The sequence below is a fragment of the Kitasatospora sp. NPDC043950 genome (assembly GCF_056435345.1).
The window spans coordinates 61,181-104,592 of sequence record NZ_JBWKER010000014.1; the positions used below are offsets into that span (position 1 = coordinate 61,181).

The 43,412-nt window shown below is 75.4% G+C and carries 35 protein-coding genes (1 of these 35 cut by a window edge); 29 read left to right on the top strand and 6 right to left on the bottom strand.

Annotated elements, in window-relative coordinates; all coding sequences use genetic code 11:
• The 3 genes from AC07BF_RS12395 to AC07BF_RS12405 form a co-directional block, all read left to right on the top strand.
• Nucleotides 1-286, top strand: partial view of an ABC transporter permease gene (locus tag AC07BF_RS12395; protein ID WP_478333334.1) — the end only. The gene continues 3,062 nt to the left of window position 1, outside the view; only the last 286 of its 3,348 coding nucleotides appear in the window; its start codon lies beyond the left edge, outside the window; the stop codon is at nucleotides 284-286.
• The gene (locus tag AC07BF_RS12400; protein WP_400810193.1) at nucleotides 283-3,087 is read left to right on the top strand and encodes a hypothetical protein; all 2,805 of its coding nucleotides are present in this window, start codon (nucleotides 283-285) and stop codon (nucleotides 3,085-3,087) included. Before AC07BF_RS12395 ends, AC07BF_RS12400 begins: the two co-directional genes overlap by 4 nt.
• Nucleotides 3,088-3,229: 142 nt before the next feature.
• Entirely contained in the window at nucleotides 3,230-4,219 is a 990-nt protein-coding gene (locus AC07BF_RS12405; RefSeq protein ID WP_363621811.1) for an ABC transporter ATP-binding protein, read from the top strand.
• Nucleotides 4,220-4,265: 46 nt separating this feature from the next.
• Here AC07BF_RS12405 and AC07BF_RS12410 read toward each other — a convergent pair whose 3' ends face one another.
• Nucleotides 4,266-4,445: a hypothetical protein gene (locus tag AC07BF_RS12410; RefSeq protein ID WP_363621809.1), complete on the bottom strand. Its 180-nt coding sequence runs from the start codon at nucleotides 4,443-4,445 to the stop codon at nucleotides 4,266-4,268.
• A 151-nt stretch (nucleotides 4,446-4,596) separates the two neighbouring features.
• Nucleotides 4,597-6,138, bottom strand: a complete 1,542-nt coding sequence (locus AC07BF_RS12415; RefSeq protein WP_363585570.1) for an AMP-binding protein — start codon at nucleotides 6,136-6,138, stop codon at nucleotides 4,597-4,599.
• Between the two features lie 175 nt (nucleotides 6,139-6,313).
• Here AC07BF_RS12415 and AC07BF_RS12420 point away from each other — a divergent pair, with 175 nt between their 5' ends.
• Nucleotides 6,314-6,976 (top strand): AAA family ATPase, encoded by a 663-nt coding sequence (locus tag AC07BF_RS12420; protein WP_363585569.1) that lies wholly within the window; start codon nucleotides 6,314-6,316, stop codon nucleotides 6,974-6,976.
• A 76-nt stretch (nucleotides 6,977-7,052) separates the two neighbouring features.
• Here the strand turns inward: AC07BF_RS12420 and AC07BF_RS12425 are convergent, their stop codons facing one another.
• Nucleotides 7,053-8,003: an SDR family NAD(P)-dependent oxidoreductase gene (locus AC07BF_RS12425; protein WP_363585568.1), complete on the bottom strand. Its 951-nt coding sequence runs from the start codon at nucleotides 8,001-8,003 to the stop codon at nucleotides 7,053-7,055.
• 229 nt (nucleotides 8,004-8,232) lie between these two features.
• Here AC07BF_RS12425 and AC07BF_RS12430 point away from each other — a divergent pair, with 229 nt between their 5' ends.
• From AC07BF_RS12430 to AC07BF_RS12440, 3 genes are all read left to right on the top strand, one after another.
• On the top strand, nucleotides 8,233-8,985 hold the full coding sequence (locus AC07BF_RS12430) for a thioesterase II family protein (RefSeq protein ID WP_350881847.1): 753 nt from the start codon (nucleotides 8,233-8,235) through the stop codon (nucleotides 8,983-8,985).
• A gap of 105 nt (nucleotides 8,986-9,090) precedes the next feature.
• Nucleotides 9,091-10,395 (top strand): styrene monooxygenase/indole monooxygenase family protein, encoded by a 1,305-nt coding sequence (locus AC07BF_RS12435; RefSeq protein WP_478333335.1) that lies wholly within the window; start codon nucleotides 9,091-9,093, stop codon nucleotides 10,393-10,395.
• A gap of 100 nt (nucleotides 10,396-10,495) precedes the next feature.
• Nucleotides 10,496-10,951, top strand: coding sequence for an archease (locus AC07BF_RS12440; protein WP_363585566.1), 456 nt, complete (start codon nucleotides 10,496-10,498; stop codon nucleotides 10,949-10,951).
• A 109-nt stretch (nucleotides 10,952-11,060) separates the two neighbouring features.
• On the opposite strand, the gene AC07BF_RS12445 is transcribed toward AC07BF_RS12440, so the two are convergent.
• A complete protein-coding gene (locus AC07BF_RS12445) occupies nucleotides 11,061-12,560 on the bottom strand; it encodes a carboxylesterase/lipase family protein (protein ID WP_478333336.1) in 1,500 nt (499 codons plus the stop codon).
• A gap of 387 nt (nucleotides 12,561-12,947) precedes the next feature.
• Nucleotides 12,948-14,264 carry a COG1470 family protein gene (locus tag AC07BF_RS12450; RefSeq protein WP_478333337.1) on the bottom strand — a complete coding sequence of 439 codons (1,317 nt, stop codon included), beginning with the start codon at nucleotides 14,262-14,264 and terminating at the stop codon, nucleotides 12,948-12,950.
• Nucleotides 14,265-14,503: 239 nt separating this feature from the next.
• On the opposite strand from AC07BF_RS12450, the gene AC07BF_RS12455 reads away from it, so the two are divergent.
• The 8 genes from AC07BF_RS12455 to AC07BF_RS12490 all read left to right on the top strand — a co-directional run bounded on the left by AC07BF_RS12455 (nucleotide 14,504) and on the right by AC07BF_RS12490 (nucleotide 24,374).
• Nucleotides 14,504-15,229: a helix-turn-helix transcriptional regulator gene (locus tag AC07BF_RS12455; protein ID WP_371522529.1), complete on the top strand. Its 726-nt coding sequence runs from the start codon at nucleotides 14,504-14,506 to the stop codon at nucleotides 15,227-15,229.
• A 135-nt stretch (nucleotides 15,230-15,364) separates the two neighbouring features.
• Complete coding sequence (locus AC07BF_RS12460; RefSeq protein WP_478333352.1) at nucleotides 15,365-18,625, top strand: hypothetical protein; 3,261 nt, start codon at nucleotides 15,365-15,367, stop codon at nucleotides 18,623-18,625.
• Nucleotides 18,622-19,365 carry a Pvc16 family protein gene (locus AC07BF_RS12465; protein WP_400810202.1) on the top strand — a complete coding sequence of 248 codons (744 nt, stop codon included), beginning with the start codon at nucleotides 18,622-18,624 and terminating at the stop codon, nucleotides 19,363-19,365. The genes AC07BF_RS12460 and AC07BF_RS12465 overlap by 4 nt, the downstream gene beginning before the upstream one ends.
• Nucleotides 19,362-21,512, top strand: a complete 2,151-nt coding sequence (locus AC07BF_RS12470) for an AAA family ATPase (RefSeq protein WP_478333338.1) — start codon at nucleotides 19,362-19,364, stop codon at nucleotides 21,510-21,512. The genes AC07BF_RS12465 and AC07BF_RS12470 overlap by 4 nt, the downstream gene beginning before the upstream one ends.
• Nucleotides 21,513-21,707: 195 nt before the next feature.
• Complete coding sequence (locus AC07BF_RS12475; RefSeq protein WP_400810206.1) at nucleotides 21,708-23,255, top strand: phage tail sheath family protein; 1,548 nt, start codon at nucleotides 21,708-21,710, stop codon at nucleotides 23,253-23,255.
• A 38-nt stretch (nucleotides 23,256-23,293) separates the two neighbouring features.
• A complete protein-coding gene (locus AC07BF_RS12480; protein WP_063346012.1) occupies nucleotides 23,294-23,734 on the top strand; it encodes a phage tail protein in 441 nt (146 codons plus the stop codon).
• On the top strand, nucleotides 23,731-24,219 hold the full coding sequence (locus tag AC07BF_RS12485; RefSeq protein ID WP_363585558.1) for a hypothetical protein: 489 nt from the start codon (nucleotides 23,731-23,733) through the stop codon (nucleotides 24,217-24,219). Before AC07BF_RS12480 ends, AC07BF_RS12485 begins: the two co-directional genes overlap by 4 nt.
• The gene (locus tag AC07BF_RS12490; RefSeq protein ID WP_347878560.1) at nucleotides 24,216-24,374 is read left to right on the top strand and encodes a DUF6760 family protein; all 159 of its coding nucleotides are present in this window, start codon (nucleotides 24,216-24,218) and stop codon (nucleotides 24,372-24,374) included. Before AC07BF_RS12485 ends, AC07BF_RS12490 begins: the two co-directional genes overlap by 4 nt.
• Nucleotides 24,375-24,956: 582 nt before the next feature.
• On the opposite strand, the gene AC07BF_RS12495 is transcribed toward AC07BF_RS12490, so the two are convergent.
• Complete coding sequence (locus tag AC07BF_RS12495; protein ID WP_478333339.1) at nucleotides 24,957-25,490, bottom strand: hypothetical protein; 534 nt, start codon at nucleotides 25,488-25,490, stop codon at nucleotides 24,957-24,959.
• 2,071 nt (nucleotides 25,491-27,561) lie between these two features.
• Here AC07BF_RS12495 and AC07BF_RS12500 point away from each other — a divergent pair.
• The 14 genes from AC07BF_RS12500 (at nucleotide 27,562) to AC07BF_RS12565 (ending at nucleotide 43,307) form a co-directional block, all read left to right on the top strand.
• Nucleotides 27,562-28,140, top strand: a complete 579-nt coding sequence (locus AC07BF_RS12500; protein ID WP_478333340.1) for a hypothetical protein — start codon at nucleotides 27,562-27,564, stop codon at nucleotides 28,138-28,140.
• A gap of 80 nt (nucleotides 28,141-28,220) precedes the next feature.
• On the top strand, nucleotides 28,221-28,649 hold the full coding sequence (locus AC07BF_RS12505) for a phage tail protein (RefSeq protein WP_363373130.1): 429 nt from the start codon (nucleotides 28,221-28,223) through the stop codon (nucleotides 28,647-28,649).
• A gap of 58 nt (nucleotides 28,650-28,707) precedes the next feature.
• A complete protein-coding gene (locus AC07BF_RS12510) occupies nucleotides 28,708-29,427 on the top strand; it encodes a CIS tube protein (RefSeq protein WP_363585555.1) in 720 nt (239 codons plus the stop codon).
• Entirely contained in the window at nucleotides 29,424-31,205 is a 1,782-nt protein-coding gene (locus AC07BF_RS12515) for a VgrG-related protein (protein WP_363585554.1), read from the top strand. The genes AC07BF_RS12510 and AC07BF_RS12515 overlap by 4 nt, the downstream gene beginning before the upstream one ends.
• A 60-nt stretch (nucleotides 31,206-31,265) precedes the next feature.
• The gene (locus AC07BF_RS12520) at nucleotides 31,266-31,577 is read left to right on the top strand and encodes a PAAR domain-containing protein (protein ID WP_363585553.1); all 312 of its coding nucleotides are present in this window, start codon (nucleotides 31,266-31,268) and stop codon (nucleotides 31,575-31,577) included.
• Entirely contained in the window at nucleotides 31,574-32,029 is a 456-nt protein-coding gene (locus AC07BF_RS12525; protein WP_350881814.1) for a GPW/gp25 family protein, read from the top strand. Before AC07BF_RS12520 ends, AC07BF_RS12525 begins: the two co-directional genes overlap by 4 nt.
• The gene (locus tag AC07BF_RS12530; protein ID WP_363585552.1) at nucleotides 32,029-33,990 is read left to right on the top strand and encodes a putative baseplate assembly protein; all 1,962 of its coding nucleotides are present in this window, start codon (nucleotides 32,029-32,031) and stop codon (nucleotides 33,988-33,990) included. Before AC07BF_RS12525 ends, AC07BF_RS12530 begins: the two co-directional genes overlap by 1 nt.
• On the top strand, nucleotides 33,987-34,595 hold the full coding sequence (locus AC07BF_RS12535) for a phage tail protein (protein WP_478333341.1): 609 nt from the start codon (nucleotides 33,987-33,989) through the stop codon (nucleotides 34,593-34,595). The genes AC07BF_RS12530 and AC07BF_RS12535 overlap by 4 nt, the downstream gene beginning before the upstream one ends.
• Nucleotides 34,596-34,598: 3 nt before the next feature.
• Nucleotides 34,599-35,798 (top strand): NADase-type glycan-binding domain-containing protein, encoded by a 1,200-nt coding sequence (locus AC07BF_RS12540; RefSeq protein WP_478333342.1) that lies wholly within the window; start codon nucleotides 34,599-34,601, stop codon nucleotides 35,796-35,798.
• Nucleotides 35,799-35,881: 83 nt separating this feature from the next.
• A complete protein-coding gene (locus AC07BF_RS12545; RefSeq protein ID WP_363585549.1) occupies nucleotides 35,882-36,928 on the top strand; it encodes a TIGR03617 family F420-dependent LLM class oxidoreductase in 1,047 nt (348 codons plus the stop codon).
• A gap of 315 nt (nucleotides 36,929-37,243) precedes the next feature.
• Nucleotides 37,244-37,603 (top strand): hypothetical protein, encoded by a 360-nt coding sequence (locus AC07BF_RS12550; RefSeq protein ID WP_363585548.1) that lies wholly within the window; start codon nucleotides 37,244-37,246, stop codon nucleotides 37,601-37,603.
• Nucleotides 37,600-39,495 (top strand): GMC family oxidoreductase, encoded by a 1,896-nt coding sequence (locus AC07BF_RS12555; RefSeq protein ID WP_478333343.1) that lies wholly within the window; start codon nucleotides 37,600-37,602, stop codon nucleotides 39,493-39,495. The genes AC07BF_RS12550 and AC07BF_RS12555 overlap by 4 nt, the downstream gene beginning before the upstream one ends.
• Complete coding sequence (locus AC07BF_RS12560; protein ID WP_363629721.1) at nucleotides 39,492-40,334, top strand: hypothetical protein; 843 nt, start codon at nucleotides 39,492-39,494, stop codon at nucleotides 40,332-40,334. Before AC07BF_RS12555 ends, AC07BF_RS12560 begins: the two co-directional genes overlap by 4 nt.
• Nucleotides 40,335-40,550: 216 nt before the next feature.
• Nucleotides 40,551-43,307: an AfsR/SARP family transcriptional regulator gene (locus AC07BF_RS12565; RefSeq protein ID WP_478333353.1), complete on the top strand. Its 2,757-nt coding sequence runs from the start codon at nucleotides 40,551-40,553 to the stop codon at nucleotides 43,305-43,307.
• Nucleotides 43,308-43,412: the final 105 nt, after the last annotated feature.

Genomic DNA, 43,412 nt, shown 5'->3' on the forward strand with positions numbered 1-43,412 from the left:
CAAGCAGGTGACCCGCACCATGGCCGCCGAACAGGCCCTCCTGGTCGCCCTCGGCGGGGCCGTCGGACTGGCCCTCGGCACGCTGCTCGTCCACCTGATCGTGCCGTTCGTCGTGCTGACGCCGGCCGCCCGCCGCCCGACGCCCGGGGCGCTGATCGAGCTGCCGCTCGGCCAGGCGCTACTGCTCACGGCCGCGATCGCCGTCGTTCCCCTGTTGTCGGCCTTCCTGATCGGACGCCGCCGTCGAGACGTGGCCGCCCGGCTGCGCCACGTGGAGGAGATGTGACCACCAAGGCCGGCACCACCGTGCCCACCCCTTCGCCCGCGCCCGCCCACGGCCCCGCGCCCTGGGTCCGCACCCGGCTGCGCGCGACGCCGCTGGCCACCCTGCTCATGGCGGCGCTCGCCTTCGTCACCGTGTTCATGGCGGCGGCCTTCCCGCGCGTCGTCGACCGGGGCGCGGACAGCGCCCTGCGGGACTTCGTGCACCAGAAGGGCGTCAACGCGACCAGCCTGCAAGCCACCTCCGAGCCGAACCTGAGCGACCCGACCTCCGCTCTCGACGACGTGCAGCAGAAGCTGACCGCGGAGATCGGCCGGAACCTGCCGCTCACCGAGACCAGCCAGCTCTACGGCAGCCGGGCCAAGTCCCCGCGCAAGATGTTCAACGAGGGCTACGCCCGTCTCTCCGACCATCCGCCGGTGCTCGGCCTGCTGTACCTGCACGGGCTCAAGGAGCTCGTGACCCTCACCGACGGCGTCTGGCCGGGCCCCGCGGCCGAGGGCGCACCCCTGCCGATGATCGTCAGCCAGAAGGCCGCCGAGACCATCGGCGTCAAGCTCGGTGACGTCGTCGACAACGGCAGCGACCTGACCGGCCGGACCCGGTCCACCGTGGTCGGCTTCTACCGCGTCAACAACCCCACCGACCCGACCTGGGACGACATCGGCTGTCCCGCCCGCGCCTGCCTGGAGGGCCAGGGCACGGAGCTCCACTGGGCGACCACCGGTTTCGTCGGCGACAGCGGCCTGCACCAGCTGATCCTCTGGGGCAACGGCGGCGTGAACTTCTGGCGGCTGCCCGTCGACTCCGGCGCCCTGCGCGCCGACCAGCTGGCCGAGACCCGCGCCACCGTCGGCTCCTACCTGGTCGGGCGCGGCGCCACCACCCTCGCCGACGTGACCAAGCGCCCGGACCTGCACGTCACCTCGCTCCTGCCCGACGTCTTCACCCGGGCCACCGCCCGCTACGACGCCGCGGCCCCGCTGGCCGCGATCGGACCGGCCGGAGTGGCGGGGGTGGCCGTCGTGGTGCTGTGTCTCGCGGCGGCCCTCACCGCCGACCGGCGCACCGCCGAACTCCGGCTGCTCCAGGCCCGCGGCGGCTCGCGCGGCGGCATCCTGCTGCGCCTGCTCGGCGAGGGCGCGGCGACCGTGCTGCCCTCCGCCCTGCTCGGAACGGCCCTCGCCCTGGTGCTGCTGCCCACCCCCCGGTGGGGCAACGCCCTGCTCACCGCCCTGGCGGTCACCCTGATCGCCGTGCTGGCCTTCCCGGCGCGCGCCGCCGTACTGCTGTCCCCGCCGAAGGCCGTGGCCGGCTGGCGCCGACTCGTCGGCGAACTCGCCGTCCTGGCCGTCACCGCCGCGGCCGTGGCCGAGGTCCGCCGCCGCGGCGTCGCCCCCGGCAACGGCCTGGACCCGCTGCTGGTGGCCGCCCCGCTGATGCTCGCCCTCACCGGCGGCCTGCTGCTGGCCCGGATCCAGCCGCTGGTGGTCGGCTGGCTGGCCGCCCTCGCCGGGCGTGGCCGCGGCCTGATCGGCTTCCTCGGCCTGGCCCGCGCCGCCCGCGACAGCTCGGGCCGCCGCCGGCCCTCCGCGCTGCCGCTGCTCGCCCTGGTGATCGCCGTCACCACGACCGGCTTCGGCGCCACCGTGCTCGACACCGTGGACAGCGTCCGGCTGCGCGCCGGCCGGATCGCCACCGGCGGTGACGTCTCCGTCACCCTGCCGGTCTACGCGACCCTGCCGGAGGCGTTCACCACGGCCGCCGCCGAACTGCCCGGCGTACGGGCCGCGACCGGCGTGTGGGTCGAGCCCGGGGCCTTCTTCACCGGCGCCGACGGCGACTCCACCTCGGCCATCCTCGTGGTGGCCGAGCCGAAGGCCTACGCCGAGATCGCCCGGACCTTCGGGGTGGGCGAGTTCGACCCGGCGGTGCTCGCCGGCACCCCCGGCGGCCCGGACACCCCGGTGCCGGCACTGTTCAGCAGCGGCCTGTCCAAGCAACTGGCCGGCGGCCCGCCCCGGCTGCGCACGCCCAACGGGGGCCAACTGCGCACCACCGTCGCCGGGATCGTCACCGGCACCCCCGCCCTGCCGGACCCCGGCAAGCCGTTCATGGTGGTGCCTGTCGGGCCCGCCTCCGAGCGCCTTCCGGAGCTCAAGCGGACGAACAAGTGGCTCTCCGCCGGCAACGTCGACGCCGGCCAGGTCAGGAACCTGCTCCTGGACCGGGGCCTGACCACCGCCACGGGCCTCGCCAAGCTGATCCGGGACGAGGCCGTGGCCGCCGGCAAGGGCAGCTACGGGCTGCCCCCCGGGTACACGGTCCGCAGCAGCCACGAGGTGGCCGCCACGCTCGCCGCCGACCCGCTGCAGCGCTCCGCGGAACGCCTGTTCTGGTACTCGGGTGCCGCCGGCGCCGGGTTCGCCCTGCTGGCCGTCCTGCTGACACTGGTCCGGGCCGCCCCCGAGCGCACGGCCCTGCTGGCCCGACTGCGCACCATGGGCCTGCGGCCCCGGCAGGGGCTGGCGCTGATCATCACCGAGACGCTGCCGCAGGCCCTGGTGGCGGCCGTCGGCGGCGGGCTGGTCGCGCTGGCGGCGGTCGGACTGCTCGGGTCGGCCTTCGACCTGTCGGCGCTGGTCGGCGCCAACGTCGGCGACGTGCTGACCCCCGTCCTGCTGCCGGTGCTGCTGCCCACGGCGGGCCTGGCGCTGGTGGTCTGCCTCGGGGTGGTCCTGGAGACGGCCGTCTCCGGCCGGCGCCAGATCGCCACCGAACTGCGGGCGGGGGACCAGCGGTGAGGGCGGGAGGAGCGGTACGGGCCGTGACACCGGCGCCGGCCGCCGGGACCGTGGGGACCGTCAAGGTCGTCGAGATTTTCAGGACCGTCAGGACCTTCAGGACCGCCAGGACCTCTAGGACAGTCAAGACAGGAGACGAGCGGTGAAGAGCACTCCCCAGGAGCAGCCGGTCGCCGAGGCCCCCAGCTTGCAGGAGCTCCGGCAGCGGGCCCTCGCCGCCGCCTCGCCCAAGGCGTACGGCGAGGGCGCGGCCATCGTCTGCGACCGGCTGGTGCGGATCTTCAGCGCCGAGGGCGTCGAGGTCCAGGCGTTGCAGGGCTTGGAGCTGACCATCCAGCAGGGCGACCTGGTCGCCCTGGTCGGTGCCTCCGGCAGCGGCAAGTCGACCCTGCTGACCATCCTGGCCGGGCTCGACGTGCCGACCGCCGGAAGCGCCACCGTCGCCGGCTGCGACCTGCTGGAGATGTCCGCCCGGGAGCGGCTGCGCTACCGGCGCGAGGTGGTCGGCTTCATCTGGCAGCAGACCGCCCGCAACCTGCTGCCCTTCCTCACCGCCGCCGAGAACATCGCCCTTCCGATGCAACTGCGCGGGCGCCGGGCCGGGGCCGGGCGGGCCAAGCAGCAGGCCGACCGGGTGGCCGAGCTGCTGGAGGCGCTGGAGATCGGCGACCTCGCCCACCGCCGCCCCAACGAGCTCTCCGGCGGCCAGCAGCAGCGGGTCGCGATCGCGGTGGCGATGGCCAACAACCCGCCGGTGCTGCTCGCCGACGAGCCCACCGGCGAACTGGACTCCGAAACCGCGGGGGTGATCTTCGAGTCCTTCCGCACCGTCAACCGCGAACTCGGCGCCACCGTCGTCATCGTCACCCACGACCCGATGGTCGCGGGCGAGGTGCGCCGCACGGTCGCCATCCGGGACGGCCGGACCAGCAGCGAGGTGCTGCGCCGCACCGTCACGGACGAGCACGGCGAGGAGTCGGTCAACGAGCGCGAGTACGTGATGCTGGACCGCACCGGCCGGGTGCAGCTGCCGGTCAAGTTCCTGGAGGCGCTCGGGATGGAGCACCGGGTGGCGGTCGACCTCGCGGCCGACCACATCGAGGTCCGTCCGGACGACATCGCCGGGCACTGAGGCGCCGGGCACCGAGGAAGCGGGTGGGCGGCGGCCGTCGGGTCCGTCAGCTGTCGCCGCCCATCCGCTGGAAGAGCCCGCTGCCTTCGGCGTCCGCGCGCAGGTCGGGTGCGTCCTCACCGGCGCGCTCGCCCCGGGCGGTGGCGGTGCAGAGGGCGAAGACGAGCACTGCACTGGCCGCGACGGCGAGGATTCCGAGTGCGGTCAGGACGCGTAGCCAGGTCAAGGAAGTGCCTCCTGGGGACGGTGCGGAGGAACGCCGCCGGGGTTGTATCGGCAGTTCGGTCCGCACGGTCGAGTGTCCACAGGCGGTTCTTCCCGTCGTCCGCCGCGCGAGAGGTCGCCCGCGCGGGCGCTCGAAGCATCAGCAGGGCGCGTCACACTCCCTCGCGCGCCCCTGTAGGGGTGACGGTCCGGCCCTCCGAGGACGTGGCCAACGCCCGCAGCGCGTCGAGGTCCGGCTTCCCCGCCCCGGTCAGCGGGATCCCCGGCAGCACCAGGACGGAGTCCGGCGCGCACCGCGGCCCGACCCGCTCCCGGGCCCAGCGGCGCAGTTCCTCCGCCGTCGCCCGCGATCCCGGCCCGGTGACCACGGCCGCGTGCACCCGTTCCAGCCGGTCCGGGCCGGCCGTCGCGAACATCACCGCCTCCCGCACCTCCGGGTGCGCGCGCAGCGGCTCCTCGACGTCCCGGGGGAAGACGTTGTGCCCGTCCACGATCGCCATCGGGCGGCGCCCGGCCACCGTCAGATAGCCGGCCGCGTCCAGGCTGCCCAGATCGCCGGTGTGCAGCCAGCCGTCCCGCAGCACCCGGGCGGTCAGTTCGGGGTCGCGCCAGTAGCCGACCATCGCCGTCGGGGTGCGGACGCAGATCTCCCCGGTCCGGCCCGTCGGCAGCACCGTCCCCTCCTCGTCCACGATCCGCACCTCGGTGTCCGGGAACGGACGCCCGGCCGTCGCCAGCAGCCGCGGGTCCAGGTGCTCGTCCGGGCCCAGCCTCGTCACCGGCCCGCACTCCGTCAGGCTGTACGTCTGGTGCAGCACCCGGCCCAACCGCCGCGTCGCCTCCGCCAACCGGCGCGGCGACGGCGGACAGCCGGTGTACGTGACGCGGCGCAGGCTGCCGGTGTCGGTCGCGCGCAGCTGCGGATGGTCCAGCACGTGGTAGAGCAGGTGCGGCGGCAGGTACACCCGGGAGACCCGGAACCGCTCGATCGCCGCCAGCACCGCCTCGGCGGCGAAGGCCTCCTGCAACACCACCGTGCCGCCCGCCGCCAGCGCCAGATCCGCCGTCGTACCGCCGCCGTGGCACAGCTCCGTACAGAGCAGGAACGTCGAACCGGACAGGAGCGCCGGTCGCGGCGGCCGGGCGAACCGGCGCAGCACACCCTTCGGCCGGCCCGTCGTCCCGCCGGTGAACCGCACCGCCATCACGTCCTGCGGGCGGAACCGCGGGGCCAGCGGCTCCGGCGAGCAGGACGCGGCCGACGCCGACAGGTCCACCCCGAGCGCCGACGGCCCCAGCGCGAACAGGCCCGCCGAGGGCAGCGCCCGCGCGATCCCCGCGGCGGCGGCCCGGCAGCGGGCCGGATCGAAGACCAGCGCCGACGTCCCGGCGAACCCGGCCAGCGCCACCGACTCCCCGACCGGGCCGTCCGGATGCGGCATCGCGACCCGGCACCCCAGCAGGTTCGCGGCCAACCGCACCAGCACCGCCTCCGGCCGGTTCCCGGCCAGCACCGTCACCCCGTCCCCGCGCCCGAGCCCGGCACCCGCCAGCGCCCGCGCCGTCCGGTACACCCCGTCCAGGCACTCCCGGGCGGTCAGCGCCTCCTCCCCCCAGCGGATCGCCACCCGCCCCGGATCCCGCTCCAGCCCCGCCAACACCAGCCCGGTGTACGTCGGCCCCGACTCCGCCATGCTGCGGCCTCCTGTCTGATGGGACGTCAGCTTAGGGCGGGCGCGGTGGTGGAGTGGTGCCGGGGATCCCGGGTGCAGGGGCCGCTGCCGGGGCGTCCTGCCGTGACCGGACCGGAGTGCCGTACCCGCGGCCGGGAGTTGTTAGGGTTCCCCGTCGGACAGGGACGGGGGACACGTGGGCACCAGCACGGGCACGGCCGAGGCGCCGGGCGGGCAGGGGGCCGAGGAGCGCCCGCACGGCGTCCTCGACCTGCGGGGCGTCGCGGGGGCGGCGTTCACCGTGGGCTACCCGCCCGATGCCGTCGTGGTCGTGTCGGGCCTGCCGGGCGCGGGCAAGAGCACGCTGCTGCGGCGCTGGTCCGGGGCGGGGGCGGTGCCGACCGTCGACCCGCGCGCCGTCCACGAGGCCTGCGAGGCGGTCATGCCCGCGCGCCTGCCGTACGCGGTCTACCGGCCCTGGGCCCGACTGGAGCACGTCCGGTTGCTGCGCGCCTCCGTGCGGCGCGGCGGGCCACTGCTGGTGCACGACTGCGGCAGCCGCGCCTGGATGCGCCGCTGGCTCGCCCGCGAGGCCGCCCGGCAGGGCCGGCAACTGCACCTGGTGCTGCTCGACGTCGGTGCCGCCACCGCGCTGGACGGCCAGCGCGCCCGGGGCCGCCACGCCTCCGCCCGGGTCTTCGCCCGCCACCGCCGGGGCCTGGACCAACTGCTCGCCGCCTTCACCCGCCACACGCGCTCCGGCGCGCCGACCCCGGCCCCGGAAGCGGCGTCCGTCCTGCTCCTCGACACCGCCTCCCGCTCCCGCGCCACAGCCGTCCACTTCGGCCCGGCCCGGTGAGGCCCCGGCGGAGGCGGTGACCGGGAACAGTGCCTGAGCCGCCGGGAGCGGTGAAGTCCCCTGGCCGGAGCGGTGGTCAGAGGAGGCCGAGGTGGGGGTCCACGGCGGCGAGTCGGCAGGTGGCGTCCCAGAGGCGGTCGGCGACGGCGCGGTCGGTCAGGTGGGGCTGGGCGGGTTCGAGGCGGGGGGCGCCGCGCAGGCCGAAGACGCGGGGGCCCCAGAGCTGGCCGCCCTGCGCCTGCGGGTCGAGGACGGCCCGGACGATCGGCCACGCGCCGTGGTCCTTGCCCTGGAGGAGGAGCCCGGCCGGCAGGCCGCGCAGCCCTTCGCCGACGGTCCGGGTGTGGACCGGCGGGCGGGGCGGGGTGAGCGAGTCGAGTGCGCCGCCGGGGTGCGCCAGCAGGCTGAGCACGGTGCTGCCGGCGGCGCGGAGGCGTCGGTCGAGTTCGAGGCCGAAGGTCATCTGCGCCAGTTTCGAACGGCCGTAGGCGCGTTTGGGCCGGTAGTCCACGGCCGACTGGAGGTCGTCGAGGTCCAGTCGCTCCGAGCGGGCCGCGAAGCTGCCGACCGTCACGATGCGGCCCGCCGGTGCGGCCGCGAGCAGGGGGGCCAGCCAGCGGGTGAGCGCGACGTGCCCGAGGTGGTTGGTCGCGAACATCAGCTCGTGCCCGGCCCCGGTCTCCCGGCGTGGCGGATCGTCCAGCGCGACCCCGGCGTTGTGGACGACCGCGTCGAGGTGGTCGAGGGCGAGCCCGTCCACGGCGGCCCGCAGGGAGGGCAGGTCGGCGAGGTCCAGCGGGAGGTGGCGCACCACGGCGCCGGGGACGCGGGAGCGGATCGACGCCATGGCGGCCCCGGCCCGACCGGCGTCCCGGCTGCCGAGCACGACCGTGGCGCCGGTCCCGGCGAGCTGCTCGGCGACGAAGTAGCCGATACCGGCGTTGCCCCCGGTGACCAGGACGCTCCTCCCGGCGGCGGCCGGCGGCCGGTGAACGTCCCACGGCCGGCTGCGGGTTGTGGACGACATGCTGATGACCTCCTGGCGAATTCGGGGCCGCCGGGACACCCGCGATTCGAGACCGCGGCCCCGCCGGCAGCCCCACGATCACAGGCCTGACCGGCAGATCGCTGACAGATCGCCGTCACCGCCGTCGGGCCTCAAGATCGTCGAACCGCCGGGTTTCGGGCCCGCGTCGGGTGGGGCCCTGCGAGACTGGGGTCAGCAGAGTTCGTCACGGAGAGAGGTCCGCATCCGCATGTCCAGCAGTGCCGCCGTCGACAACCCGTGGTTCCGCCGCTTCAGTCCGTCCGACTCCGCCCCCGCCCGGATCGTGATCTTCCCCCACGCGGGCGGCTCCGCCAGCTACTACATGGAGTACGCCAACGCGCTCGCGCCCTACGCCGACGTGCTCACCGTCCAGTACCCGGGCCGTCAGAACCGCTTCGCCGAACCGGCGATCGACTCGGTGCTGGAGCTCGCCGAGCAGCTCTACCGGGAGCTGCGCGAGTGGACGGACCGGCCGCTGACCTTCTTCGGGCACAGCATGGGCGCGGCCGTCGCCTTCGAGACCGCCCGCTGCTTCGCCCGCGACGGCCTCCCGGGGCCCGAGCGGCTGTTCGTCTCGGCGGGCCGCGCGCCCTCGCTGCCCCGGGAGACCGCCGTCTACCGGCTGCCGGACGACGGGCTGCTCGACACGATCGTGCGCCTCGGCGGGACGGACGAGCGGATCCTCACCATCCCGGCGCTGCGCGAGCTGATCCTGCCGGCGCTGCGGGCCGACTACACCGCCATCGAGACGTACCGCTGCGCGCCGGAGGCGACCGTGCCGCAGCCGATCACCGCGCTGGTGGGGGAGACCGACCAGAACGCCACCGTCGACCAGGCCGCCCAGTGGGACCGGCACACCACCGGCGGTTTCGACCTGCGGGTCTTCCCCGGCGGGCACTTCTACGTGGCGGACCAGACCGCGGCCGTGGTCGAGGTGCTCACCGCGCACCTGCGCGGCTGAGCCGGCCGCGCCGGGGCGTGGCCGGCGCTGGTGGAGCCCCGGACCGAGCGGCCGGGCGCGCCCGGCCCCGGTGACGCGCCCCGGCGGCTCGGCTACTGTGCCTGCGTGACGGGCCGTCAGCCGGGCCGCCGGCGGCGCCGTCAGCCGAGACCACCCACCCTGGAGGCCGCCATGCGCCGGATCGCCGTCGTCGGAGCGGGCCAGGCCGGCCTGCAACTCGCGCTGGGGCTGGTGGCGGCCGGCTACCAGGTGACGCTGGTCGCCGAGCGCACCCCCGAGCAGGTGTGCGGCGGGCGGGTGCTGTCCACCCAGGCGATGTTCGGACCGGCGCTGCGGACCGAGGCGGCGGCCGGGCTCGACCTGTGGGCGGGGGAGGCGCCGGCGGTCCGCGCCGTCCGGTCGGTGCTCGCCGTGCCGCCCGGGGTGCGGGCGCTGGAGTTCACCATGACGCTCGACGAGCCCGCCCAGTCGGTGGACCAGCGGCTGAAACTGGCGCGCTGGCTGGAAATGCTGGAAGAGCGCGGCGGCCGGGTCGAGTACCGCTCGCTGGACCGGGACGGCCTGTGCGAGCTCGCCCGCCGGCACGAGCTGACGGTGGTCGCGGCCGGGCGCGGCGAACTGGCCGGGGTCTTCGAACGCGACGCCGCCCGCTCGCCGTTCGACCGGCCGCAGCGGGCGCTGTCCTGCCTGTACGTCCACGGGGTGGGCTCGCCGGATCCGGCCACCGAGCCGCGGGCGCGGATGCACGCGCTGCCCGGCCTGGGCGAGCTGTACCTGCAACCGGCCCTGACCCTCTCCGGCCCGTGCGCGATCCTGTTGTGGGAGGCGCTGCCCGGCGGGCCGCTGGACGCGTTCCGCGACGCCCCGGCGCCCGACGCCCAACTCGCCCGGATCCGAGCCCTGTTGCGCGAGTACCTGCCGTGGGAGGCGGAGCTGTGGGCGGACGCCGAGCCGACCGATGCCGGGGCCGGACTGTCCGGCGCCGTCACCCCGGTGGTGCGGCGGCCGGTGGCGGAGCTGGGCACCGGCGTCGACGCCGTCCACGTGCTCGGCCTCGGCGACGCGGTGGTGGTGAACGACCCGATCGCCGGCCAGGGCGCCAACAGTGCCGCGCGGGCGGCGCAGGCGTACCTGCGGGCGATCGTCGAGCACGGCGAGGCCCCCTACACCGCGGACTGGATGTGCCGCACCGCAGAGCGCTTCTGGCGGCAACACGCCCGGCACGCGGTCGAGTTCACCGCCGCGATGCTCACCGTGCCGGACCACGTGCGGGGTGTGTTCGCGGCCGCCGCCGAGCACGAGCCGGTCGCCCGCCGGCTCGCCAACACCTACGCGGAGCCGAGTGACCACGCCGCCTGGCTGGCCACCCCCGACCTGACCGCCGCCTACCTCGCCTCGGTCCGCGACTAGGTCGTGTCCGACCCGCCCCGGGAGCCTCCGCGGTTGCCTCCGGGTGCCCCACGGGACGAGGCTGGAGGGGGAACGTCAACGGGGGCGGGAGGCGTCGCTCGTGGACGGTCGCGGACCCGCGGGGCGTGCCGGCAGCGGCCACCGGACCGTGCCGCACACGGCGGACCTGCGGGTGGAGGCCTGGGCGCCGACGGCCGAGGGCTGCATCGGCGAGCTGGTGCACGCCGTCGTGGGCGGCTTCGCGGACCTCTCCGCCGCGCGGATCGTCGGCGAGCGCGGCTGCACCGTCCTCGCGGCGAGCGACGCGGACCTGCTCGCGGGCGTCCTGGAGGAGGTCGTTTACCGGATGGACGCCGACGGCGAACTCCCCGCCGGGCTGGCGCTCGGCCCGATCCGCGGTCTGGACGGCGCCCGGACGGTCGAGGTCCGCTTCCGGATGGCGGACGCCGCCACCGCGGCCCTGGTCGGCGCCGTGCCGAAGGCGGTCTCGCTGCACGACCTGGACCTGCGTGCCGGCCCGGACGGCTGGACCTGCCGGGTGACGGTGGACGTCTGAGCGGGCCGGGGGCGACACCGAGCGGGACGGGCCGGGCACGGAACGCGGAACGGGCACGGAACGGGGTGAGCGAAGTGGAGATCGCACTGGTCGGCGGCGTCCCGGGCGGTCAGCGCAGGTCGAAGGCGGCGGGGTGGTGTCCGGTCCAGATCCGGCGGGCGGTCTGCTCGGGGTAGCGGACGGTGCGGGGGCGGGCGTCCAGGACGCGGGTGAGCTGTTCGTCGGGGTGGAAGGCGGGCCAGCCGGGATCGCCGGTGGTGGCGAAGGAGGCCCAGGCCCGGTGGAGCTCGTGGGAGACCGCGACGGCCTCCGGCGAGGGGGTGTCGCCGAGGAGCTGCCGCCCGATCGGGCTGTCCAGCGTTCCGAAGGCCAGGGGGACGTCGAGGCTGTGGCAGGCGCCCAGGACCCCGCCGAGCGCGGGCAGGGCCAGATCGAACAGGTAGGAGGTGCCGCCGGCGGCGGTGTTGGCCTCGGCGAGCTGGAGCGAGGGCATTCGGAACAGGGCGTCGGAGCGGACGGACTCCAGCAGTTCGTCCGGGGTTGCCCGCGGGTACGCGGCGCGGTAGGCGTCGGGGCCGTGCGGCTGCGGGGCGAAGAGGTCGAGCGCGGTGCGGGCGTCCTGTTCGGTGAAGGTGCCGAGGAGGCCGGCCATGACGGTGAACAGCCGGAACTCGTCGCGGGTGTGGCCGACGAGCAGGTCGATCCCGGCGGCCCGGCCGGCGGCCAGGGCGGGCCAGGGCGCTTCGGGCAGGACGTCGCCGTCGACGACCGGGCAGACCGCGAGGCCGGACTGGGCGAAGGCCCCCCAGCGCTCGCCGTGTCCGGTCAGGTCGGCGCTGAGGGCGGTGAGTTCCCCGGCGAGGCGCCAGGGGTCGACCGCCGACAGGGCGGCGGCGGTGGGCGCGGTGCCGAGTCGGCCGGCCAGTGCGGCGGTGACGTCGGCGGCCAGGGCGGGGGTGCAGTGGCTGCCCGGCACCGAGTGGGTGACGGCGCGTCGGAACAGGCCGCGCACCGGCTTCATGGTGAGCAGTGCGGCGATCGAGCCGGCCCCGGCGGACTGGCCGGCGACGGTGACCTGGTCGGGGTCGCCGCCGAACACGGCGATGTTGCGCCGGACCCACCGCAGCGCGGCGGCCTGGTCGAGCAGGCCGCGGTTGGCCGGGGCGCCGTCGAGCCGGCCGAAACCCTCGACGCCCACCCGGTAGTTGAGGCTGACCACGACGAGTCCGGCGGAGGCCAGGGCCGTGGCGTCGTACATGGGGTCGTCCGAGGCCGCCGTGACGTAGCCGCCGCCGGGGATCCAGACCAGGACGGGCAGTCCGGCCGCGCCCGGGTCGGGGGTGTGGACGTTGAGCGTCAGCCAGTCGGTGTCCCCGGCCGGGCTCGCGGCTGTCGGCCCGGACTGCGGCGGGGTCGGGCCGAACCGTGCCGCCTCGCGGACGCCGTCCCAGGGTTCGGCCGGGGCGGGGGCGGCGAAGCGCAGCGCTCCCACCGGGGGCCGGGCGTACGGGACGCCCCGGAAGACGGCGTGCCGGCCGAGGAGGCGGCCGCGCAGCAGGCCCTCGGCGGTGCGCACGGTCGGGTGGGTGGGCAGGTCGAGCTCCGGCACGGGTCTCTCCTCGGTCCGGCTGCTCCGACCGCCTCCAGGGTAATCGACGGCCCTCGACCGGCACCCGGACGGGCCGTTCGCCCGTTTCCGACCGACCGACCGGTCGGCGATCCTGTTTCCGGGCGCGGTGGTTGACGAGGTGTCAGGCATGGGCGAAAGGGCAGGATCCACTGTACGAACGGGCCGCTCCGCTTGCCCGTTCGGGCGGATGACCGGTCCTGGCGGGCCCTATGGCGTCCGCCGGGCTTCCGGGCGGGTGTCACTCACGTCACTCTCTGTCCCATCAAGGCCGGGTTGGTGTTAGAAACGACTACTGAACCCGCCAGTAATGTCGCACTCCATTGACAGGTGCATGGTGTGAACGAGAAGTGAGGGAGAGGTGCGGTTTCAGCGCTTGATATCGCTCAACTGCCCACTGACGTTCAGCAGTTCGTGGCACTGGGTGGCCTGCTTCCCCGAGGCGGGCGTACCCGGCTGCTGGCAGACAACGCTCGCCGTCACCGTCTGGTCCTCGGGGACCTCGATGGGAGTCACCCAGTGATAGTCCTGGTTACGGAAGGTCTCCAAGGCGATGGTCGTGATCGTCTGCTCGCCGAACTTGATGGTCAACAGCCCTTGGTCGCCCTGGAAGTTGGCGGCGACGATGTCGGTGATGCGGAAGACCTTGCCGTGGTCCACCCGGTAGGCGCCCACCGCGGAGCCGCTGGTGTTGGTGGTCACGTCTACCGTCGTGGAGAACTGCTGCTCCGTCCCCGGGACCGAGCGGCCGGAGCCCCCGCCCGAACCACCGCCGGAGCCGCCGCCCGCAGCGCCGCCCTGCTGCCCCTGACCGCTCGGAGTCGCTCCGGGGGCCGGGGCCGGCGGAGCCGCGACGGGGGCCGGGGTGAACGAGGCGACCTTCTGCTCGACGGCCTTGTCGGCGGCCTGCTTCGCGGAACTGCGCACCGCCGGCCGGACCAGCGTGAGCCAGGCCAGCAGCAGCGCGATCAGCGCCGCGATGAGCGCGAGCAGCCACTTGGGCAGCAGCGCGTGCTGGACGAACTCGCCCTCCAGGACGTGCGGCCGCTCGGCCGGCTGCGGGCCGTCCGTCTTGGCGGCCTCGCCCTCCTGGCCGACGGTGACCTCGAAGGGCCAGGTGGCCGGCTTGCCGAACCAGATCAACTTGCGCGCGCGCACCCGCAGCCGGGTCTCGGCGGACTCGCCCGGTGCGAGTCGCAGCCGCTCCGGGGCGAACCCGAAGCGCAGCTCCTCGCCGGGCTGCGCCGGGGCGAACGTCACGACGGCCGCGGTGTTCCCGAGGTTGCGCACCGACGTCCGGTAGCGGGCGCGGAGCCAGCCCCGGCGGCGCCGGGGAGCGAGCGCGGCGCGCAGCTCCCGGAACGGCGTCACGGTGACGGTCGTCTCCGGCACGGTCACCAGTTCGGGGCGCTCGGCGGGCAACACCCGGATGCCGAGCGGGAACTCACCCGCCCGCACCTCGTGCGAGCGGGCCGGGGCGAGCCGTATCGTCACCGTCTCGGACGTCCCCGGGAAGAGCGAGAGACGGGCCGGCTCGACCGTCGTCCACGGAGCGCAGGCCCCGACCACCTCCAGCGAGTACGCCTCAACGATATCGGTGTCGTTGCGTACCGTCAGGGTCGTCGTGGCCACGTCTCCGGGCGACACCGTCAGCGCGGGAAGGCCGAGTTCGGCGGATGCGGTCATGCCGTGACGGTAGGGCCGGAGGACACCCCCAGGAGAGAGCCCCGCGGGCAAGCCGCGGGCACACCCCTTGCCCGCGGGAACAACCGGGCCCTGCCCGGGGCCGATGCCCCGCCCCCAGCCAACGCTCCCCACCCCGTCCCCCCGGCAACACCCGCGGCCGGCTCCATGACATGGCGCCCGGCCGTCCTCACCATGCGTCCGGTGACGCAGACGAAGCAGAACGGAACAGTTGGATGACGATGATCGAAACCACCACCCATGAGGCCGTCGGGGCGACCAGGTCCGTGCAGGCCCGACCGCGTGGATCGGCCGAGCCCGCCGCGGTGCGCGTGAACGTGAAGCCGGGCCGGGTCCAGGTGGCGGTGTACGCGGAGGACATCATCCTGCACACGGGCGTCGTCCAGCAGCTGAGGCACCGGCCGGAGGTGGAACTGCTCGCCGAGGGCGACGTCGCGCGCGCACAGGTCTCCCTGATGGTGGTCGACGGGCTGAACGACGCCGTGACCGACCGGCTGCGCCGGCTCCGCCTCAACACGCAGAGCCGGACCGGGCTGGTCGTGGGCCACTTCGAGGCCGGCGGCCTGCAGACCATCATCGAGTGCGGCGTCGGCGCCGTGCTGCGCCGCTCGGACGCCGACCAGGACCGGCTCGTCCACCTCATCACCGCCCTGGCCAACGGCGAGGGCGTCATGCCGGGGGACCTCCTCGGCAAGCTGCTCGACCGGGTCGGCAGCCTCCAGCGCACCATGCTCGACCCGCGCGGGCTGACCCTGTCGACCCTGACCGCGCGCGAGGCGGAGATGCTCCGGCTGGTCGCCGACGGCCTCGACACCAGTGAGATAGCGGCCGAGACCTCGTACTCCGAACGCACGGTCAAGAACGTGCTGCACGAGATCACCACCCGGCTGGGACTGCGCAACCGCGCCCACGCCGTCGGGTACGCGATGCGCCACGGCCTCATCTGAGGACGCCGCCGGAGCGTCGGCGCCGGATTGCCCTCAGGGGCACCGGTCGCTACCCCCGGCTCGGGTGCCCGGGGCCTGTCGCCCCGGCGCCCGGGCCGGGGAGACTGCCGGACGTACCCTTCTCGGTCTGTGAGGTTGAGCGTGATCGGCGCCACCGGCACTCCCCGCCCCCTGCGGCGCTCGGCGCGAGCCGCCGTCGCGACGTTGCTGTCCCTGGCCGTGGCCGTGGTGACGCTGGGCACCGCGAACTCCGACGGCGACGGACGAGGCGCCGCCCCGGTGGCCGCCGGGGCCACGGCGGAGAGCGGACGGATCGTCTACGCCGGCACCGGCCACCGCAGCCTGGCGCGGCTGACCGGGCCGACGTCGAGCGCGTCGCTGTTCGGGCCCGGCCCCGTCCACTTCGACACCGAACCCTCCGCGCGCGGCGACCAGTTGGTGTTCACCAGCCTGCGGGACGGCCCGCTGCCCCAGGTCTACCTGCGCGAGGCGTCGGGCGCGGTGCGCAGGCTCACCACCGGCATGGACACCGCGGAGCCGACGCTCGCCCCGGACGGCAGGACCGTCGTGTTCGACGCGGTGGAGCCCGGCGGGCGCAACGGGCAGACCCAGCGGGACCTCTGGGTGGTCAACACCGACGGCACCGGCCTGCGCAGGCTGACCGACACCGCGGACTCCGAGGCGCACCCGACGGTCTCGCCCGACGGCAAGTGGGTCGCGTACACCTGCGACGTGGACCCGGCGCACACCCAGGTCTACGTCATGCCGCTGGCCGGCGGCGCGGCGCGGCGGATCACCGCGGTGACCGCCGGCAACGCCGTCGAACCGGCGTGGAACCCGGTGGACGCGCCCGACCTGCGCGACCAGATCGTCTACACCTGGGACCAGGCCGGCCAGACCGGGCCGCAGCTGCGGGTGATCTCGCCCGAGGGCACCAACGACCGGGCGTTCTTCCCCGGCGTCGGCGGCGACTGGCGGACCAGGTCCGCCGGTTGGCTGCCCGACGGCAGCGGCGTGCTCTTCCTCAGCCCCAACCGGCAGAACGCCGACCCGACGCCGTACGAGAACGTGTACCGCGCCCTGACCTGCTTCTGCGGCGGGGCCGAACTGGTGGCGAGCGAGGACCGTGCCGTCCGCACACCGGTCTGGCTCGGCCCCCAGAAGGGCGGCGGGCCCGTCGTGGACCGCAACAGCGCCGACACCCCCAACGTGGCCGACCTGTCGGACATCCGCCCCGACGGAGCGGACCCGCGCGACCTGGGCGTCAGCGTGCTCCGGGAGGACCCGGCCGCCGACACCGACACCGACCCCGCGGCCGACCCCCTGTTCAACCCCCGCCCCGGCTACGACCCGTGGTTCGAACGGCAGACCTACACACCGGACGGCCGGCGGATCGTGCTGACCCGCTTCGAGGACTCGCCCGCCGGCCGGATCGAACGGATCTGGCAGACCGGCGCCGACGGCTCAGACCCGAAGCCGATGAACCTCGCCGGGCGCGGACCGAAGGACTGGGACACCGACCCGGAGCTCTCGCCCGACGGCCGCCTGATGGCCTTCACCAGGACCTCGCCCGGCGGCGTCGGGGCGGCCTCCGGCCCCGGGCGGGTGCTGATCGCGGACGTGTCGACCGGCGCGATCGTCGGCACCGTCGAACCGACCAACGGCCAGCCGGCCGCGTCCATGGCCCAGCCCTCGTGGTCCCCGGACGGCAAGCTGATCGCCTACACCAGGACCGAGGTCGTCAACGGCAACGGCGGCAACAAGCACGTGTGGACCGTGCCCGCCAACGCCCTCGACCGGCCGACCGACCTCAGCCGCAGGGCCTGCCCGGGCGCCTGCGACGTCATCGACGACAGCCCCGCGTTCTCGCCCGACGGCCGGCGCGTCGCCTTCAACCGCAAGACCGGCGACGGCGGGCTCAACCAGCAGAACGGAGTCCTCGTCAGCTCGGCCACCGGCGACGGCTGCACGGTGGTCCTGCCCGCCGGACTGAGCCAGGACCGGAACGCCTGCCGCCGCCCGCTGCCGGACACCTCCGCCACCGGCCCGTTCCAGCCCCGCGACGTCGCCTGGACGGCGGACGGCGGGCAGCTGGTGCTGACGTCCCGCCGGGCCCTGCCGGCGAACTCGCCGGAGGCGCTGCAGAGCTACGACTTCGCGACCGGCCGGCTCACCTCCGTCAACTCCAGGCTGCCGGGGCGGCAGAAGGAACCGAGCGTCCAGCAGTCCGTCGACCTGTCGCTGAGCGCGCCGGCCGCCACCATCCCGATGCAGATCGGGGGCTCCACCACCGTGGCCATCACCGTCACCAACCACGGCCCGGCGCCCTCACCCGGTACCGCGTTCACCGCGTCGGTGCCGACGGGCGCCCGGCTCACCGGGCTCAAGGCCACGGCCGGCACCTGCGCCGCCGACGCCCTCCGGTGCGAACTCGGCACCCTGGCCCCGGGCGCGGTCGTCCAGGTGACCGCCACCGTCGTCGGGACCGTGGCCGGCGACCAGCGGTTCGGCTGGTGGGTGACCGGGGCGGTGGTCGACCCGAAGCCCGAGGACAACATCGCGCAGACGGTCGTACCCGTCCAGGCCGCGTCGCCGTCCCCGAGCCCGTCTCCGACCCCGACCCCGACCCCGACTGCCTCGCCGACACCGACCCAGACCCCGACCCCGACACCGCCCGTCTCCTCACCTCCGGCCCCGCCGCCACCGCCGCCCGCCCCGGCCCCCGCACCGCAGCCGGCGCCGCCCGCGCCGAAGGCCGGACCGGCCGTGACGGTCGGCGCCCAGCCGAACCCCGGATACGTCGGCGGCCGGGTCACCGTCACCTACACCGTGCGCAACGACGGCCAGGCCCTCGCCACCGGACTGCGCGTCTCGCTCGGCCTGCCCGCCGGCGTCCCCACCGGGCCGATGCCACCCGGCTGCACCGGCGGGGTCTGCGACGTGGCCGACCTGCCCCCGGGCGGCAGCGCCGTCGTGCAGGTGGTGCTCGCCCCCGAGGCGACCCTGGACACCACCATCACCTCCGTCCTGACCACCACCGGCACGGACGCCGACCCGGGCGACCACGTCGCGCGGACCCCGCTGCGCATCCTGCAGCCCCGCATCGTCGCGGTGCCGCCGATCGGCAAGCCCGGCTTCGTGACCTCCGTCCGCGGCGTGGACTTCCCGCCCGGCACACCGGTGACCCTCACCTGGACGCCCGGCATCACCGCCGCCGCGGCGCCCACCGTCCCCAAGACCGACGGCACCTTCGCGGGCCAGCTGCTCATCCTCGCCAAGGACGAGACCGGCCCCCGGACCATCACCGCGAGCGGCCCCGGCTTCTCCCCGGTGACCACCCCCTTCCTCGTGGTGACCGGCAGCGTCGGCCCGCCGGGGGAGGTGCAGCGGCGGTGATCCACGAAGTCGACGAGGCGCTGCGGCTCCTGCTCGTCGAGAGCGGCCTCCAGGAACGCGGGATCGAGCTGGTCTTCGAATCGCCGACCCGGGACTGGGCCGCCCGGCGCAACGCCCCCACCGTCAGCGTCTTCCTCTACGGCATCCGCGAGGACGTGTCCCGCCGCCAGGCCGGCGCCGCCGAGCAGCACGACGCCGACGGCGTGGTCGTGGCCTGGCGCAGCGCGCCCCGCTGGTTCGAACTGGCCTACCTGGTGACGGCGTGGACCAACCGGGCCCAGGACGAGCACCGGCTGCTGTCGGAGGTGCTCCGCTGCCTGACGGCCGCCGACGCGCTGCCCGCCCGGCTGCTCACCGGCACGCTCGCCGAACTCGGGCTCACCGTCGGGCTGGAGACCGCCGGGCGCGGCGAGGGCATGCCGTCGGTGTCCGACGTGTGGTCGGCCCTCGGCGGTGAGCTGAAACCCTCGATCGACCTCAGGGTGCTCGCCCCGCTGTCCGGTCGGCGGGCCCAGGCGGGGCCCCCGGTCACCGACGGGCTCGTGCTGCGCGCCGTCGACAAGGGCGACAAGGGCGGCGAGAGCGGCGAGAGCGGCGACGACGCCCCGGAGGCCACGGACGACCCGGGCCGCCGGCTGCGTTACGAGGGCGGCACGGACCCCGGCGCGGACGGCTTCGCCGCGCCCCGGGAACGCCAGCTGCCGCCGGGCCGCAGACGGCGCGGCGGTGCGCCGCGATGACCCTCGACCTGGAAGCGGCGGCCACCAGCGGGCCCGCCGCCGACTTGGACGACCTGTGGGAGCGGCTGAGCCGCCTCGAACAGCGGATCCGGGCCGCCGTCCGCGAGCGCAGGGCCGACGACCCGGACCCGGACGACCCGTACCGGGGCCAGTACCTCACCCCGGAGGCGGCGGAACGGATCCTCGCGGCGCCCGCCGCGACGGGCCGGGCCGGCGCCGACCTCGGGGAACCGCCGCCGCCACCGCCCGGATCGAGGACCGAACGGCTCGTCGACGGCTTCGGACTGCTCCCGCTGGACCTCGAACTCCTGCTGGTGGCACTCGCCCCCGACCTCGACACCCGCTTCGAACGGCTCTACGGTTACCTCAACGACGACCTGACCCTGCGCCGGCCGACCATCGGGCTCGCGCTCGAACTGTGCGGGCTGTCCGGGGCGGGCGCCGGCCGGTTCCGCTTCTCCGCCCAGGCCCCGCTGGTCGCCGGCGGCCTGCTGGAGATCACCGAACCGGAACGCCCGCTGCTCTCCCGGGGCCTGCGCCTGCCCGACCGGGTGACGGCCCATCTGCTCGGCTCGGACGAACCCGACGGCGCGCTGCGCGGGCTGGTCCGCGTCGGCCGGTCCGGCGTCGGCACCCCGCCGCAGGCCGCGCGCCGACTGCGCGCCACCGTGGCCAACGGCGGCGGACTGGTGCACCTGCTGGACCGAGGCGGCAACGCCGGGCGGCTCGCGGTCGACGCCCTCGCGGGCCTCGGCCGCCGGGCCCTGGTCGTCGACGTCACCGCGCTCGCCGCCCGCCCCCCGGAGGCCGTGGTCCGGGCGCTCGCCCGGGAGGCGCGGCTGAGCGGCAGCGGTGTGGTGCTGGGCCCGCTGGAGCGGCTCGAACCCGAACGCCCCGAGCGGGCCGGGCTGTTGCGCGAGCTGTGCGCGGAACTCGCCGAGGTGCCGCTGCTCGTGCACGGGTCGCGCCCGTGGGATCCGACGTGGGCGCAGGAGAGCCCGGTGGTGCTCGTGGCCCCTCCGCTGGACCCGGCGCAGCGTGCGGAACGCTGGGCGCACGCGCTGGGCGGGGCTTCGCACGAGCCTTCGGGTGAGCCTTCGGGTGAACCCGGGGAAGGCCCTGCGGAAGGGCCGTACGAGGGCGTGCTGAGACCCGAGTTGGCCGAGGCCGTCGCCCCGTACCAGCTGGACGAGGACCAGGTGGCCAGGGCCGCCGGGGTCGCGACCAGGACGGCCGCAGCCGAACACCGCCCGGTGACCGCCGACGACCTGCGGGCCGCCGTACGGGCGCAGAACGGGGCGGGGCTCGCCCGCCTCGCCCGCCGGATCGAGCCCGCCGTCGGGTGGGACGACCTGGTGCTGCCCGAGCCCACCGCGCGCCAACTGCACGAGCTCGCGCTGCGTGCCAGGCACCGCGACCAGGTGCTCGGCCAGTGGCGGATGCGGCCGGGCGGAGGGCGCGGGCGCGGGGTGATCGCGCTGTTCGCGGGGGAGTCCGGCACCGGGAAGACCATGTCGGCCGAGGTGGTCGCCGCCGAACTCGGCATGGAGCTGTACGTCGTGGACCTGTCCACCGTCGTGGACAAGTACATCGGCGAGACGGAGAAGAACCTGGAGCGGATCTTCACCGAGGCCTCGCACGTGAACGCCGTCCTGCTGTTCGACGAGGCCGACGCGATCTTCGGCAAGCGGTCGCAGGTCAAGGACGCCCACGACCGCCACGCCAACGTGGAGTCGGCGTACCTGTTGCAGCGGATGGAGTCCTTCGACGGGATCGCCGTGCTGACGACCAACCTGCGCGCCAACCTCGACGAGGCGTTCACCCGGCGGCTGGACGTCATCGCGGAGTTCCCGGTGCCGGACGAGGAACAGCGGCACGCCCTGTGGGAGCGCTGCCTGGGCCCGCGGATCCCCCGCGGCGACGACCTCGACCTGGCGTTCTGCGCACGGCACTTCGAACTCGCCGGCGGCTCCATCCGGGCCTGCGCGGTGACCGCGGCCTACCTGGCCGCCGAGACGGGCCGCCCGCTGGGCATGGCGGAGCTGGTGTTCGCGGTCGAGCGGGAGTACCGCAAGCTCGGCCGGCTCGTCCTGGAGAGCGAGTTCGGGCCGTGGTCGCGTGCCTCCGGGGGCACCGGGCGGGCCTGAGCGCGCGGCCGGGCGACCACCGGCCGACGGTCGGCCGGTGACCGACTGACAACCGGCTGACGACCGGTGAGGCCCTGCCGGGGTGCCCGCCGGGGCAGCGGCTCTGCCCCTGGTCCGGGACCTGCGGACATGTCGCGGGTGGCGGCCCGGCAGCAGACTCGGTGGCGAATGATCGGCCACCCCGAAGGAGCGAGCATGCCGTCGTACCTCACCCCGGGCGTGTACGTGGAGGAGGTCCAGTCCGGTGCCCGGCCGATCGAGGGTGTCGGCACGGCCGTCGCCGCCCTCGTCGGCTTCGCCCAGACCGGCCCCTTCCACGAGCCCACCCTGGTGACCAACTGGGACCAGTACGTCCAGCAGTTCGGCGGCTTCTCCGAAGGCACCTACCTGCCCCACGCCGTCTACGGCTTCTTCGCCAACGGCGGCGGCGCCGTCTACGTCGTGCGGATCGGCGAGCCCGCCGGCGAGACGGCCGGCGGCTGGCCGCCGGTCGCCCGATCGGCGCCCGCGCCCACCGCCCACGCCGGCTTCCTGTTCACGGCCCTGCCCGCTGGGGGCGCCGACCTGACCGTCGAGATCGCCGACGTCGAGGGCGACAACGTCCCCGACGACCGGTTCCGGCTGGTGCTCCGCAAGGGCGCCGAGGTCGCCGAGACGTACGACGTCTCGACCCGCAAGAACACCAAGGGCTACGTCGTCACCCAGCTGCGCGAGTCCAAGCTCGTCGCGGTCAGCGAGCAGCCGGGCACCGCGCCGAGCCGCCCGGAGCGCCAGACGCTCGCCCTCGCCGCAGCCCCCGCGCCCGGGCCGGTCGCCCCCGCCGCCACGACCCGGATCAGCCCCGCCGAGTACGTCGGCGACGCCTCGGCCCGCACCGGGTTCTCCGGCCTGGAGGCGATCGACGAGATCACCATGGTCGCGGTGCCCGACCTGATGAGCGCCTACCAGCGCGGGGACATCGACGCCGAGGGCGTGCGGACCGTCCAGCTCGCGGTGATGTCGCACTGCGAGCAGATGGGCGACCGGATCGCCGTCCTGGACGCCCCGCCCGGGCTGAGCGCCCAGCAGGTGCGCAACTGGCGCAACAACGAGGCGGGCTTCGACTCCCGCTACGCGGCCCTGTACTACCCGTGGATCAAGGTGTTCGACCCGGCGACCGGCCGCAACACGATGGTCCCGCCGAGCGGGCACGCCGCCGGGGTGTGGGCGCGCAGCGACGCCGAGCGCGGCGTGCACAAGGCGCCGGCCAACGAGGTCATCCGCGGCGCGGTGGACCTGGAGATCCGCCTCAGCAAGGGCGAGCAGGACCTGCTGAACCCGATCGGCGTCAACTGCGTGCGGGCCTTCCCCGGGCGCGGCATCCGAATCTGGGGCGCCCGGACCCTCTCCTCGGACCCGGCGTGGCGCTACCTCAACGTGCGGCGGCTCTTCAACTACCTGGAGGAGTCCATCCTCCTGGGGACCCAGTGGGTGGTGTTCGAGCCCAACGACGACCGGCTGTGGTCCAGCATCCGCCGCAACATCACGGCGTTCCTGACCGAGGAGTGGCGGCGCGGGGCACTGTTCGGCGCCACGGCCGCGGAGGCCTTCTACGTCAAGTGCGACCGTGAGAACAACCCGCAGGAGTCCATCGACCTCGGGCAGGTGGTGTGCGAGATCGGGGTCGCTCCGGTGAAGCCCGCCGAGTTCGTGGTGTTCCGGCTGTCCCAGTTCTCCGACAGCACGAGCCTCGTCAACGAGTGACCAGCAGGCCAGCACAGACCGGAAGGTGACAGGAAGTCATGGCTGAAGGCGATCCGCTCTCCACACACATATTCGGCGTCCAACTCGGCGGCTACAACGTCGAGTCCGTCAAGGAGATCAGCAACCTGACCGTCGACCAGGACGTCGTCGAGTACAAGCAGGTGACCCAGCAGGGCAAGCTGATCGTCCGCAAACAGCCCGGCGCGCGGCTGCCGGGCGAGGTGACGATCACCCGCGGGCTCGACAAGAGCGGGGCGTTCACCAAGTGGATCAACGAGACCCTCAACAACGGCGCGATCAACACCGCGCGGCAGAACCTCACCATCGAGGTCAAGGACACCACCGGTGCCACCCTCCGGCGGATCCAGCTGATGAACGCCTGGGCCAGCCGGTGGGAGGGCCCCACCCTCACCGCCGGTGAGTCCAGCGCCGCGACCGAGACGGTGACCATCGTGTTCGAGGAGATCACCGTCGAATGAGACGACGGATCAGCCTCGACGAACTCCTGGAGCAGGCTCCGGCAGCCGCCCCCGCTCCCGCCGCGGCCCCGCAGGCCGCCGCGCCGCAGCGGGGGCGGGGCCCCCAGGGGCACGGACTGCACACGGAGTTCGAGTTCGAGCTCCCGCGCGGGTACCTGGACGACGAGGGCGTCCTGCACCGGCACGGCGCCATGCGCCTGGCCACCGCGCGGGACGAACTCATGCCCCAGATCGACCTGCGGGTCAAGGAGAACCCGGCGTACCTGAGCGTGGTGCTGCTCAGCCACGTGATCACCCGGCTCGGCACCGTCACCGACGTGCACGCCGGCGTCGTCGAGCAGATGTACGCCACCGACGTCGCGTTCCTCCAGGACTTCTACCAGCGGATCAACAGCGAGGGCCACACCCGCGCCGCGGTGACCTGCCCGCACTGCGACGGCTCCTTCGAAGTCGACCTCGCTGGTGGGCGCCTGGGGGAATGGTGACGTACGCGACCACCCGGCTGTACGAGGAGGTCGCGTACATCGCCTACCACTTCCACTGGCAGCGGGAGGACATCCTCGACCTGTCCCACCAGGAACGCCGCGCGTGGGTGCGGGAGATCGCGCGGATCAACACCCGCGTCAACGAAGGCGGGTGAGCGCGGGATGGGGATTCGGGACCGGCTCGGGCGCCGGAAGGCCGGCGGTCCGGGCGAGGCGGGCGCTTCGGGTGCCCCGGGTACCTCGGGTGCTGCCGGCGGCACGGGTGACGCGGCTCCCGCGCCCCGGGCCGACGCGCCCGCCCCGGACGGTGGTTGGCGCGCGGTCGCGCCTCTGACCCCGACCCTCGCGGGAGCGGCGGGCGGGGTCAGCGACGGCCTGCGGTTCCGGTCCCGGCTCGCCTCCTGGCAGAACCCCTCGCTGACCGGCGCACTCGGGCACGCGGTCCTGCCGTCCGCCCCGGCGGGCATCCTGCGGGCGGTGGCACGGCCCCTCGGCCCGGCGGTCTCCGCCGGGGCGGACGGGCCCGTGCTGCCGTACGCCGCACCGGCGGTGGCGCCGTCGGAGGCTGCGGATCCGGTACCGGCCTCGGCTTCGGATTCGGTGGGGCGCGGGCCGGGCGCGACGGGCGGGCTCGGTCAGGTGCGGCAGGTGCAGAGGTCCGGCGCCGTGGTGCGACGGCTGCCCGTACGGGCGGTGGCTGCCGAGGGCGGCGACGCGCAGGCTGCCGCCGCGCCCGCTCACGGTTCCGAGGTGCCGTCTGCCGGGCAGGCCAGGACTGCCAGGCCGGTCCCGTCGCGTCGCGTCGGGAAGCCGCTGACCACCGCACCCCGCCCCCGGTCGCTGCCGACGCGCTCGGTGGCCGTGATCCCGCCCCGGCCGGTGCAGCGTGCCGCGAGCGCGACGACGGTGGAGCGTGCCGCTGCCGTCGCGTCGGTGGAGCCTGTTGAGGGCGCGAAGCCGGTGGAGCGGTCCGAGGGCGCGGCCCCGGTGGAACGGCCCGCGAGCGCGACGACGGTGGAGCATTCCGCCGCCGTCGCTCCGCCCGTCGTGGAGCCGGGTGCCACTACGCGGCCGTCCGAGACCTCCGAGCCGGCTCCGGTGCGGCCGACCGATGCCCCGACCCCGCGCACCGGCAACGCCGTGCAGCGCGCCGCGAGGGGAGGCAGCGCGAGGGGAGGCGCCGCACCGGGCCGACCCGTGCTCGGTGCCCCGCTGACCTCGCTGCCCGCCAGCGCCTCGCCACGGCTCAACGCCGACGGCGCGTCAGGCATCGTCCCTGGTCAAGGCCCCGAGGCCGGGCACGGACCGATGCCGATCGTCTCCCCGCCCGCGCAGCAGGAAGCTCCGGCGGGGAGCGGGCCGGACGGTGTGGAGCCGTCGGCACCGGGCAGCCCGGCGCGCTCGGCTCGCCCTGCCCGTCCCGAGCCCGGACGGCGCGGGGACGCCCCTGTGCAGCGCGCCGTCCAGACCGGCGGCGGTCCGACCGCCGTGCGGCGCGCCACACAGCCGCGCACCGAGCAGGCGCGCCCCGAATCGTCCAACGCCCGCACGCACGGCGGCCTGGGTGCGCCGCTGACCGCGCTGCCGCCGACGGCGGGCGCGGCACCCGGAGCACGGGCCGCCGGTACGGCCGACGGCCGGCGCGGCCCCGTCCGGCGGACCACGGCCCCGGGCCACGGAGCCCCCGCGACTCCCGACACCCCACGGACTCCCGCCACCCCCGTCACTTCCGCACGACCACAGCCGACCGGCCGAAGCGCGGCGGCCCCGAGCCCGGAAAGCGCTCCTCGCGCCACGGGCACGGCCCCCGCCGAGCCGGGCGCCACGGCAGTCCAGCGTGCGGCTGCGCCCGGCGCGCGAAGCGCTGACACGAGCGGGCAGGGCGGCTCCACCGAGCCCGGCCCCGCCGTCGGGCCGCAGTCGCCCCCCGGGACGGCACCGCAGGACGCGGGCCGCCGGGCCCGGCGCAGCGGTGGTACCGGTGGTACGGGGGGTACCGGTGGCGCCCGGGACGTGCGGCCCACCGCTTCGCCGGGCGAGCCCGGCCCGCTGGTCGTGGCCCGCTCGCCGATCGGCGGCACCGCCGCACGTCCGGCGGCCGGGCCGGGCCACCGTACGCTGGGCCTGCTCGGCGAGCGCCGCATGGCGTCCACACTCGCCGCACCGGCGACGGCGCCCGCACCGGTGTCCGGCCGAGCGCCGGCGCAGGCGCCCGCCCCACCCGTCGTCAGGGCCTCCTGGCCACCGGAGCCGCCGGCGCGCACCCAGGTGCCGCAGGCCCCGGAACCGGTGGCACCCGCGAGCTGGCGGCACCGGGCCGCCGCCGTCCTGCGCCTGCCCCGACGGGCACAGGCGAGCCGACCCGACGCTGCGCGCCCGGCGTCCCCAGCGGCACCGGCGTCCCCGGCGGACCCGGAAGGCACCGGCCCGGCGGCGCGGGGTGGCGTGGTGGCGCGTGCGGGTGCGCGGGGACCGGCGTCCGGCGGCTCCGCCGACCCTGCCGGCTCGGGCGCGGTAGGGCGTTCTGCTGCCGTGAGGCGTCCGAGCGTGCAGCGTTCGGCGGCCGGCGGCGGCGGCCCGGTGAAGGCGGATGCGCGTTCATCGGCGTCGGCAGGCTCGGCGGCGCGGGGGCCGCGGCCGTCGGAGCGCGGTGGGGCCTCCTCGGGGCGTGCGGGTGTGCGGGGTCCGGCGACTGATGGCACCGGTCCGGTGGCCGTCGGCCCCGGTACCGGCCCGATGGAGGCGGATACGCGCCGGTCGGAGCACGGCGGTCCTCCTGCGGGGCGGGCCGGTGTGCAGCGTTCGACGACCGTCGGGGGACCTCGCCCGGAGGCGTCGGACGGGCAGCCCGTAGCGCCGGACACCGCCCCGGCCGGGCGGGCGCGACGCGGGGAGACTCCCGTGCCGCCGCCGGCTGTGGAGCGTGGCGGCCGTGGTCCGGCGGTGCAGCGGTCGGTCTCCGGCGGCCCGAGGCCCGTCGAGCCGGGTGTCCGGTCGGCGGAGCCGCGAGGTGCTGCGGTGCCTGTCGTGGTTCCCGCCGGGCGGGTGCGGCACGGGGAGCGTCCAGCACCCCCGGTCGTCGTGGCCGATGCCGGCCCGGCGGCCGTGGGCGCCTCTCGTGTCGGGCGCGCTGCGAGCGTGCAGCGCTCGGTGTCCGCCGGCCCTGTTGTCGCGGGCCTTGCCGCTGCTGCCGCTGGCCCTGCCCTCGCCCCCGGCCCGGTCGAGGCGGCCGTGCGACCGGCGTTCTCCGACGACGCGTCGGCGCCTGCCACCGTCCCCGCCGGTCGCGGGGGGCGTCCTGCGTCCGCGCCCGCTGCCTCCTCCGGCGGCCGTGTTCCAAGCGTGCCGTTGGTACGACTCACCCCGCCGAGCGCCCCGGCGTCCCCGGCGGCTCCGGCGATGGTCCAGCGGCTGCCGGTCGCCGGGCCCGCCGGCCCCGCCGTGCCCGCGTCCGCGACGCCGCCGCTGCCGAGCGGTGGCGCCTGGGCGCCGGGCGTCGCGGGGGGCGGCTTCGGCGGACCGGGGGCAGGCGGGGAGTCGCCGTTGCGCACCGGGTCGTGGTCGTGGACCGCGCCGTCCCGGGCCGGCGCGGGCCCGTCTTCAGGGCCGTCCGGGCCGGCGCGGCCTTCGACGGAGACGGCCCGGGTGCTGCAACGGGTGGCGGAGCAGGCGGGGTTGTCCGGGGTGCCGTTGACCGCCGTACCGGCCCGCACCCCGGTGACCGTCCAGACCGCCTCGTCCCCGCCGCCGACCGCGGCCCGGCCCCCGCAGCCGGGCGGCGGATCGTCGACCGGGTCCCCGTCGGGGGCCGACCTCGACGAACTGGCCCGGCGCCTGATCGAGCCCGTCGGACGGCTGCTGCGCGCGGAGTTGCGCAGGGGGAGGGAGCGCGCCGGGCGGCCGTACGACGGCCGTCGCTGAGCGCTCGGGGCGCGGCGGGCAGACGGGCAGTGGCAGGTGGCAGGTGGTAGTGGTAGGTGGGCAGGGCGACGGAGGCAGGAATGACCGACAACATCTTCGCGACGAGCGTGTTCTTCAAGCTCACGATCGGCGGCAACGACCTGGGCGAGTTCACGACGTGCTCGGGGCTCGGTGCCGAGGTCGAGATCCACCAGTACGCCGAGGGCGGCAACAACGGCTTCTCCTGGCAGTTGCCGGGCCGGATCACCTGGTCGAACATCACGCTCACCCGTGCGGTCACCGCGGACACCGTCAAGATCGCCCGCTGGCTGGACGAGACCGTGCGGCGGGTCCAGCCCAAGAACGGTGAAATCGTGGCCCTGCGGCCCGACTTGAGTCCCATCGTCAGCTGGCAGGTGCTCGGCATCGTGCCCGTCCGCTGGCAGGGCCCGTCGTTCGACCCGGCGAACTCGCAGGCGGCGACGGAGTCCCTGGAGATCGCCCACGCCGGGCTGCGCCCGTCATCGTGACGGCGCGTCGCACCCGGCGCAGGCCACCCATCGGACGACGAACGGAAGGAGGTGCGGGATGTCAGAGGTCCCCGCGAGTGTCACCCGGGCCCAACTGGCCATCATGGAGCCGCCGGCGACGGTCGGCGCCCAGCCCGGCGGGGTGATCGCGCGGCTCCCGCTCCAGTTCAACCCGTCGAGCCTGGTGCTGCGGAAGTCCTCGGAGTGGCGCCGTACCCCATCCCGGATGGCCGCCGAGTCCGCGCTGCCCGAGTTCGTCGGCAGCGGGCCCCGCTCGCTGTCCATGGAGGTGTTCCTCGATGCGACGGCGACCCATGACGACTCGGTGGAAAAGGCGGTGGAGCAGCTGATGACGGCCTGTGTGCCGACTCCGGCGAGCCTGGCGCGCAAGAAGCCGGCGAGCCCGTGGATCCGGCTGGACTGGGGCACGTCGTCGACGACGTCGTTCAACGGGGTGCTGACCGGCCTTCAGGTCACCTACTCGCTCTTCGACGTCGACGGCAAGCCGCTGCGGGCCACCTGCTCGTTCACCATCGACGAGGCCAGTGTCGACACGCCGGGCCAGAACCCGACCTCCGGCTCGATGGAGGCGCGCAGCACCCACCGGGTGATCGCGGGCGACAGCCTGCCGCTGCTCGCCTGGCGCGAGTACGGCGACGCGACGGCGTGGCGCACCATCGCCGAGGCCAACGACATCGACGACCCGATGGTGCTCGTCCCCGGGGTGGAACTGATCGTGCCGGGGATCGACGAGCCCACCCGAGGAGGGCGGTCATGACCACTCCCGAGGCACGCGGCGGCCGCTCCTTCGCCGCGGATCCGATCGTCGAGGCGCCCGGCCCGCTGCCGCCGGTCTGGGCGGCCCAGCTGGTCTCCTGCGACATCGAGGAGAGTACGGGCCTGCCCGACACGGCCGTGCTGATGTTCCGCGACGCGGACCACACCTTCCTCTCCGCGACCGGGGTCACCATCGGCACCCGGCTGCGGGTCTCCGTGATGACGGTGCAGGGCAACGCGCAGGTGCGGCTGTTCACCGGCGAGGTGACGGCGCTGGAGCTGGACGTGGACACCACCGGCTCGTTCACCGTGGTGCGGGCGTCCGCCATCACCCACCGGCTGATGCGCGGGCGCCGGGTGAAGGCGTTCCGCAACATGTCGACGGCGGACATCGTCCGTCAGGTCGCCGCGGGCGCCGGGCTCGGCTGCGGCCGGGTCGACGCGTTCCCCGTTGTCCACGAGCAGCTGTCGCAGGCCAACGTCTCGGACTGGGAGTTCCTCCAGTACCTGGCGCAGGAGAGCGGCGCGCAGGTGCGGGCGGACGACGAGGGGCTGCTGGAGTTCGTCAAGCCCGAGCAGGCCTCCTCGGCCCCGGCCCCCTCGACGCCCGCTCCGCAGAACCCGATGGTCCTGGAGTACGGCCGCAACCTGCTGGAGCTGCGCGGTGTGCTGACGGGCGGCGGCGGGGCGGACACCGTCGAGGTGCGCGGCTGGAACGTCCTCACCAAGAAGGCCCTGGTCGCCACGGAGCCGTCGGTGGCCAGCGAGACGGTGCGGCCCGGGATGAGCCCGTCGACGGCGGCCGCCGCCTTCGCCGGGAAGGCGCGGATGACCGTCACCGACACCCCGTACCGCACGCAGGCGGAGACGGCGGCCGCGGCCGGGTCGGTCGCCGCCTCGGTGGCCGCCGGGTTCGGCGAGCTGGAGGCGGTCGTCGAGGGCAACCCGAAACTGCGGGCGGGTGTTCCGGTCGCCCTGGGCAACGTCGGCGCCGCCTTCTCGGGCCGCTACACGGCCACCGCGGTGCGCCACCTGCTGGAGCCCTACCGCGGCTACCGGACGACCGTCGTGGTCAGCGCGGCGCCGGACCGCTCCCTCGCGGGGCTCGTCGCCGGGGGCGGCGCGGTGCCGCGCGGGCCGCGGATGCCCGGTCTGGCCATCGCCGTGGTCACCGACGTCCGGGAGCCGGGGGGCGCGCAACGCGGCTGGGTGCGGCTGAAGTTCCCGTGGCTGGACGACACCTACGTCTCCGACTGGGTGCGCACCGTCCAGTGGGGCGGGCAGGGCGGCGGCGGCGTGTTCAGCCCCGAGGTGAACGACGAGGTGCTGGTCGGCTTCGAGCAGGGCAGCCTGGACAGCCCGTACGTGCTGGGCGGCCTCTACAACGGCGTCGACAAGCCCTCGCCGCACGAGGTGCCGCTGGTCGACCCGGCCGGCGGGAAGGTCAACCGCCGCTCGCTGGTCTCCCGTTCGGGCCACCGCCTGGAACTGCTGGACGTGCCGGGCGGCCAGTCCGGCGTCCGGCTGGCCAGCGGGGACCGGAAGCTGGAGGTGCGGCTGGACGAGCAGCACGGCGAGATCGTCCTGACCGTCTTCGGCGCGGCCGGTGCGGCGGCGGCGAGTTCGGTGCGGCTGTCCTCCACCGGCATCACCATCGACGCCGGCGCCGGGGCGGTGAACCTGCGCGGGGGATCGGTGAACGTCACCGGCCGCACCGAGGTCACCGTGGAGGGCGGAGCGCTGGCGGTGCTCAAGGCGGCCCTCGTGCGCATCAACTGAACCACCGTCGGCACGGCCCGACCCTCCGGCCCCCTCGAACCACCCGATTGGAGAACGCAGATGCCCCCCGCAGCCCGGATGGGTGACACCACCAGCGACGGCGGTGCCATCACCACCCCGCCGCCAGGCGCCCTCGCGGCGGCGACCGTACTGATCGGCGGCCGCCCGGCCGCCGTCACCGGCAGCCTGCACGTGTGCGTGCCGCACGTGGAACTCGGGCCCGGCAACGTCGTCATGCCCAGCCCCAAGGCGGCGGCCGGGGGCCTGGTCCTGATCGGGGGGCTGCCCGCGGCGCGGGTGGGCGACCAGACGGCCTGCGGCGCGAAGATCGTCACCGGCGCGTTCAACGTGCTGATCGGGGGCGTCGCGTGAGCGGCTTCATCGGGCGAGGCTGGGCCTTCCCGCTGCGAGTGAACGCCACCGGCGGCATCGGCATGGTGGACCGGGACCGGGAGATCGAGGAGGCCATCCGGCTGATCCTCGGCACCGCCCCCGGGGAGCGGCCGATGCGCCCGGAGTTCGGCTGCGGCATCCACGAGTACGTGTTCGCGCCGAGCGACGGCGGCACGGCGGGCCGGATCGCGCGCGAGGTGCGCACCGCGCTGGAACGCTGGGAGCCGCGGATCGAGGTGGACGACGTCGTGATCGCCTTCGACACCGTCGACGACGGCACGCTCTACATCGACGTCCACTACACCGTGCGGTCCACCAACGACCGCCGCAACCTGGTCTTCCCCTTCTACACCATCCCGAGCTCGCCGGACGCCCCGGATGTCCAGGACGTCCCGGGTGCCCTGGGCGCCGTGACCGGGGGAGTGAGCTGATGGCGCTGCCCTCCCCGAACCTGGACGACCGCCGGTTCCAGCAACTCGTCGACGAGGCCAAGCGGTTCGTCCAGCAGCGGGCCCCGGAGTGGACCGACCACAACGTGTCCGACCCCGGGGTCACCCTGATCGAGACCTTCGCGTACATGGTGGACCAGCTGCTCTACCGGCTGAACCGGGTGCCGGAGAAGAACTACTCCGCCTTCCTCGACCTGCTGGGCGTCCGGCTCTTCCCGCCGGCCGCGGCGACCGCGGAGGTCGACTTCTGGCTGTCGGCCCCGCAGCCCGAGACGGTGCTGCTGCGGGCGGGCACCGAGGTGTCCACGCTGCGGACCGAGACGGAGGAGGCGGTGGTGTTCTCCACCGCCGAGGACCTGCCCGTCGTCCCCAGCTCCCTCGACCGGCTGGTCACCGTCTCCGCCGCGGGGGAGCAGACCGACGCCACGGCGCGGCTGGCCGACGGCGTGGACGTGCCGTGCTTCCAGCCGCGCCCCCAGGTCGGGGACGCCATGCTGTTCGCGCTGCCGGCCGTCGTGCCGCGCTGCATCCTCGTCGTCCGGCTGGACAGCCGGGTCGAGGGCGTCGGCGTCGACCCGCGCCAGCCCCCGCTGGCGTGGGAGGTGTGGGACGGCGCGCGGTGGATCGCCTGCGAGACCGGCTCCGACACCACCGGCGGCCTCAACCGGCCCGGCGAGGTGGTGGTGTTCGTGCCCGCCGGGCAGGTCGCCTCGGTGGTCGCCGGGCGCCGGGCGGGCTGGCTGCGCTGCCGGGTGTCCGCGCCGGAGCCGGGCCAGCCGTTCTACGCGGAGTCCCCGACGATCCGCCGGGCGGAGGTGTTCACCGTCGGCGGCACCGCGACCGTCGTGCACGCCCAGACCGTGACCGACGCGCCGCTCGGCACCTCGGAGGGCGTCGCGGGCCAGCGCTTCCGGCTCGCCAGGCCGCCCGTCCTGCTCGACGGCGGGCCCCCGGTGGTCGAGGTCGCGGCCGGCGACGGCTGGGAGCGGTGGACGGCCGTCGAGCACTTCGGTGACTCGGCGCCGACCGACCGGCACGTGGTGATCGACGCGACCACGGGCGAGTTCGCGTTCCCGCCCGCCGTCCGGGAACCCGACGGCGGCCTGCACGCCTTCGGCGCGGTGCCGCCCAAGGGCGCGCACCTGCGGGTACCGCGCTACCGCACGGGCGGCGGCACCGCCGGGAACGTCGCCCGGGCGACGATCACGGTGCTGCGCAGCTCCGTCCCGTACGTGGCCAGGGTCGACAACCGGGAAGCGGCCAGGGGCGGGGTCGACGGCGAGACGGTGGAGAACGCCAAGGTGCGCGCCCCCCACCTGCTGCGGCTCCAGGAACGGGCCGTCACCGCCGGGGACTTCGAGCTGATCGCCCGGCAGGCCGCCCCCTCGGCGGCCCGGGTGCGCTGCGCGCCGGCCGTCGCCGGGGAGGCGGGAGCGGTGCGGGTGCTGGTGGTCCCCGACGCGGTCGCGGACGAGGGCGACCGCCTGCGGTTCGAGCAGCTGATCCCCGGCGAGCAGGTGCTGTCGGCCATCGCGACGGCCCTGGACGAGCGGCGGCTCGTCGGCACCAGGCTCGTCGTCCAACCGCCCGACTACCAGGGGGTGACGGTGGTCGCCCGGCTCGCGACCCGCTCCCCGGACGGTGACCGGGTCCGGGAGGCGGCGCTCGCGGCCCTGTTCCGGCACCTCAACCCGCTGCGCGGCGGCGCCGACGGAAGGGGCTGGCCGTTCGGCCGGGCCGTGCAGTACGGGGAGGTGTTCGCGGTGCTCCAGCAGGTGGCCGGGGTCACGGCGGTCGAGGAACTGCGGCTCTTCCCGGCGGATCCGATCACCGGGCGCCGGGGCGCGCCCGCCGAACGGGTCGACGTCGCCCCGGACGCGCTGGTCTTCTCGCACCAGCACCAGGTCGTGGTCGCCGCGCTCCCGGCGGACGGTCCGCGATGAGCAGAGCGGCCGTCCCCGGGCTGCCCAGCCCGCATCCGATCGGCGAACTCCTGCCCGCGCTCTACGCCGAGGACGACTTCGCCCAGCGGTTCACCGCGGGCCTGGACACCGTCCTCGCCCCGGTCTTCGCCACCCTGGACAACCTGCCCGCCTACTTCCAACCGCGCCTGGCCCCGGCCGACTTCGTCGATTGGCTGGCGGACTGGGTCGCCGTCGAGACCGACCCGGCCTGGCCGGAGGAGGTCCGCCGGGCCGTGGTCGGCCGCGCGGTCGAACTGCACCGGTGGCGGGGCACCCGGCGCGGGCTCCGGGAACGGCTGCGGCTGATCCTCGGCGTCGGCGCGCAGATCGTGGACGGCGGCGGCGTGGCCTGGTCCACCACCGCGGGCGCGGAGTTGCCGCCCGCGCCCTCCGGGGAACTGCTGGTGCGGGTCTGGCCCGAGCGCACCCCGGCGGTGGACGAGGAGCAGGTGCTGGCGGTCGTCCGGGCGTCCTGCCCGGTCCACCTCACCTGCCGGGTGGAGGTCCTGCCCGGCCCGCCTGGTCCATCCGGTCCGCCTGGTCCATCCGGTCCACTCGGTCCACTCGGTGCGGAAGAGAGCTGAGCAATGCGTACGTGTCCCGAGTGCGGAGTGGCCAACGAGGACGGGGACGACTTCTGCGGCAACTGCGGTGCCTACCTCGGCTGGTCGGGGACGGCTGCCGCCACCTCGGCGGCTCCCGCCTCCGGGGCTCCCGGCTCTGCCGCCGCCCCGCCCGCTGGCGCCAACCCGCCCGCTGCTCCGCCCGCCGGTGCGGCCCGCGAGGAACCGCCCGTGCGGCCGTCCGCGGCGCCCGCCGAACCGCCTGCCGCGCGGCCCGCCGAGCCGGCGAGGCCGTCCGCCGCCGCGCCCGCTGCTGCGCCCGCGCCCGCACCCGCGCCCGCACCCGCGCCCGTACCCACGCCCGTACCCGCACCCGCCTCCGAGGTGCCGCCGGTCCGCCCCGGCGCGGTGCCGCCGCAGCCCACGGCCGCCCGGCAGCCGGCGGCGGACCCGGTGGCGGTGCAGCCCGCCAAGCCCGTCGCGCCCCGCCCGACCGTCCGCCCGGCCGCGGCCGACGAGGCCCAGGTCGGCCCACCCTGCCCCCGGTGCGGCACGCCCAACCGGCCCGACCGGAAGTTCTGCCGGCGGTGCGCGGAGCCGCTGACCCCCACCGAACTCGTGGCGGCCCTGCCGTGGTGGCGCACCCGCTGGCCGTTCCGCCGCCGCGTGCGCATCGGCGGCTCCGGCAGCACCCTGCGCCGGATGATCGCGCTGCTCGTGCTGGCGGCGCTGGTGGTCGCGGGCGTGCTGTTCTACCCGGCAGGGCGGAACATCTACGAGGACGTGCTGGACAAGCTCCGCGACGCCTCGGCGATCTCCCCCACCGGGGCGGCGGCGAGCGCGGAGGTCGAGGGCCATCCCGCGAAACTGACCGTCGACGGGCTGAGCAACACCTACTGGGGGGCGCCGAACGTCGGGGACTCGATCAGCTTCCCCTTCGCCCGACCGTTCCGGCTGGTGGACGTGATCATCCACACCGGCTCCTCCACCGAGCCGCAGCAGTTCCAGCAGCAGGCACGGCCCACCGCCCTGGACCTCCGGATGACGACCTCGGACGGCAAGGTGCACGAGCAGAAGGTGACACTGAACGACAAGCCGGGCCCGCAGACGGTGCTGACCGGCGTCAGCGACGTCGTGAAGGTGACGCTGGTCGTCCGCGCCGCCGCCGGGACGGGGCCCGGAATCCCCATCGCGCTGGCCGAGGTGGAGTTCTTCAAGCGTTGAGGGGCAGGCTGCGGGGGTGGGCCCGGGCGCCGGCGTGGGAGGCTACCCGGGTACCGCCGCAGCCCGCGCCCAGGAGCACCGCCATGCACCGACCCCCCGCCTTCCGTCTCGACGCCACCGCCTCCGGGCACCCGGCGGGGATCCTCGACGCCGCCGAGCGGGCCGAAAGCCGGGGCATGGACCGCCTGGTGGTCGCCGAGACCGCGTACGACCCGTTCCTCCAGCTGGCCCGCGCCGCCGACCGGACCGAGCGGATCGAGCTGGCCACCGGCATCGCGGTGGCCTTCGCCCGCACCCCGATGACGCTGGCCTACCAGGCCTGGGGGCTGCACGCGGCCTCCGGCGGACGGGCCGTCATCGGGCTGGGCTCGCAGGTCAAGCCGCACATCGAGAAGCGCTTCGGGATGCCCTGGGACCGGCCGGCCGCGCGGATGCGCGAGTACGTGCACGCGGTGCGGGCGATCTGGCACAGCTGGCAGACCGGCGAACGGCTGCGCTTCCGGGGCGAGTTCTACACCCACACGATGATGACGCCGGTCTTCTCGCCCGACCCCGTCCCCGCCGGGGTGCCGAGGATCCTGCTGGCCGGCGTGGGGCCGCTGATGACCCGTACGGCCGGGGCGGTGGCCGACGGGTTCCTCAGCCACCCGTTCTCGTCGCCCGCCTACCTGGCCGAGCAGGTGCTGCCCGGTCTGACCGGGGCCCGGGCGCAGGCCGAGGCCGAGGGCGCCCCGTGGACGGCGCGTCCGTTCGAGGTCGCCGGCAGCGTGCTGACCGCCACCGGCCGGACGGAGGAGGAACTGGCGGCCAACCGGGCGGGGGTGCGGGAGCGGCTGGCGTTCTACGCCTCCACCCCGGCCTACCGCCCGGTGCTGGCCCAGCACGGGTGGGAGGGGCTCCAGGAGGAACTGCACACCCACTCGGTGCGCGGCCGCTGGGCGGAGATGGCCGCGCTGATCGACGACGAGGTGTTCGACACCTTCGCGGTGTCCGGTCCGGTCGAGGACGTCGCCCGCGAGCTGACCCGGCGGTACGCGGGCCTGGTCGACCGGCTGTCCGTCAGCCTGCCGGAGGAGGCGGACCCGGAGCTGGGCCTCGACGTCCTGGCGGCCGTCCGCGCCCTCGGCTGAGCTCCGTCGGACCCTCATCGACCCTCATCGACCCTCATCGACCCTCGCCGGACCTCCGCCCGGTCCCGCCGGACCCCTCGCCGTACCCGCGCCAGCCCCCGTAGCCCGACCGGAAACAGCCGCCGACCGAACGCGGTGGGCGGCTGATCGGGCAGGAGACGGCCAAGACCGGGCACATTCGGGCAACGGGTTCCCGGTGACGACGGCGGGCGGCAGGATCGCGCTGGCAGACCGTGACGGGCCGCCGACTTCACCCACCCCACGGTCTGTCATGTCTTGGCCACCGTCGACGACCGTGGGGGTGCCCGCTTGTCCGTGCCAGACGACCATCCTGCCGTTGACTGCCTCGCCGAGTTCGGGGCGCCCGACGACCTCGCCGACTTCGACGAGTTCCTGCGCGTGTGCGCCGAACTGACCGGCTTCGACGAGCCCGAGCTGCGCGCCACCGGCATGGCGCACGAACACCACCGCACCACCCTGGCCCACCGGGTCCGCGACGACCACGCCCTGGTCCACCTCTGGTACGTCGGCGCCTGGCCGGGCGAGACGCCCAGCTCCGCCCGCGCCTACGACCAGGGCCTGGCCTGGCGGACCTTCCGCGCCGACCCGCCCGGCGCCGCCGCCCCCGGCCACGGCAGCTGGGCCGAGGCCCCCCGAGGGGTTGAGGAACGGTGACCGCCCGCTGGGACGTCGTCGTGGTCGGCGCAGGCTTCGCCGGAACGCTGGTCGCCCACCGCCTCGGCGCGCAGGGCCGGCGGGTCCTCGTCCTCGAAGCCGGCCGGGCCGCGCCCTCCGGGCCCGAGACCGCCGCCGCCTTCCGCGCGGCCGGCGGCGGCCCGCCCACCTCGCCCTACCCGCACGACCCCGACGCCCCGTCCCTCGACGTCACCGACCTCACCGGGCTCCCCGGCGGCGGCTTCACCGCCACCGGACACCTCCGGCAGGACGGCCCGCTGCCCTACGCCAGCGGCTACCTGCGCGCCAACGGCGGCACCGGACTGCTCTGGACCGGCCTCACCCCGCGCATGCACCCCGAGGACTTCCGCACCGGCGACCTCGGCCGCGGCCGCAACTGGCCGATCGGCTACCACGACCTGGAGCCGTACTACCGCGCAGCCGAACACGAACTCGGCGTCGCCGCCGACGCCGGGGAGCAGCGCCGCGCCGTCGGACTGCCGATCCCGGACGACTACGCCTTCCCCATGCGGGCCATCCCGGCCAGCCACCTCGACCGCCGGCTCGCCCACGCCCTCGACGGCCGGACCGTCCGCGACCCCGCCATGCCCGGCCCCGCCCGGCTCGCCGTCACCGGCACCCCGCACGCCCGCAACGGCCTGCCCACCCGGCCCGGCGACAGCTTCGGCCCGCCCTGCGCGGGCAGCGCCAGCTGCGTCCCGGTCTGCCCGACCGGCGCCAAGTACACGCCGCTGCGCACCCAGGCCCGCTGGGCGCCCTGCGTCGAACTGCGCACCGGGGCCGTGGTGGCCAGGGTGCTCGCCGACCCGGTGACCGGGCGCGCCACCGGGGTGGAGTACCTGGCCGGCGGCGCGGCCCACCGGGTGGACGCGGACCTGGTCGTCCTCGCCGCGCACGCCGTCGAGAACGCCCGGCTGCTGCTCCTGTCCGGCCTGGCCAACCGCAGCGACCAGGTGGGCCGCAACCTGATGGACCACCCGGCGCTGCTCACCTGGGGGCTCATGCCCGGCCAGGTCGGCCCCTACCGGGGGCCCGGCTCCACCAGCGGCCTGGAGGCCTTCCGCTTCGGCCCGGCCCGTGCCCGCCGGGCCCCGTTCCGGATCGAGATCGGAAACTGGGGCTGGTCCTGGGCCGGTGGCTCCCCCGAGGCGGAGACGGCCGCACTGCTGGCCGCCGGGCTGCGCGGCAAGGAGCTGCGGGCACGCCTCGGCGACCGGCTCGGCCGTCAGTTCTCGCTCCAGTTCGAACTGGAGCAGCCCGCCGACCCGGCCAACCGGGTCACCCTCGACCCGGACCGGCGCGATCCGCTCGGCCTCCCCGGCCCGGCCGTCCGCTACGACCTCGACGAGTACGTCCGCGCGGGCATGGTCTCGGCCCGGGCCGTCTCCGACCAGCTGTTCGCCCTGCTCGGCGCCGAGGACCACACCGCCTACCCGGCCGGTCCGCAGTGGCCGGGCCGCCTCGAACACCTGGGAACCGCCTACGGCTACCGGGGCGCGGGCCACGCCGGCGGCACCCACGTCATGGGCGACTCGCCCGCCACCTCCGTCGTCGACCACTGGCAGCGCTGCTGGGACCACCCCAACCTGTACGCCGTCGGGTGCGGCTCGATGCCCTCGCTCGGCACCTCCAACCCCTCGCTCACCATGGCCGCCCTGGCCCTGCGCAGCGCCGACCGGATCCACCAGGACCTGCTGGACCTGCACCGCCCGGTGTCCGTCGGCTCCAGGCTGCCGACCCCCGACCCGCCTCGCTCGCCCGTGCTCCCTTCGCCCGGCACCCCTTCGCCCGGCGCCCCTTCGCCCGGCACCCCTTCGTGCGTCGCTCCTTCGCTTGCCACCCGTTCGCCCGCCTTTCCGGAGACACCATGACCGGCCTGCCGCTCCCGCCCGTACCGGAGCCGTACCACCTGCCCTTCCACTACGGCGCGCTGCACAACATCGGCGTCGACTACCTGGTCCAGCCCGAGCGGGCGCGCGAGCTGCTCGGCAAGCGCCACCCCGGCCTGACCGCCGCCGTGTTCGACGGCGGGGCCTGCGTGTCCCTCAACTACCAGCTGTACTTCGCCCAGTACCCGAACGGCGGTGGCATCACCGAGGAGCTGGAGATCAACCTGGTCGCCCACCCGATGTTCGCCGGGGACCGCCTGCCGGTCCTCAACTACGGCCAGTACGCCCGGGGTTACGACCAGACCAAGCTGCTCGGCATCGCCCGCCTGCACGTCCTGTGCGACAACCCGCTCGCCATCGACGCCGGGCGCCGCCTGTACGCCGAGCCCAAGCACCCCGGCTGGTTCGAGACCGCGCTGCCCTCGCTCAACGCCCCCGCCGTGCGTGAGCGCTGGTCCGTCTCCTGTCGCCGGGCCACCCTCGGGGCGGACGGGCTGCGCCGCCACGACGAGCAACTCCTCGCCCTCGACGTGAACCTGATCGGCCTCACCGCCGAATCCGTCAACAACACCCCGATCACCGGCTACGGCACCGACGACGAGGGCAAGCTGCTCGCCGGCCCGCTCAACGTCTACCACCCCTACCGCTACTACGCCCTGGACGACCGCACCGCCGACCGCGTCCGGCTCGACCTCGGCAACCCCGCGGAGGAGTCCGCCCGCGACCTCGCCCACCTGATTGCCGACGCCCCGGCCGCCGGGGTCTGGACCTACCAATCCCCGCCGGTCGCCGCCCACAACCGCGCCTACTACGTCCGGTGATGTGCCCGCCCGCCGAGGGCGGGTTACGGTCAGGGTCGACACCATCTGAGTGGGCGGGCAGCGGACCGTTGGCGCCGTTCTCGCGTGCACCCCTGACCGCTCCTCCGCAGCTGGGGGTGTGCTCGTGAGTGTCCACTGACAAGGGTAGCCTTACCCATTGCGCAGGTGATCGGCAGTGGGGAGGGACCCTTGTTGGAATTCCGGCTGCTCGGACCAGTGGAAGTCCGGTGCAACGGGCAGTTCGTCGAGATCGGGCCACCGAAACGCCGGACCTTGCTGGCGATGCTGCTCCTCGCCAACGACGCGCTGGTCACCAACGACCGCCTCACCGACGCCCTGTGGGGCGAGCAGCCGCCCAGACACGCCAAGACCGTGATCCAGGGGCACGTCTCCCAACTCCGCCGGCTGCTGCACCCCGTGGGCCCGGTCACCATCGCCACCGCCTGTGACGGCTACCTCCTCCAGGTACCGTCCGACCACATCGACGGTGAGCGGTTCCGCGCCGCCGTCGCCGAAGCGCGCACCGGCGACGGCGCACCGGCCGGGATCCCGGCGCTGCGCAAGGCCCTCGCGCTCTGGCGCGGCCCGGCGCTCGCCGGACTCTGCGGCACACCCCCGGTCGTCGCCGCGGCAGCGGAACTGGAGGAGGCGAGGCTCGGCGCGGTGGAGGAGCTCGGCCAGGCGCTGACCGCCGACCGGCGCGCCGAAGAGGCCGTCGCGGTGCTGCGCGGCCCGGCGGACCGGCATCCGCTGCGCGAGTCCCTGGTGGCGCTCCTGCTCGACGCCCTGCTGTCGACGAACCGGCAGGCCGAGGCCATCGAGCTCTACCACCGGACGGCCCGACTGCTCGGTGACGAACTGGGCGTCGACCCTGGCCCCGCGATGGTCGAGGCCTACGACCGGATCCTCGGCCCGCCACGCGCCGCACGCCGACGGGAGGACACGCACCGGCCCGGGGACCCCCACGGACAGGAGGCCGCGGGCCGGCAGGAGGCCGCCCGCCGCCAGGCGGACGCGCACCGCCGAGCTGACGCGCACCGTCAGGCGGACGCATACCGCGGCGCGGGCCAGCCGGGCGCGAACGACCTGCGGCGACCGCTCCTGCTGCCCCGCCGACCGGCCGGCTTCACCGGGCGCAAGCGCGAACTCGCCGCCCTCGACGCGGCCGTGCGGCACACCGCACACGACTCGCCCATCTGTCTGGTCACCGGGCCGGCCGGGATCGGAAAGAGCGCGCTGGTGGCCCACTGGGCCCAACAGGCCGCGGCGGACTTCCCGGACGGCGTGCTCTTCGCCCGGCTCGGCGGCTTCGTCGACACCGCCCCGATCGCCGACCCCGCCTTCGTCATCCGGGACTTCCTCGGCGCGCTCGGCATCCAGCCCGACGACATCCCGCAGAACACCGCCGCAGCCGAGGCGCTCTACCGCTCGCTGCTCCGGAACCGCCGCCTCCTGGTCATCCTCGACGACGCGCTGAGTTACGACCAGGTCCGCCCGCTGCTCCCCGGCGCCCACGGCTGCGCCACCGTCGTCACCAGCCGCAACCGGCTGGAGAGCCTGGTCGCCGGCGACTGCGCCCGCCCGCTGCTGCTGGACCGGCTCGGGCCGGGGGAGGGCGAGGCACTGTTCGCCCGCATCCTCGGCCCGGACCGGGTCGGAGCGGAGCCGGACGCGGCCGGGCGCCTGGTGCGGCTGTGCGACGGGCTGCCGCTGGCCCTGCGACTGGCGGCGGCCCGGCTGGCGGTGCGGCCCGAGCGCTCGCTCGGCGACGCGGTCGAGGAACTCCGCGACGGGCAGCGGCGGATCTCGTTCCTCGCGGTGGACGGCATCGACTTCGCCTCCGTCCTGCGCGTCAGCGTGGACCACCTCCCGCCCGACGCGGTCGCCGTCCTGCGGCTGCTGGCCCACCACTTCGGCCCCGACATCGACGTGGCAGCGGTCGCCGCGCTGGCGGACGACAGCCCGGCCGGCAGCCGCGCCGTGCTGGAACGCCTCGTCGCCGCCAACCTGGTGGAGGAACGGGGGCACGACCGCTACGCCCTGCACGGACTCATCCGGCTGTTCGCCCGCTCGCTCGGCCCCGCCCCCGGGGGCGACCGCCTCCTTCCGCTCCTCGACCACTACCTGTACGCCGCCCTGGCCGCCGCGAGCGCGGCGGTGGCGGGCAGCCAACCCTGCTGCCGGCTCCCGGAGGACTTCCGGACGCCGGTGTCGACGCCCGTCTTCGCCGACCGGGAGGAGGCCATGGCCTGGTACGCCAGGGAACGGCGCAACCTCGTCGCCGCCACCGCGGCGGCCGCCGCCGGCCGGCACCACCACCGGGCGTGGCGACTCGCCCTGCTGCTGTGGCCCCTGGTCGTCCAGCAGCCCGGAGCCGACTGGGAGGCTCCGCTCGGCCACGCCCTCGGCTCCGCCGTCGAACTGGCCGAGGCCGACGCGGAATCCCGCGTCAGGAGCCTGCTCGGCTGGGTCCTGGGGCAGAACGGCCGGTACGAGGAGGCCCTGCCGCACCTGCTGCGCGCACCCGACCTGGCCCGGCGCGCCGACGACACCGAGGGCGAGGCGATCGCCACCGCCAACCTGGCCCAGGCCCGGGAGGCACTCGGCGACACGAACCTGGCCGGCCTCGGCTACGAGCGGGCCGCGCAGCTCGCCCGCAGGGCCGGCAGCCCGCAGACCGAGATGCTCACGACCTACTACCTGGCCCGGTACCACCTGCTGAACGAGCGACCGGCGAAGGCGCTCACCCTCGCGCGGCACGCGCTCGACCTCGCCCCGGAGGACCAGGTCGTCGCGCGCCGCGCGATGCTCCTGGACATCTGCGGGAGGGCGCTGGCCACCCTGGACCGCAACGGCGAGGCGTGGCACCACTTCGACCGCGCGGGCCGCCTAGCGGAACAGGACGGCTTCACCGCCGACGCCGCCGACTACTACGCGCGCGCCGCCGCGGTACGGACCTGCGGGAACGGCTAGCGGGTGGGGGGGGGGGGGGGGGGGGGGGGGGGAGGAGGGGGGGGGGGGGGGGGGGAGGAGGGGGCAGGGAGACGGGAGCGGAAAGCGGAGTAAGGGGGCGGGAAT

What these genes read in the sequence shown, in the direction of transcription:
- AC07BF_RS12510 (WP_363585555.1), top strand. Translation starts at nt 28,708, where the DNA reads ATGTCAGAGGTCCCCGCGAGTGTCACCCGGGCCCAACTGGCCATCATG.
- AC07BF_RS12450 (WP_478333337.1), bottom strand. Translation starts at nt 14,264, where the DNA reads ATGACCGCATCCGCCGAACTCGGCCTTCCCGCGCTGACGGTGTCGCCC.
- AC07BF_RS12495 (WP_478333339.1), bottom strand. Translation starts at nt 25,490, where the DNA reads ATGCCTGACGCGCCGTCGGCGTTGAGCCGTGGCGAGGCGCTGGCGGGC.
- AC07BF_RS12425 (WP_363585568.1), bottom strand. Translation starts at nt 8,003, where the DNA reads ATGTCGTCCACAACCCGCAGCCGGCCGTGGGACGTTCACCGGCCGCCG.
- AC07BF_RS12540 (WP_478333342.1), top strand. Translation starts at nt 34,599, where the DNA reads ATGCGTACGTGTCCCGAGTGCGGAGTGGCCAACGAGGACGGGGACGAC.
- AC07BF_RS12560 (WP_363629721.1), top strand. Translation starts at nt 39,492, where the DNA reads ATGACCGGCCTGCCGCTCCCGCCCGTACCGGAGCCGTACCACCTGCCC.
- AC07BF_RS12455 (WP_371522529.1), top strand. Translation starts at nt 14,504, where the DNA reads ATGATCGAAACCACCACCCATGAGGCCGTCGGGGCGACCAGGTCCGTG.
- AC07BF_RS12535 (WP_478333341.1), top strand. Translation starts at nt 33,987, where the DNA reads ATGAGCAGAGCGGCCGTCCCCGGGCTGCCCAGCCCGCATCCGATCGGC.
- AC07BF_RS12520 (WP_363585553.1), top strand. Translation starts at nt 31,266, where the DNA reads ATGCCCCCCGCAGCCCGGATGGGTGACACCACCAGCGACGGCGGTGCC.
- AC07BF_RS12415 (WP_363585570.1), bottom strand. Translation starts at nt 6,138, where the DNA reads ATGGCGGAGTCGGGGCCGACGTACACCGGGCTGGTGTTGGCGGGGCTG.
- AC07BF_RS12480 (WP_063346012.1), top strand. Translation starts at nt 23,294, where the DNA reads ATGGCTGAAGGCGATCCGCTCTCCACACACATATTCGGCGTCCAACTC.
- AC07BF_RS12430 (WP_350881847.1), top strand. Translation starts at nt 8,233, where the DNA reads ATGTCCAGCAGTGCCGCCGTCGACAACCCGTGGTTCCGCCGCTTCAGT.
- AC07BF_RS12545 (WP_363585549.1), top strand. Translation starts at nt 35,882, where the DNA reads ATGCACCGACCCCCCGCCTTCCGTCTCGACGCCACCGCCTCCGGGCAC.
- AC07BF_RS12515 (WP_363585554.1), top strand. Translation starts at nt 29,424, where the DNA reads ATGACCACTCCCGAGGCACGCGGCGGCCGCTCCTTCGCCGCGGATCCG.
- AC07BF_RS12485 (WP_363585558.1), top strand. Translation starts at nt 23,731, where the DNA reads ATGAGACGACGGATCAGCCTCGACGAACTCCTGGAGCAGGCTCCGGCA.
- AC07BF_RS12505 (WP_363373130.1), top strand. Translation starts at nt 28,221, where the DNA reads ATGACCGACAACATCTTCGCGACGAGCGTGTTCTTCAAGCTCACGATC.
- AC07BF_RS12530 (WP_363585552.1), top strand. Translation starts at nt 32,029, where the DNA reads ATGGCGCTGCCCTCCCCGAACCTGGACGACCGCCGGTTCCAGCAACTC.
- AC07BF_RS12470 (WP_478333338.1), top strand. Translation starts at nt 19,362, where the DNA reads ATGACCCTCGACCTGGAAGCGGCGGCCACCAGCGGGCCCGCCGCCGAC.
- AC07BF_RS12475 (WP_400810206.1), top strand. Translation starts at nt 21,708, where the DNA reads ATGCCGTCGTACCTCACCCCGGGCGTGTACGTGGAGGAGGTCCAGTCC.